Annotated in this window: 45 protein-coding genes (2 of these 45 only partly in view); 20 read left to right on the plus strand and 25 right to left on the minus strand. The window is 68.2% G+C overall.

What is annotated here, in order from left to right:
* The 3 genes from ICG51_RS01335 to ICG51_RS01345 form a co-directional block, all read right to left on the minus strand.
* Positions 1-271: the start of a cytochrome b/b6 domain-containing protein gene (locus ICG51_RS01335; RefSeq protein ID WP_190281197.1), read on the minus strand. 485 nt of this gene lie to the left of the window's left edge; 271 of the gene's 756 nt are visible here — the first part of the coding sequence; its start codon is at positions 269-271; its stop codon lies beyond the left edge, outside the window.
* A gap of 235 nt (positions 272-506) precedes the next feature.
* Positions 507-788, minus strand: a complete 282-nt coding sequence (locus tag ICG51_RS01340; protein WP_190281198.1) for a hypothetical protein — start codon at positions 786-788, stop codon at positions 507-509.
* Positions 789-962: 174 nt separating this feature from the next.
* Positions 963-2,006: an LD-carboxypeptidase gene (locus ICG51_RS01345; RefSeq protein ID WP_190281199.1), complete on the minus strand. Its 1,044-nt coding sequence runs from the start codon at positions 2,004-2,006 to the stop codon at positions 963-965.
* 187 nt (positions 2,007-2,193) lie between these two features.
* Here ICG51_RS01345 and ICG51_RS01350 point away from each other — a divergent pair, with 187 nt between their 5' ends.
* Complete coding sequence (locus ICG51_RS01350; protein ID WP_190281200.1) at positions 2,194-4,659, plus strand: cation-translocating P-type ATPase; 2,466 nt, start codon at positions 2,194-2,196, stop codon at positions 4,657-4,659.
* A 36-nt stretch (positions 4,660-4,695) separates the two neighbouring features.
* Here the strand turns inward: ICG51_RS01350 and ICG51_RS01355 are convergent, their stop codons facing one another.
* On the minus strand, positions 4,696-5,463 hold the full coding sequence (locus ICG51_RS01355) for a hypothetical protein (RefSeq protein ID WP_190281201.1): 768 nt from the start codon (positions 5,461-5,463) through the stop codon (positions 4,696-4,698).
* A 299-nt stretch (positions 5,464-5,762) separates the two neighbouring features.
* On the opposite strand from ICG51_RS01355, the gene ICG51_RS01360 reads away from it, so the two are divergent.
* Positions 5,763-5,990, plus strand: a complete 228-nt coding sequence (locus ICG51_RS01360; protein WP_190281202.1) for a hypothetical protein — start codon at positions 5,763-5,765, stop codon at positions 5,988-5,990.
* 266 nt (positions 5,991-6,256) lie between these two features.
* Here the strand turns inward: ICG51_RS01360 and ICG51_RS01365 are convergent, their stop codons facing one another.
* The 3 genes from ICG51_RS01365 to ICG51_RS01375 form a co-directional block, all read right to left on the minus strand.
* The gene (locus ICG51_RS01365; RefSeq protein WP_190281203.1) at positions 6,257-6,439 is read right to left on the minus strand and encodes a DUF2892 domain-containing protein; all 183 of its coding nucleotides are present in this window, start codon (positions 6,437-6,439) and stop codon (positions 6,257-6,259) included.
* Between the two features lie 63 nt (positions 6,440-6,502).
* The gene (locus ICG51_RS01370) at positions 6,503-6,649 is read right to left on the minus strand and encodes an amino acid permease C-terminal domain-containing protein (RefSeq protein WP_255428737.1); all 147 of its coding nucleotides are present in this window, start codon (positions 6,647-6,649) and stop codon (positions 6,503-6,505) included.
* Between the two features lie 51 nt (positions 6,650-6,700).
* Positions 6,701-8,353, minus strand: a complete 1,653-nt coding sequence (locus ICG51_RS01375) for a sensor domain-containing diguanylate cyclase (protein ID WP_190281205.1) — start codon at positions 8,351-8,353, stop codon at positions 6,701-6,703.
* 203 nt (positions 8,354-8,556) lie between these two features.
* Here ICG51_RS01375 and ICG51_RS01380 point away from each other — a divergent pair, with 203 nt between their 5' ends.
* The gene (locus tag ICG51_RS01380; protein ID WP_190281206.1) at positions 8,557-9,060 is read left to right on the plus strand and encodes a protein disulfide oxidoreductase; all 504 of its coding nucleotides are present in this window, start codon (positions 8,557-8,559) and stop codon (positions 9,058-9,060) included.
* A 168-nt stretch (positions 9,061-9,228) separates the two neighbouring features.
* On the opposite strand, the gene pyrC is transcribed toward ICG51_RS01380, so the two are convergent.
* Entirely contained in the window at positions 9,229-10,311 is a 1,083-nt protein-coding gene (gene pyrC / locus ICG51_RS01385) for a dihydroorotase (RefSeq protein ID WP_190281207.1), read from the minus strand.
* 128 nt (positions 10,312-10,439) lie between these two features.
* Between pyrC and ICG51_RS01390 the strand changes: the two genes are divergently transcribed.
* Positions 10,440-11,462, plus strand: a complete 1,023-nt coding sequence (locus ICG51_RS01390) for a sensor domain-containing diguanylate cyclase (RefSeq protein ID WP_190281208.1) — start codon at positions 10,440-10,442, stop codon at positions 11,460-11,462.
* 41 nt (positions 11,463-11,503) lie between these two features.
* On the opposite strand, the gene ICG51_RS01395 is transcribed toward ICG51_RS01390, so the two are convergent.
* From ICG51_RS01395 to ICG51_RS01410, 4 genes are all read right to left on the minus strand, one after another.
* On the minus strand, positions 11,504-14,431 hold the full coding sequence (locus ICG51_RS01395) for an EAL domain-containing protein (RefSeq protein WP_190281209.1): 2,928 nt from the start codon (positions 14,429-14,431) through the stop codon (positions 11,504-11,506).
* 260 nt (positions 14,432-14,691) lie between these two features.
* Positions 14,692-15,387: a L,D-transpeptidase gene (locus ICG51_RS01400; protein ID WP_190282303.1), complete on the minus strand. Its 696-nt coding sequence runs from the start codon at positions 15,385-15,387 to the stop codon at positions 14,692-14,694.
* Between the two features lie 153 nt (positions 15,388-15,540).
* Positions 15,541-15,810 (minus strand): hypothetical protein, encoded by a 270-nt coding sequence (locus ICG51_RS01405; protein ID WP_190281210.1) that lies wholly within the window; start codon positions 15,808-15,810, stop codon positions 15,541-15,543.
* Positions 15,811-15,930: 120 nt separating this feature from the next.
* Positions 15,931-17,127, minus strand: a complete 1,197-nt coding sequence (locus ICG51_RS01410) for an MFS transporter (RefSeq protein ID WP_190281211.1) — start codon at positions 17,125-17,127, stop codon at positions 15,931-15,933.
* A 184-nt stretch (positions 17,128-17,311) separates the two neighbouring features.
* On the opposite strand from ICG51_RS01410, the gene ICG51_RS01415 reads away from it, so the two are divergent.
* Positions 17,312-17,752, plus strand: coding sequence for an FKBP-type peptidyl-prolyl cis-trans isomerase (locus ICG51_RS01415; RefSeq protein ID WP_190281212.1), 441 nt, complete (start codon positions 17,312-17,314; stop codon positions 17,750-17,752).
* Between the two features lie 53 nt (positions 17,753-17,805).
* Here the strand turns inward: ICG51_RS01415 and ICG51_RS01420 are convergent, their stop codons facing one another.
* Together ICG51_RS01420 and ICG51_RS01425 are read right to left on the minus strand one after the other, a co-directional pair.
* On the minus strand, positions 17,806-18,315 hold the full coding sequence (locus ICG51_RS01420; RefSeq protein WP_190281213.1) for a hypothetical protein: 510 nt from the start codon (positions 18,313-18,315) through the stop codon (positions 17,806-17,808).
* A 204-nt stretch (positions 18,316-18,519) separates the two neighbouring features.
* Positions 18,520-19,674 carry a GGDEF domain-containing protein gene (locus ICG51_RS01425; protein ID WP_190281214.1) on the minus strand — a complete coding sequence of 385 codons (1,155 nt, stop codon included), beginning with the start codon at positions 19,672-19,674 and terminating at the stop codon, positions 18,520-18,522.
* A 135-nt stretch (positions 19,675-19,809) separates the two neighbouring features.
* On the opposite strand from ICG51_RS01425, the gene ICG51_RS01430 reads away from it, so the two are divergent.
* The gene (locus tag ICG51_RS01430; RefSeq protein ID WP_190281215.1) at positions 19,810-20,499 is read left to right on the plus strand and encodes a transposase; all 690 of its coding nucleotides are present in this window, start codon (positions 19,810-19,812) and stop codon (positions 20,497-20,499) included.
* Between the two features lie 198 nt (positions 20,500-20,697).
* Here ICG51_RS01430 and ICG51_RS01435 read toward each other — a convergent pair whose 3' ends face one another.
* The 3 genes from ICG51_RS01435 to ICG51_RS01445 all read right to left on the minus strand — a co-directional run bounded on the left by ICG51_RS01435 (position 20,698) and on the right by ICG51_RS01445 (position 27,040).
* Positions 20,698-21,345 (minus strand): DUF2290 domain-containing protein, encoded by a 648-nt coding sequence (locus tag ICG51_RS01435; protein ID WP_190281216.1) that lies wholly within the window; start codon positions 21,343-21,345, stop codon positions 20,698-20,700.
* Positions 21,346-21,347: 2 nt separating this feature from the next.
* Positions 21,348-23,420, minus strand: coding sequence for an ATP-binding domain-containing protein (locus ICG51_RS01440; protein WP_190281217.1), 2,073 nt, complete (start codon positions 23,418-23,420; stop codon positions 21,348-21,350).
* Between the two features lie 74 nt (positions 23,421-23,494).
* Positions 23,495-27,040 (minus strand): methylmalonyl-CoA mutase family protein, encoded by a 3,546-nt coding sequence (locus tag ICG51_RS01445; protein WP_190281218.1) that lies wholly within the window; start codon positions 27,038-27,040, stop codon positions 23,495-23,497.
* A gap of 81 nt (positions 27,041-27,121) precedes the next feature.
* On the opposite strand from ICG51_RS01445, the gene ICG51_RS01450 reads away from it, so the two are divergent.
* From ICG51_RS01450 to ICG51_RS01460, 3 genes are all read left to right on the plus strand, one after another.
* A complete protein-coding gene (locus ICG51_RS01450; protein ID WP_190281219.1) occupies positions 27,122-27,952 on the plus strand; it encodes a ChaN family lipoprotein in 831 nt (276 codons plus the stop codon).
* Positions 27,953-28,175: 223 nt separating this feature from the next.
* Entirely contained in the window at positions 28,176-29,276 is a 1,101-nt protein-coding gene (locus ICG51_RS01455; protein ID WP_190281220.1) for a Glu/Leu/Phe/Val dehydrogenase, read from the plus strand.
* Between the two features lie 215 nt (positions 29,277-29,491).
* Positions 29,492-30,649, plus strand: coding sequence for an isovaleryl-CoA dehydrogenase (locus tag ICG51_RS01460; RefSeq protein ID WP_190281221.1), 1,158 nt, complete (start codon positions 29,492-29,494; stop codon positions 30,647-30,649).
* A 45-nt stretch (positions 30,650-30,694) separates the two neighbouring features.
* Here the strand turns inward: ICG51_RS01460 and ICG51_RS01465 are convergent, their stop codons facing one another.
* The 5 genes from ICG51_RS01465 to ICG51_RS01485 form a co-directional block, all read right to left on the minus strand.
* Positions 30,695-32,152 carry a GGDEF domain-containing protein gene (locus ICG51_RS01465; protein WP_190281222.1) on the minus strand — a complete coding sequence of 486 codons (1,458 nt, stop codon included), beginning with the start codon at positions 32,150-32,152 and terminating at the stop codon, positions 30,695-30,697.
* Between the two features lie 298 nt (positions 32,153-32,450).
* Positions 32,451-33,905, minus strand: a complete 1,455-nt coding sequence (locus tag ICG51_RS01470) for a GGDEF domain-containing protein (RefSeq protein WP_190281223.1) — start codon at positions 33,903-33,905, stop codon at positions 32,451-32,453.
* Positions 33,902-35,380, minus strand: a complete 1,479-nt coding sequence (locus tag ICG51_RS01475) for an EAL domain-containing protein (protein ID WP_190281224.1) — start codon at positions 35,378-35,380, stop codon at positions 33,902-33,904. The genes ICG51_RS01470 and ICG51_RS01475 overlap by 4 nt, the downstream gene beginning before the upstream one ends.
* A 209-nt stretch (positions 35,381-35,589) precedes the next feature.
* Positions 35,590-36,222 carry a response regulator transcription factor gene (locus tag ICG51_RS01480; RefSeq protein WP_190281225.1) on the minus strand — a complete coding sequence of 211 codons (633 nt, stop codon included), beginning with the start codon at positions 36,220-36,222 and terminating at the stop codon, positions 35,590-35,592.
* The gene (locus tag ICG51_RS01485; protein ID WP_190281226.1) at positions 36,219-38,030 is read right to left on the minus strand and encodes a histidine kinase; all 1,812 of its coding nucleotides are present in this window, start codon (positions 38,028-38,030) and stop codon (positions 36,219-36,221) included. Before ICG51_RS01485 ends, ICG51_RS01480 begins: the two co-directional genes overlap by 4 nt.
* Before the next feature lie 35 nt (positions 38,031-38,065).
* Here ICG51_RS01485 and ICG51_RS14425 point away from each other — a divergent pair, with 35 nt between their 5' ends.
* The 5 genes from ICG51_RS14425 to ICG51_RS01510 all read left to right on the plus strand — a co-directional run bounded on the left by ICG51_RS14425 (position 38,066) and on the right by ICG51_RS01510 (position 46,604).
* Entirely contained in the window at positions 38,066-40,276 is a 2,211-nt protein-coding gene (locus tag ICG51_RS14425) for a methyl-accepting chemotaxis protein (RefSeq protein WP_190281227.1), read from the plus strand.
* Entirely contained in the window at positions 40,273-40,788 is a 516-nt protein-coding gene (locus ICG51_RS01495; protein WP_190281228.1) for a chemotaxis protein CheW, read from the plus strand. Before ICG51_RS14425 ends, ICG51_RS01495 begins: the two co-directional genes overlap by 4 nt.
* A gap of 96 nt (positions 40,789-40,884) precedes the next feature.
* The gene (locus ICG51_RS01500) at positions 40,885-43,095 is read left to right on the plus strand and encodes a methyl-accepting chemotaxis protein (RefSeq protein ID WP_190281229.1); all 2,211 of its coding nucleotides are present in this window, start codon (positions 40,885-40,887) and stop codon (positions 43,093-43,095) included.
* A 328-nt stretch (positions 43,096-43,423) separates the two neighbouring features.
* Entirely contained in the window at positions 43,424-44,515 is a 1,092-nt protein-coding gene (locus tag ICG51_RS01505; protein WP_190281230.1) for a porin, read from the plus strand.
* Between the two features lie 13 nt (positions 44,516-44,528).
* Entirely contained in the window at positions 44,529-46,604 is a 2,076-nt protein-coding gene (locus ICG51_RS01510) for a methyl-accepting chemotaxis protein (RefSeq protein ID WP_223809487.1), read from the plus strand.
* Between the two features lie 213 nt (positions 46,605-46,817).
* On the opposite strand, the gene ICG51_RS01515 is transcribed toward ICG51_RS01510, so the two are convergent.
* Entirely contained in the window at positions 46,818-47,132 is a 315-nt protein-coding gene (locus tag ICG51_RS01515) for a TonB family protein (protein WP_190281231.1), read from the minus strand.
* A 280-nt stretch (positions 47,133-47,412) separates the two neighbouring features.
* Between ICG51_RS01515 and ICG51_RS01520 the strand changes: the two genes are divergently transcribed.
* The 6 genes from ICG51_RS01520 (at position 47,413) to ICG51_RS01545 (ending at position 56,034) form a co-directional block, all read left to right on the plus strand.
* Entirely contained in the window at positions 47,413-50,082 is a 2,670-nt protein-coding gene (locus tag ICG51_RS01520) for a methyl-accepting chemotaxis protein (RefSeq protein ID WP_223809488.1), read from the plus strand.
* Between the two features lie 73 nt (positions 50,083-50,155).
* On the plus strand, positions 50,156-52,270 hold the full coding sequence (locus tag ICG51_RS01525) for a GGDEF domain-containing phosphodiesterase (protein WP_190281232.1): 2,115 nt from the start codon (positions 50,156-50,158) through the stop codon (positions 52,268-52,270).
* Positions 52,263-53,117 carry a CheR family methyltransferase gene (locus ICG51_RS01530; protein WP_190281233.1) on the plus strand — a complete coding sequence of 285 codons (855 nt, stop codon included), beginning with the start codon at positions 52,263-52,265 and terminating at the stop codon, positions 53,115-53,117. The genes ICG51_RS01525 and ICG51_RS01530 overlap by 8 nt, the downstream gene beginning before the upstream one ends.
* Positions 53,114-53,716, plus strand: coding sequence for a chemoreceptor glutamine deamidase CheD (cheD, locus tag ICG51_RS01535; RefSeq protein WP_190281234.1), 603 nt, complete (start codon positions 53,114-53,116; stop codon positions 53,714-53,716). The genes ICG51_RS01530 and cheD overlap by 4 nt, the downstream gene beginning before the upstream one ends.
* Entirely contained in the window at positions 53,716-54,786 is a 1,071-nt protein-coding gene (locus tag ICG51_RS01540) for a chemotaxis response regulator protein-glutamate methylesterase (protein ID WP_190281235.1), read from the plus strand. Before cheD ends, ICG51_RS01540 begins: the two co-directional genes overlap by 1 nt.
* Positions 54,787-54,861: 75 nt before the next feature.
* Positions 54,862-56,034, plus strand: coding sequence for a methyl-accepting chemotaxis protein (locus tag ICG51_RS01545; protein ID WP_190281236.1), 1,173 nt, complete (start codon positions 54,862-54,864; stop codon positions 56,032-56,034).
* 279 nt (positions 56,035-56,313) lie between these two features.
* On the opposite strand, the gene ICG51_RS01550 is transcribed toward ICG51_RS01545, so the two are convergent.
* Together ICG51_RS01550 and ICG51_RS01555 are read right to left on the minus strand one after the other, a co-directional pair.
* A complete protein-coding gene (locus tag ICG51_RS01550; RefSeq protein WP_190281237.1) occupies positions 56,314-56,769 on the minus strand; it encodes a hypothetical protein in 456 nt (151 codons plus the stop codon).
* 2 nt (positions 56,770-56,771) lie between these two features.
* Positions 56,772-57,671, minus strand: the 3' portion of a protein-coding gene (locus tag ICG51_RS01555) for a class III poly(R)-hydroxyalkanoic acid synthase subunit PhaC (RefSeq protein WP_190281238.1). The gene runs 171 nt beyond the window's last position; the window shows 900 of its 1,071 coding nt (coding positions 172-1,071); the start codon falls outside the window, past its right edge; the stop codon is at positions 56,772-56,774.

Consider the following 57,671-nt stretch of genomic DNA (forward strand, 5'->3'; position numbering starts at 1 on the left):
CGCCGCCAGCGACCACACCCTTCAGGTAGCCCGCCAGCTGGCGTGGGTCCAGGCGCAGGTCGGCCCAGCGCGCATGGCGCGTGCCGATCGCCCCCCACACCAGTCGCAGCAGCACCGCCAAGCCCAGCATCAGGCCGGCCAGCATGTGCCAGGCGAACCGGGCCGACTCGTCATCCACCAGATTGGCGATGGCATAAGCGGCCACGAACAGGCCGGCGAAACTCCAGTGGAACACCCGCGTAGGCAGGTCGTACACGCGGACCGCATTCATGGCACCGTCTCCGTCATCAGGGTGACGGCAGCCTGCGTTGCGGACGTTGCGGCCGCATCGGGCAAATGCCGCATGCCACGCCAACACGAGCCAGCAGGTCGCGCCTGGGGCATCCGCCCCCTGCCGTGCGGCTCGATGCGCCGGGCCCGGGCGGGCACCGCTCCAGCCAGATACGAAGGGTGCAGCGGCCGCGGCCGGATTCCTGCCGCGGCGACCGGAAGCACCCTGCCCGCGCTCAGCCGAGCTTTTCCAGCTCCCGCGAGGCCATCGCCACCGCACTCTGCAGCAAGCCCGCGTAGAGCTTGCGCGCGCCGGTATCGCGGGCGATGGTCTCCAGTCCATCGACATAAGCCGACAGCAGCTCGCGTGCATTGAACTGCTGGCCCAGGTCATCCAGCGTCCGCGTCACGGCATCACGGACGTGCCAGTCCACGTTGACGCCGGTCTCGGCCATCTTGGCCAGATCCAGGACGCGCAGGACATGCGGGGTGACAAGACCGACGACGGTGGCTTTCATGCGTTGGGCCCGGGGGAGCATGGGAGCGGGAAGATAACCCAAGGCGGCGTGAAAGGGACCGCAGGCGGGCCACCGCTCCGGTCAGCCGGCGACGCGGGACATCGCCGGTTCATCTGGCCTTCGCAGCCCGGGGAACAGCCGTGGGGGCAAGCGGCCATGCAGCCGCCAGCCCGCTCAGGCCTCCGCCAGCACCGGTGCCAGCAGGCGGAACGTGCCCGCGTCGGCATCCATCTCCACCTTGCCGCCCACCGGCACGATGAACTGCTCGCGGATGTGGCCGATCATCGCACCGCGGTAGGCCGGGATCTTCAGCGGCAGGATGTAGTCGTCGAAGATCTGGTCCAGTGTCAGCGACCCGTAGCCGTCACCCGGATTGCAGTCGCTGCAGTCGCCGAAGATGATCCCGGCGACCTTGTCCAGCGCGCCCATCAGCTTCAGGGTGCTGAACATCCGGTCGATGCGGTAAGGCGCTTCGCCCACGTCCTCCAGGAACAGGATCCTGCCGCTGAAATCCGGCAGATACGGCGTGCCCGCCAGCGCGGTGAGTACGGTCAGGTTGCCGCCCACCAGCTCACCCACGGCCCTGCCGCCGCGCAGGGTTTGGGTGCGGTTGCGGCGCGGGACCAGTTCATCGCCGGCGTCGCGGCTGTTCTGGTACTGCATCAGCTCGCGCTGGAAAAACAGCCGCTCGAACTGGTCGACGTTGAAGCGGTTCCAGCTGCCCGTGCCCACCGGGCCGTGAAAGGTCACCAGCCCGGTTTTTGCGTGGATCGCGCAGTGCAACGCGGTGATGTCCGAGTACCCCAGCAGCACCTTGGGATTGCGGCGGATCAGTGCATAGTCCAGCAGCGGCAGCAGCCGCGCCGCACCGGAGCCGCCGCGCACGCAGACGATGGCCCTCACCGCCTTGTCGCCGAACATCGCGTTGAGGTCGCCGGCACGCTCGGCATCGGTCCCCGCCAGATGGCCGTAGCGCCCGCCGTAATGGGCACCGGTCCGGACCCGGAAGCCCAGCGCCTCCATCGCCTCCTGCGCCAGCTGCAGCGCCAACCGCTCGTCCACCGCCGACGACGGACTCACCAGCCCAACCGTGTCGCCCTTGCGCAGCCCCGCCGCCAGCAACTGCCCGTGCGCGGCCGCCATCGCCCCGCGCATGCCCAGCACCGGCAACATCGCACCCGCAAGCGCCGCAGTGCCGAGGAATCGCCTTCTGTCCATGTTCGAATCCGTCGTGGAAGTCGAGCCAAGGGTAGCAACGGGCGATAGCTGGATGGTCCTCCTCGCAGGCGGGGCCGGACGATCCACTGCCACGGAATCAAACACGCGCAGTCATCCATCCCGCCTGCGAAATGTTCCCGGCACGCTTTTGTCCGCATACTCGGACCATCGAATGAAGGCGGCACCCATGTCCGGACTGACCTCTGCCGAAGCCGCGGCGCGGCTGGCGCGCAACGGCCCCAACGTGTTGCCCGAGCCGGGCCGGAAGGGCGGCCTGGCGCTTGCCGGGCAGGTGCTGCGCGAACCCATGCTGTTGCTGCTGCTGGCGGCGTCGCTGGTGTACATGCTGCTGGGCGATCCCGGGGAGGCCGCCCTGCTGGTGGCATCGGTGGGGCTGGTGATCGGCCTGACGCTGTACCAGGAATACAAGTCCGAGCGGGCGCTGCAGGCGCTGCGCGACCTCGGCAGCCCGCGGGCGCGGGTCCTGCGCGATGGCGCGGCCAAGGTGGTGGCTTCGCAGGAGCTGGTGGTGGGCGACGTGCTGCTGCTGGAGGAAGGCGACCGCGTGGCCGCCGACGCGCGCGTGCTGGAGGCCGCCGACCTGCACGTGGACGAATCCCTGCTCACCGGCGAATCGGTGGCTGTAGCCCGGCAGGCCGGAGGCGAAGGCGACGCCGGCATCGTCCACGCCAGCACCCTGGTGGTGCGCGGACGCGGCACGGCCGAGGTGGTCGCGGTGGGCGTGGAGACGGCGGTCGGGCGCATCGGTCGCTCGCTGCAGTCGATCGTCACCGAACGCTCCCCTCTGCAGCGCGAGATGCGCCGGATCGTGGCGATCTTCGCCGTCATCAGCGCGGTCACCTGCGGGCTGGTGGTGGTCCTGTACGGCCTGCTCCGGGGAAATTGGCTGGAAGGCGTGCTGGCCGGGATCACGCTGGCGATGGCCAACATCCCCGAGGAATTCCCGGTGGTGCTCAGCGTGTTCCTGGCGCTGGGCGGATGGCGGATGGCCCGGCACAACGCGCTGGTCCGGCGCGCGCCGGCGATCGAGGCGCTGGGCGCGATCGGTATCCTCTGCACCGACAAGACCGGCACGCTCACGGAAAACCGGATGGCGGTGGCCGAACTGGACGCGACGGATGCCACCCAAGCTCTGGAGACGGGACGCCTGGCCTGCCCGCCGCTGTCGCATGACCCGATGGACCGTGCGCTGGTGGACGCGGCGGCGCAGCAGCAGATGCCAGCGGAACCCTCGGGCTGGCAGCGCCTGCGCGACTATCCGCTGAGCAGCCAGCGCCCGGCCTTCATCCAGACCTGGCGCACGGACGCGGGGGAGCTCTTCATCGCCGGCAAGGGCGCGCCGGAAACCATCGCGGCGATGTGCGCGGGCTCGGCGCCGACGCAGGCGGAACTGGAACAGCGCCTGACCGCGATGACGCAGCGTGGCCTGCGCGTGCTCGCGGTCGCCGCGGGGCGCGTGCCCGATGCGGCCAGCACGCCGCTGCCGGAGGACCCGACCACGTTCGCGCTGGACTGGCTGGGCCTGGTCGGTTTCGCCGACCCGCTGCGCGCCGCCGTCCCCGACGCCGTGGCCGAGGCGCGCGCGGCCGGCGTGCGCGTGATCATGATGACCGGCGACCATGCCGGCACCGCCCGCGCGATCGCGCAGCAGGCGGGCATCGACACCGACGCGGGCGTGGTGCGCGGCGACGCGCTGGACGGCTGCGACGACGTCACCCTGGCCGACCGCCTCGCCTTCTCCAGCGTGTTCGCGCGGGTGCGGCCGGAACACAAGCTGCGGCTGGTGGAAGCGCTGAAGGCACGCGGCGGCGTGGTGGCGATGACCGGCGACGGCGTCAACGATGCGCCCGCGCTGATGGCGGCGCACGTCGGCATCGCGATGGGCGGCCGCGGCACCGACGTGGCCCGCGAAGCGGCGTCCATCGTGCTGCTGGACGACAACTTCGTCAGCGTGGTCCGCGCCATCCGGATGGGCCGCACCATCTACGAGAACATCGCCCGGGCCGCGCGCTACATCCTGGCGGTGCACGTGCCGATCACCGGCATGGCGCTGTTGCCGCTGCTCACCGGCTCCGCGCCGATGCTGATGCCCCTGCACGTGGTGATGCTGGAACTGATCATCGACCCGGCGTGCTCGGTCGTGCTGGAGCGCGAGCCGCCGCCCGACGACATCATGCAGCGTCCGCCGCGCCCCGCCGACCACCCGCTGCTGGACCGGGCCACCCTCTTCGCCTCGCTCGGGCAGGGGCTGGTGATGTTCCTGGCGGTCGCCCTGACCTACCTGTTGGGCGTCCGCGCGGGATTGGCGGATGCGCAGCTGGCGGCGCTGTCGTTCACTGCGATAGTGACCGGCAACCTGTTCCTGATCCTGCTGCACCGCTCGGGCGGCTCGATCTGGCGGGCACTGCGCACGCCCAACGCCGCGTTCTGGATCGTGGCGGTTGCCGCCAGCGGCGTGCTGGCGCTGGCGATCCTGCATCCGGCGGTGGCCGGCCTGTTCGACTTCGTGCGGCCACCGGCACCGCTGCTGGCGGTCGCGGTGGCGCTGCCGCTGCTCGCGATCATCGCGCTGGACCTGCTGCGCCGGCTACGGAGGACGGGAGGCCGACCGGAGCGCGCTGCCGGCGCCTGAGCCCGCTCACCGGGCGTGTGCCGCACGTCCGCGCCGCTATCGCGGATTGCCGCTGGCTGCCACCTTGACGGGCGTGGGCAACGCCGCGAAGTCCAGCATCCACGCGTCCGTCTCCGGCGCGGGCGGAAAGCGCGCCCAACGGGTTTCGCGTTTCGCGTACAGGGTTGGTCCCCGGCAGCCGTCGCCGCACCACAGCGGGATCTCGATGCGGTCGACCTCGATGTCGTTGCGCAATACCAACCCACCGCCGGAGTCGCGCGCCAATCGCAGCCTGGACGCGCGGCGCGGCCCTTCGGGTGGCCCCATGTCCACCAGCGTGCCGTAGTCCATCCAGCCATCCGTGCAGGTCGGCGTCACCGTGCCGATGCGTACTGGCGTGGGCCCGGGCAGATCCGACGCGGCGGTGCTTGCCCGCGGCTGCAGCGGGCGCGACAGCACTTCGCGCGCGGCCGTCCACCAGCGCGCATACGCATCGCGGTCGCTGCCGGCAAGGTCCCTCGCCGCCGACGCCACCGCGGCGGGTGGCCACCACGACGCGAACTGCAATGACGTCCCCGCGTGCACGACCTGGAGCGCATCGGCGCCCGGCTCGGCAAGCAGCGCCTGCGCAAGCGCCGGATCGCTGCCAGCATCCGCCACGCCGGAATACCTGCCGGCAAGCGCGGGACAGTCCGGCCGCCCCGCCATGCGCGCCGCATCCAGTCCGGGAAACCCGGCAGGCGGCGGGGTATCCGCCTCGCGCACGCAGCCGCCCAGCACGGGCACCAGCAGCAGGATGGGCAGGAGGCGGGCGAACTGCGGCATGACGGCCATCGGAAACGGGGCGGAACGCGAAGTGTAGGTGGCGAGCGGTGCAGGATTCACCCCCATCCCGGATGCGCCCCTGCCCGCCTCTCAGGACTGCGGCATACCGTGGGCAGGACGCAGCCATGCGTGCGGCATCGACGCCGGATCAAACGACAGGCCTGGGGTGCCGGCTCTCTCTTCCATAGGCGCGGCGACCAGCAAGTACAAGCCCGGCCGCGCACCAGGCGCATGTCCTGTTCCCCGGGCAGCCAGCGTTGCCAAAGATGCAGCCCATTTCGCTGCTCAAGGAGATTGCAATGGCCGTCAAGCGCGTCAAATCACGTCTGGAATTCATCCTGCAGATCACCGACTACTTCAAGGGGCACTGGGAAGACCCGGAGTGGGGCCGCCGCCCCTCGAACCAGGTGCTGATCGCACTGGCAGTAAGAGAGCTGGCGCAGGGGATTCAGGATTCCGCAGCGCAGAAGCAGATCACCGAAATCGCGGACAGGACCATCGCAAAGAATGCCGCGGCAGTGCGATAGAGCGCGTTTGTCCCTCTCCGGCGGACACCGCGACGCGATGGACCCCGTCATGGCCATCGCGTCGCCGCTGCCGTGCACCTCGCCCCGGGATCGATTTGCGCCCCCGACCTCGGACGCTCAGCCGGTCAGGCGCAATCGCGTCGCACCGCCGGGCACGGTGTACCGCCTTTCCAACGGGCATCGTGGACAAACGGCGCGAGCGGCATCCAGCACTGCCATACCGGCCGCCCGGCCGTCGCCCGACCGCCGTCGAAATCCTGAAGAACTCAGCGCTTGCAGGTGTTGAAGCCGAGCAAGGCGTACAGCGGGCAGAAGTTAAACAGGCCGGTTGCCAGTGGCACCACGCCGATCCACGCCCATACCGGGCCTCCCGTGGCCGCCCATACGATCAGCAACAACCCCACTGCGATGCGCAGCCACTTGTCGACACCACCGACGTTGGTCTTCATGGCAACCCCTCCCTTTGGACAGGCGCAGCATGGCACCTTCAGGCGCGGCCTGCTGGATCAGCATCAATCAGCGGGAAATCGGCTTTTCCAGCCGCTTGTGCTGCGCATGGCCACCCGCGCATGCCGGCGCCCATAGGCGAAGTACACAATCACGCCCAGCATCAGCCAGACCGCAAACCGCACCCATGTCAGGGTGGCCAGGTTGAGCATCACGGTCCGCCGGATCGGCCTGCCCCCGCACATCCGGCCGGCGGGGCTGCTTCAGCCCGGCGGCGTCTCCGCGCTTCCGTCCGCCGGAAAAACGCACACGCCCGATGACCGGCTCTTGGCCGCATACATGGCGGCGTCCGCGGCGCGCAGGTAGTCGTCGACGGTGGCGAGGCCGGGCACGCTTGTCACCAGCCCGATGCTTGCGCCGCTGGTCACGGTGTGTCCGCCGATTTCGTAGGGCACACCAAGCGCGGCTGCAATCTCGCGGGCGCGCTCAAGCGCTTCGGCAGGCTCGATGGCTTCCAGCAGCACATTGAACTCATCGCCCCCCATGCGTGCGACCAGATCGCCGGTGCGCACGCAGGACTCTAGCCGGCGCGCCACCTGCTGCAACAGCTGGTCGCCGCCATGATGCCCAAGGCTGTCATTGACGGCCTTGAACCGGTTGAGGTCCAGCAGCAGCACGGCGAAACTCATGGCGCCAGCCTGTGCAGGCGCCTTTTCGCCTTTTGCCGCCATGCTGCGGTACACCGCGATCGCATGCGCCAGGCGTTCGCGGAAGAGGGGCCGGCCCGGCAGATTGGTCAGCGCATCGTAGGAACTGCCGCGCTCGGCCAGGTCGCTCAACGAGCCGGCCATGCGCACGGCAACGCCATCCTCGAACTGCGCGACGCCGCGCCAGTTGACCCACACCAGCCGGCCCGAGCCGTGGAAGGCGCGGAAATCCACCGAAAAGTTGGGGCTCTCCCCCGCCAGGTGCCGGCAATAGGCCGACTGCACGCGCCCGCGGTCATCGGGATCGATGCGCTGCTGCAGGAAGCGCCAGCCACCGTCATGCACAGGCGGCGTGTCCTCCAGCCCGAGGATTTCGTGGAAGCGCTCGGACACGTGCAGCACATCCGTGCGCAGGTCCCAGTCCCAGATCCCGTCGTTGGAACCGCGGGTAGCCAGCGCATAGCGGTCGTCGGAGCGCAGCAGCTCCAGTTCCGTCTGCTTCTGCCGGGTCACGTCGATCATCAGGCCGATCATGCGGTTCGGTCGCCCGGGTTCGACCACGGCGCGGCACAGATCGCGCACCCACACCACCTTGCCGGACTTGGCGATCAGCCGGTAACTCATTTCATAGGCATAGCTGTGGGTGGCGTTGTAGGCGGCATCGTCGATCGCCAGCGCCTCCGGCAGATCGTCGGGATGCACATGCGCCCGCCAGAACCCCGGATCGGCGCGCCACTCCTCCACGCTGTAGCCGAACAGCCGCTCCACCTGCGGGCTGAGGAAGGTATTGCCGATGCCATGCTCGGCCTCCCAGACCACCCCGTCGATGGTTTCCAGCAGGCGCAGGAAACGCTGGCGCACTTCCACCAGGATCTGCTCGGTGACCTCGGTGACCTCGATCAGCACGCCCTGGCGGCTGATCACCCTGCCCGCCGCATCCGTTTCCGGATGCAGCTGCAGGCGCACCCAGCGATAGTCCGCATCGGCGAAACGCAGGCGGAACACCGGCATGCCCGCGCGCAAGGTGCCGACGTCGTCGGCATGCACGAAGTCCAGCAGGGACTGGCCAAGCGCCGCCGCCACCGCATGCCCGGTCAGCCTCGCCCAGGCCGGATTCAGATAGGTGATCTCCCAAAGCGCGTCGGTCTGCACCACCGCCTCGGGCAGCAGCTGCAGCAGGTGGCCGGGCGGCGTGGCGTGGGCGGGCATGTACGGTCATGGTCACCGAAACCCGAATGCCCAGTCCAGCGCAAAAAGGGGATTCCCGTCGGTTTTCGATGCCAGCGCGCGCCCCGCCACGCCAAACCGGCCACGGGCGTCCTGCGTGAACCTGTTGAGCACCCGGCATCGGGCACCTGGATAGCGCCGGTGCGATCGCCGCTGTACCCCAGCGTTCGCCGATACTGCGCCGCATGAACACCCCACCCGAACGCCGCTGGCCCGCGCGCTTGCGCAGCCTGGCCATCAACCTGCTGTTGCTGCTGGCGCTGATTGCCGCGCTGGACTGGTATCGCGCACCGGATGCGCGCGCGGTGGCAGCGACCCGCCTCGCCACCACCCAGGACGCGCCGGTGGACTTCCAGGCGCAGCGCCAACCGACCGTGCTCTACGTGTGGGCGGAATGGTGCGGCTACTGCCGGCACACCTCGCCGGCCATCGAACGCCTGCACCGCAGCGGCCACCGCGTGGTGTCGGTGGCCATGCAGTCCGGCAACGATGCGCAGGTGCACGCCACCCTGCGCCGGCACGGGCTCACCTTCCCGGTGGTCAACGATCCCGATGGCGCGATCAGCCAGGCACTGGGCGTGGGCGTCACCCCGACCATCGCGATCGTCTCCGACGGCCGCATGCGCCTGGCCACCAGCGGCTGGACCAGCGAGTACGGGCTGCGCCTGCGGCTGTGGCTGGCGCGGTAACCGAACGACCGCGGAGCCCACCCGCCCGCGACAGGCAGCCGGGAATTCCTGCCAGCCCACTCGGCACCCCGCCGCGATGTTCGCGGCCAGCCGATGCCGTCGCGCCGTCCGCCGGGCCACCTGCATGCGCGCATGCCGGCCCGCGCGGCAGCGGCGGCGGCAAGCGCCTTATCCGACCAGGCGCCAGCCCAGCGTTTCGCCCTGCGCCAGCGGCACCAGGGTGCGCTCGCCGTAGGGCAGTTCGGCCGGGATGACCCATTCCTGCTTGCGCAGCGTCACCGTGCCTTGGTTGCGCGGCAGCCGGTAGAAGTCGGCGCCGAAGTGGCTGGCGAAGCCCTCCAGCCGGTCCAGCCGGCCCGCGGCCTCGAACGCGGTGGCGTACAGCTCCAGCGCGTGCAGGCCGGTGTAGCAGCCGGCGCAGCCGCAGTCGGCTTCCTTGTCGCCGCGCGCGTGCGGCGCCGAGTCCGTGCCCAGGAAGAAGCGCGGGTTGCCGCCGGTGGCGGCCTCCAGCAGCGCCCGGCGGTGGACCTCGCGCTTCAGCACCGGCAGGCAGTAGTAGTGCGGGCGCAGGCCGCCGGCGAAGATCGCGTTGCGGTTGTACAGCAGGTGGTGCGCGGTGATGGTCGCGGCGATCTCGCCCCCGGCGTCCCGCACGTAGTCCGCCGCGTCCCGGGTGGTGATGTGCTCCAGCACCACGCGCAGGCCCGGGAAGTCGCGGCGCAGGGGGATGAGGATGTCTTCGATGAACACCTTCTCGCGGTCGAACACGTCGACGTCGCGGTCGGTCACCTCGCCGTGGATGGCCAGCACCATGCCCGTTTCCTGCATGGCCTCCAGCGCCGCATGGGCGTGCCTGAGGTCGGTGACGCCGGAATCGGAATTGGTGGTCGCCCCCGCCGGGTACAGCTTCACCGCGTGCACGAAGCCGCTGGCCCTGGCCGCGCGGATCTCCCCGGCCGGCGTGTTGTCGGTGAGGTACAGCGACATCAGCGGCTCGAAGTCCGAGCCAGCCGGCCGCGCCGCCAGGATCCGCTCCCGGTATGCCGCCGCCAGCGCGGTGGTGGTCACCGGCGGCCGCAGGTTGGGCATCACGATGGCGCGCCGGAACTGCGCCGCCGTGTGCGGCAGCACCGCCTCCAGCAGCACGCCGTCGCGCAGGTGCAGGTGCCAGTCGTCGGGCCGGGCAAGCGTCAGCGTGGTGCCGTCCGGCACCTGCGCGGGCGCGGACACGTGGTGGGCAAGCGGGGACATCGTGGCTCCAAAGTCGAACGTCGACCGGCACGATTTTGCCAGAGGCATCCGCGCCGGGTCGGGAGCGGCGGCAGCGCGTGTCCGGGCACCGGGTGGCGCCGCGGCGCATTTTGTAGAAGGATTGGCGCATGGATCGCATCCCGACGCTGTCGTCAGGCACCCTCATCGGAACGCTTGCGGAGTCGCTGGAGAACGCCAGGTCGCTGGAGGAGCTGGTCAGGCCGCTGCTGGAACTGCTGGAAGCGACCACCGGCCTGGAATCGACCTACATGACCACCATCGACGAACAGGCCGGCGTCCAGCACATCCTGTTCGCCCGCAATTCGGACCGCCTGCAGATTCCGGAAGGGCTGTCGGTGCCCTGGAACGACACCCTGTGCAAGCGCGCGCTCGAGGAGGGCCGCAACTACACGGACGACGTGGAAGGTTGCTGGGGCGATTCCGATGCCGCGCGCACGCTGGGCATCGCCACCTACGCCAGCGTGCCCATCCATGGCGCCGAAGGCGCCCTCTACGGCACCCTGTGCGCTGCCAGCGGGCAGCGCCAGCCGCTCCAGGACGGCGCCGAACGGGTCATGCGCCTGTTCGCCCACCTGATCAGCCAGCAGGTCGAGCGCGAGGCCCTGCTCAACCGCCTCAAGGCCACCAACGCGCAGCTGCATCTGAATGCGATGACGGACGTGGTGACCGGCCTCGCCAACCGCCGCGCGCTGATGGAGGAGTTGCAGCGGCGCCTGCAGCTGCGCAAGCGCACCGGCACCGAGGTGCTGATCGCCTTCATCGATCTCGACGGCTTCAAGCGGATCAACGACGTGCACGGCCACGACGCCGGCGACCGTTTCCTCGCGGCCATCGGCCGCGCCCTGGCCAGCTGCATGCGCGCCGACGATTTCTGCGGGCGCCTGGCGGGCGATGAATTCGTGGTGATCGGCACGGTCTGCTCGGCCTCGGACACCTGCCAGCAGGCCCTGGAAGTGCGGCTGCGCGCGGCCTGCAGCGGGCAGTTCGAGCTGGGCAGCGCCAGCATCGCCTACAGCGGCCCCAGCATCGGCGTGATCCGCGCTGGCGAAGGCGATGCGGAAACGGAGCTGGCCCGCGCGGACCAGGCGATGTACCAGGACAAGCGCAAACGGCGCGGCGCTGCTTCTTAGTCGCCGGCTGCGGTCACAGGCGCGCGGCCCCGCCCCTTGCGTCACCGGTCCGCCGGTCCCGCCCCCAACGGCGCCGGCCGCGCAAACAGATAGCCCTGCCCCAGCTCGCAGCCCAACGCCAGCAGCGCCTGGCGCTGGGCCTCCGTCTCGATGCCCTCGGCCACCACTTCCATGCGCTGCGCCCGCGACAGCGCCAGGATCGCCCGCACCACCGCGGTGCTGCCGCTTTCGTCGTCGGGCGACAGGTCGCAGATGAACGAACGGTCGATCTTGAGGGTGTGCATCCGGAAACGGTGCAGGTAGCTCAGCGAGGAATAGCCGGTGCCGAAATCGTCCAGCGCCACCATCACCCCGCAGTCGGCGAGCTGGCGGAACACCTCGCCGATCTTTTCCGCGTTCTCCAGCAGCGCGCCTTCGGTCACCTCGATGCGGACCTGCGAAGGCGCGATGCGGTGCGCCCGCAGCAGGGCCATCAGCCGCGCCACCAGGCCCGGCGCGCCGAAATGCCGCGGCGAGAAGTTGACGTTCACGTACTGCTCCGGCCGCAGCAGCGAAGGCAGCAGCTCCAGCGTGCGCGTGAACACCGCCCAGTCCAGCGCCTCCAGGCTGCCGTTGCCCTCGGCCACCGGCAGGAACGCCGCGGGCGCGAGCACCCCGCGCTGCGGGTGGTGCCAGCGCGCCAGCGCCTCGTAACCCACCACCCCGCCGTCGGACAGCCGCACGATGGGCTGGAACCACGGCACCAGTTCGCAGCGCTCCATCGCCCGCCGCAGGTCGCTTTCCACCTCCAGCAGCTGCAGCGCGCGCGCATGCAGCGCCTCGTCGAAGACTTCGATGCGGTCGCGCCCGCCGGCCTTGGCGCGGTACATCGCGATATCGGCATCGCGCAGCAGCTCTTCCGGCTGGGTGTAGTGCGGCGCGCTCAGGGCGATGCCGACGCTCACGCTGCTGTACAGCTCCTTGCCCTGCACCCGCACCGGCGCCTCCATCGCCTTCACGATGCGTTGGCCCATGCGCAGCGCCGCGTCGGGCCCGTTCACCTCCATCAGGATCGCGAACTCGTCGCCGCCCAACCGCGCCACCATGTCGCGGCCGCTGCGCACGCAGCGCGAAAAGCGCGCCGCCACTTCCTGCAGCAGCGCGTCGCCGACCAGGTGCCCCACCGAATCGTTGATGACCTTGAACCGGTCCAGGTCCATGAACAGGACCGCGAAGCCGTAGCCCTGCTCGCGCTGCCCGTGCGCCAGCGCGCGCTGGAGCTGGTCGCGCAGGTAGGCGCGGTTGGGCAGGCCGGTGAGCGAATCGTGCAGCACCTGGTACTTGAGCTGGCGCTCCACGTCCTCGCGCACGCGGATCTGCTCCGACAGCTCGGCGGTGCGCGCCTCCACCCGCTGCTCCAGTTCGGCGTTGGCATCCTTCAGCTCCGCGGCGGCGCGCTGGCGTTCCAGGCCGCTGGCGATCTGGTAGCTGATGAAGGTGAGCAGATCGCGTTCGCTGGCGCTGTAGCAGTGGCCGCTGGTGTAGTTCTGCACCGCCAGCAGGCCCAGCACGCGTTCGCCCGCCACCAGCGGCACGCCCAGCCACGCCATCGACTGCTGCCCGATCACGTCCAGTTCGCCGGACGCCTGCAGCGCCTCGAACTGCGCCCGGATCGCCGGGTCCGCCATGTCCACCAACAGCGGCTTGCCCTGGCGGATCACGTACTCGCTGATGCCGCGGCCCACCCGCCGGCTTTCCGCGGTGCCGCCGGTTTCGTCCACGTAGTACGGGAAGTGCAGCCACTCGCCGTCGGCCGAGAGCAGCGCGATGTAGAAATTGCGCGCGTCCAGGAACTGCCCGACGATCCCGTGCACCGCGTGATAGAACCCGTCGGGGTCGGTGGCGGTATGCGACAGCTCGGCGATCCGGTACAGCGCCTCCTGGATGCGCTCCGAACGCTGCCGCTCCTGTACCTCCAGGGTGAGCGCCTGGGTACGCTCGGCCACCCGCCGCTCCAACTCCTCCTGCTGCAGCTTGCGGTCCACGGCATTGAGGATGTGGCTGCCAACGTAGGACAGCAGCGCCTGGTCGGAGGTGGTGTAACGGGGCCGCTCGATGTAGCTCTGCACCACCAGCACGCCGCGCACCGCCTCGCCCACCAGGATCGGCACGCCCAGCCAGTCGAAGCATTCCTCGCCGATGTCGCGCATCGGCCCGGACACCTGCGCGCGCAATTGGTCCAGCGCGCCCATCAGCGGGCGCCGGTCGCGGATGCAGTACCAGGTCAGGCCGCGCTCCATCACCGACATCGAGATGAATTCGTTGGCGTTGCGGATGACCGGATCGACGGTATCGACCAGGTAGATGAAGCGCAGCGCGTCGCTGCTCTCTTCGTACAGGGCGATGTAGAAGTTCTCGGCATACATGAACCTCCCGACGATGGCATGCAGTTCTCGCAGCATCGCGTTCAGGTCCATGCCGGAGCTGGCCATGTCGGCAATCTGGAACAGCGCCGCCTGCAGCTGCTCGGATCGCGCCAGCGCCTGCAGCGAGCCGGTGAGGTGGCGGCGCTCCAGCACCGCATCCGCCACCGGCGCCAGCAGCGCGCAGGCGCGGTCCAGCAACGCCGCGTCCGCATGGGCGGGCAGCAGGAGCGCGATGCCGCCGGTGGCATCGCGCGCCAGCAACCGCACGCCCCGACCGCCATCGGCGCCGGCGGCAACCGGGTCGCCACCGGCCTGCAGGATCGCCAGCAGCGCTGCATCCGCGGCCGGCGCCAGCCCGGCCGGCACGGTGCCGCTGGTGCCATCCGCCATCCACCACGCCACCGTCGCCGGCGCCGCGCCGGCCTCGGCCAGCGCGTGGGCAATCCCTTCCGCCAGCGCAGGCAGCGAAGGAGATTGCAGCAGTGCTTCCAGCATCGCCCCTAGCGCCAGCGGGTCGCCGAACGGAACGGTCAGCGGCGCTGGGCGGGATGCGTGTGTCGTCATAGGCGAATGGCCCGCATGGGAAGCAACCCGGTCCCCCACGGTAACGGCCGCCAGCCCGGCGGATGAAGGCCGCGGCGCCCCGAATGCCGAATGCGTGCGCCCGATCACGCCGGGTCAGGAAGGTGAAGCCGCGCGTTGGCGAAAGCGGCCGACCAGTCGATCACGGCGGGCAACCGATTGTTGCCCCGCTCCACCACCGGGTGCTGGCGGATGCCGGCCACATCGCGGCGCGGCAGCCACAACCTCCCGCCATCGGGACATCAGTCGATCAGCGCCTTGCGCAAACGCGCGTGGGAAATTGTCCCTGACACCTTTTTGTTGGTTTTTGCTTGCGCGAATGCCGGGAAGGTCTCCGCGATCGATGCCTTGTCCGGCAGGATGTAGAACACGCCTCCTCGCTCGAAGGCCGGACGGATGACCTGCTCGTAGAATTCCGGCGAGACGTTGATGCAGCCGTGGGTGACGCGATTGTCGTCCGGCGACGGCGATGCCAGGCGTTCGGCGCGCCGCTCGGCCGGAACGCCGGTCGCGGTGGGGTGCATGGAGACAGCGGAATCGTAGTCCACCCACAGCACGCGCCCCGCGTCGATGGACGGACCAAAGCCGCCAATGAAGCGACCGGCAGGCGTGGTGCGGTCGCGGCCCGGGATCTCGCGCAGCGCAAGACCGGCAACGCCGGGGGCCGAATGGTCGCCGACCGCCGATCCGAACAAGCCAGGCGCCGCGCCACGCGCGCGGCCGTCGCCAGCAAAGACCAGCACCTGCGCCGCGGCCTTGTCGATGATCGCGAATGGATAGCCATGACTGTCCTTGGACGCGACCACCCAGCCCGCAAGCTCGATCACCGTGTCGGAGACCTTCTGGTCCGGCGGAAGCAGGTCCACGGTGGCAACCGGCGACGCAGCGGTACGCTCGGCGGCGTGGGCCACGCCGGCAGTCGTGACGGCGAAGGCCAATGCGAATGCAGCGGGCAACACCCGGATCGCGGAATGTGTGCGAGTACGAATGGGACTTTACCTCGATAGACCGGATGGCAACCGAAGCCCGGTGGTCGTCAATGACCACCGGGTTCCGGTTCGCACCGTGCGGCGCGAATCCTGCAAGCGCGATCAACCGCGCGGCGTGCGGCGCGGCGCCGTTTCAAGCTGCTGGACGCGGCCCTCCAGCGAATCAAGGCGCCGGTTGGCCTGCTGCGCGCCCTGGTTGGCCGATTCGGCGCTCTGGGCCGCGCTCTGCACCTGCGTGTCCAGCTGGTCCAAACGCGAGTTGACCCGCGCGAAGTCGTCATCGTACGTGGCACAGGCGGAAAGGCCCACGGCAGCGGCGAGAGCCACGCCAAGCAGACGCGCATTCGCCAGGTGTCGTTTGGTCAGAGACATCTCCAATCTCCTTTGGTTGGTGGTGGAACAACGACAGCGCGGCGCTCCTGCCGGCTTCCTGCCCCGCGTGAAGCTGACACCGGACAACGTTGGCACATGGTGAAGACGGCGGAATTGGCGTCAGGGACGATTCAGGCGTTTGGCAGTTCCCACCAACCCGGCCAGTGCAAGCAGCGCAAAGGCAGCGCCTGCATGGAAGGTGTAGGACGCACCGAGGCGATCCCACAGCAACCCGGCCACCACGCTGGCCACCAGCATCGCCACGCCGCTGACCAGATTGAAGAAGCCGAATGCGGTCCCGCGAAGCTCCGGCTGCGCCGTGTCGGCGACCATCGTGGCAAGCAGTCCCTGCGTCATCCCCATGTGCACGCCCCACAGCGCCACCCCGGCCAGCACCGTCGACCAATGGTTCCCCAATGCAAGTACCAGATCCGCAGCGATCAGCACCACCAGGCCCCACGCCAGCAGGCGCTTGTGGCTTACCCGATCCGAGAGCTGCCCGAACGGATAAGCCGAACCCGCGTAGACCAGGTTCATGACCACCATCACCAGCGGCACCAGCGCCACCGGGATCCCACCCTGCTGGGCGCGCAGCACCAGAAAGGCCTCACTGAAGCGGGCGAGCGTGAACACCGCGCCAACCGCGACCACCCACCAGTACGCCGTGCCGAGCCGTTTCAGGTTGGCTTTCTGGATCGGATTGACCCGCTTCCGACTCTCGTGATGCGGCGGCTCACGCACTCCAAACACCAGCAACGCCACCGCCAGCAACCCTGGAATCATCGCGACCCAGAACACCCGCCGGAAGTCATTGGCCCACAGCAGCATCAATCCGACCGCAAGAAGAGGCCCGACAAAGGCACCCACGGTATCCAGCGACTGCCGCAGCCCGAACGCCGCCCCGCGCACTTCCGGCGGGGCGATGTCCGCCACCAGCGCATCGCGCGGCGCGCCGCGCACGCCCTTGCCGATGCGATCGATGAAGCGCGCGCACAACACCGTGGAGATATTCGGCGCGATCGCGAACAACGGCTTGCTCACCGCGCCCAGGGCATAGCCGGCGATGGCGAGCCCTTTGCGCTTGCCCAGATAGTCGCTGAGCGCGCCGGAGAAGACCTTCACGATCAACGCGGTGGATTCGGCGATGCCCTCGATGATCCCGACCGCCAGCGCGCTGGCCCCGAGCACGCCGACCATGAAAAGCGGCAGCAGGCTGTGGATCATCTCCGAGGAGACATCCATGAGCAGACTGACGAAGCCAAGCGCCCACACGCCGGCCGGAATCCGTTTCGCGCTTCCCTTCAGCTGCGTGGTCACCGGCGCTTGGGCCTGGATGGGGAGATGGGGTTGGCCGCACTCTAGCAGCCGCGGCTACGCGCACGCGCGACGACTGGCGCGGCCCGGCGATAGCCCCACAAACCGCCAGCCGATGTTCGACTTCCCGATCGCGCTTGTTGTGCTGCAACGTATGCTGTCTCCCCCGTCCACCGCACCATCGACCATGGCCTCTCGCGCACTTCGCCTGACCGCAACGCTGTCCGTCCTGCTGCTGACCGCCTGCAGCCAGCCGCCGCCATACACCGGTGGCGATGTCGCCGAACTGCAGCGCATCGACGTGGCGACGGGACAGGGCGCTGTCGCCATGGCCGGCGACGAAGTCAGCGTGCACTACACGGGTTGGCTCTACGACCAGAACGCGGCCGACAAGCGTGGCCAGAAATTCGACAGCTCCCGCGACCGCGGCCAGCCGTTCGTGTTCATGCTGGGCGCGGGCCGGGTCATCCGCGGCTGGGACGAAGGCGTTGCCGGCATGCGGGTGGGCGGCAAGCGCGAGCTCCACATCCCCGCCGCGCTCGGCTATGGCCGCGACGGTGCGGGCGACGTCATCCCGCCGGGCGCTTCACTGGTGTTCGAGGTGGAATTGCTGGACGTGCGTAAATGACGTCTCGCGTCTAGAAAGGGCGTCAAAAAAGGGGACGGGGGAATCAAGGTTGTTCAATTCCCACCGTCCTCCTTCGTCTGCACGGTGGCGAAGTTGTACAGCAGCCGGACCTGGCCGTTGCCGGCCCAGGCCATTGCCAGGGTCGCGCTGCGGTCGCCCTTGCGGTAGTACATGCTCGCGCCGCCGCGCGTGTCGACCGGCGAATAGTGGTTCTCGGTCCAAGCTGCGGCCAGCATCGCGGCCTGTGCCTGCCCCGCAAGGCTCAACACCTCGCCGCGGACCCGCAGTTCGACCGCGTGCGCGCCATCCTCTTCGTTGACCTCGACAACCGTATGGTCCGCGGGCAGGTAGACGTCCTTTGGGAACCATTCGGGAAGGGCGACGGGGACGGCCGCGGGCTCCGCGACCACATCCGCGGCGCCGACCGGAGCCGCGGTATCCGTGCCCGCGACAGCGGCATCAGGGGTCGCGCCGGCGACATTGGCGGCCTCCTTGCGATCGCCGCCACAGGCGCTCAAGGCGGTCGCCACCGCCAACGCCAGCGCGAGGGAATATCGATGCATGGTCAAACGGCCCGCGAAAAGAATCCGGAAATACTACACGCGGGAGAAAACCCGGACTGGGAGAATCATGCGATCCCCAACCGCCGAACCGGGGTCTCACCGATATCGGGCACCCGCTCGGCGACAAAGGCTGCAAGCAACACGTTCAAGCCTGCACGCTGCCACATCAAGCCAGGATCGAAGTTCCCGGCATTCCCATCCATGTCACCCAGCGCTGGGGGAACCGATGTGAAGCCGTGAACCTTCGCGCGCACGTGCAGCCAAGGACTGCAGCTGATCATCCTCGCGCCCATCACTTGCGCAAACGCGGTTGCCGCCCAGTTCCTTGGCGTGGTACAGCGCCTGATCGACACGCTGCAGCGCGGAGTCAAGCGTGTCGGCGGGGTGCAACACGGCCGTGCCCAGTGAGGCCGTCACCTGCGCGACCGGCGCCACCGGCACGGCCGTGATCGCCACGCGCAGGCGATCGGCGATGCCGTGCAGAGCCGCCGCATTGACGTCCGGCAGGATCACCAGGAACTCCTCGCCGCCCCAGCGCGCGATGCACTCGCTCGGCCTCAGCAGGCGCTCGCAGCTCGCGGCCACGGCGCGCAGCACGTCGTCGCCGGCCGGATGGCCGTAGGTGTCGTTGATGGCCTTGAAGCGATCGAGGTCGAGCATGACCAGCCCGGCCGCGCCACCGCGCGCCAACACGTCGCGGAGCACCCGCTCGCCGAACAGGCGGCTGTGCACCCCGGTGAGCGGGTCGCGATGCAACTGCACCTCGATGCCGTCGCGCTCGGAGGCCAGCCGCCGGATCTTCCCCGTGAGTCCGCGCTGCACGGGCAGCAGCACCACCAGGATGAGGCTGGCGGGGCCGAACGCCATGACCAGGTCCACACCGCGCGGCGTCCCCAGTTCCCCGGGGTGGGTCAGCAGGTAGACCAGCACCGGCGACGCCACCAGCAGCCAGCCGACCGCGGCGGCGACGTACGCGCGCCGCCCCGGCACGAAGATCATGAGCATCGCCATGAAGACGGCGAACAGCGACGATATCGGCGGCAGCATGTCGATCAGCCGCAGCTCCGGCGACAGGCTTGCCTGCACCGTGTAAAGCCACGCGGGCGCGATCAGCGCGAGGGCCGCCAGGCACAGGGCGATGCGCGTGATGATGCCCACCCAGGCGGGCCGCAGCCACAGCGCGCAGAGGAGACCGGCAAACAACGCGCTGGCCACGGGCGGAAGCACCCGATCCATCGGGCGATGGACCGGGCCCAGCCAGTGGATCGCCGTCGCACAAACGCCCGCCAGCAGGGCCAGCGAGAGCATGACCATCATGGCGACGCGGAGGTACTGATCGTCTGGATCCTGCACGGGCATTCGGGGCTATCTGGGAGTGGGCAGTATAGGGAACGGGGTCAGGTTCACTTCCCACACGACTGCGGCATACCCACCGACCCATCACGCCTGCGTTGACCGATGGGCCACCGGCGCCGCCCGGGTGAGGCTGCCGCCATGGCCCGACACCCCCGCATCGACCTCCCCGGCATCCCGCAGCACGTCGTGCAGCGCGGCAACAACCGCCTGCCCTGCTTCCTGGACGACGAGGACCGCGCCCGCTACCGCCAACTGTTGCGCGAAGCCCTGTTGGCCAGCGACTGCCGGCTGCACGCCTACGTGCTGATGGACAACCACGTGCACCTGCTGGTCACGCCGCACCGGGCCGGCGCCATCGGCCAGCTGATGCAGCACCTGGGCCGCCAGTACGTGGGCCAGTTCAACGCCCGCCACGGCCGCACCGGCACGTTGTGGGAAGGCCGCTACAAGGCTTGCCTGGTCGATACCACCGACTACCTGCTGCGCTGCGCCCGCTATATCGACCTCAACCCGGTCCGCGCCCGCATGACCGACTCCCCCACCGCGTTCGCCTGGTCCAGCTGCGCCGGCCTGTGCGGCCTGCGCGATGACCCGCTGCTGGCGCCGCATCCCGTGCAACGCACCTTGGGCGCAGACGGCTATCGGGCGCTGCTGGCCGAAGCCCTGAGCGAAGAAGACCTCGCCGCCCTCCGCCTCTACCTGCAACAGCAACGCGCCTATGGCCGCGACGACTTCCGCGCGATGGTCGAAGCCAAAACCCAACGGTTCGCCGGCGTTTGCCCGCGCATCGACCGGCCAAGGCCAAATCAATCATTGAAACGGGAATAAGTGAACCTGACCCCGTTTTCCTGGTCGAAAGCCAAGACCCAGCGGTTAGCCGGCGTGAGGCCGGCGCATCGGCCGGCGAAATCATCGGTTATGGAATAAATGAACCTGACCCCGTTTTTCGACCCCGTTTTTCGTCCACTCCGCCCCCTTTTTGCACCCTTTTTGGCAGAGAAAGTCGACTCTGACCCCTGTTTTCTGCTATGTCAGGTGCAGCTCGATGCGATCCACCGCACCGAAGTATCTCTCTTCCAAGCGTGTGGACGGCTCACGAATTGAGTTGACAAAGCGATTCAGACCCTTGCGAGTCAAGAGCTGCTCCCAGCTCTTCGGATACATCTGTCGCATGACAAAAAGGACAAATGATGCTGCGCTCATTTTGTTGCTGCAGAGCCGCACTTCGTTGCCTAGGCCAATGTGAATGTGCGCCACGGGATGGACGCCTTCCTGGTAGCCTCTCGGATCGTAGTCGTAACGTATCGGCGTGACATGGCGTCTTTCCGCTGCCGTATCTATGACGTTTTGATAACTGCCTGCCATCTCGCGCCGGATGCGAGGGTTGTTCTCCTCGCCGCGTTCGGCCAGATAGTCAGGAAACGTCATAATTTCCAAAGGACAATGAATAAACGAGTACGAAGGCGACAGTCCTTCAGAAAAAAGAAACAAGGAGTGGTCTTGCATTCGCAAGTGGTACCACCGGTTAGCTAGCGCAGACCGCCACTGATCCACGTACTGCAATGTACGCAGTTCGCCCACAACTTCATGCGAAACCACAAAGTGGGCGTCCCCATATTCGTCAACGGGAAATCCCGCCTCCCGCGCTATCGCTTGAAGACGTTGCCTGTACATCGCTATTTGAACCGCTTCTTGGAGCGTTTCTGCGCTTGCACCTCGCGAAGCTTCTTCCGCAGGATTCGCTCAAAGTCCTCGGGATCCAACGACTGCCCCAAGTGAGAGATCTCTTCATCCACCTCCGACGGCTCCGCTTGGACCAGATCCCGTTTCATGAACACCAAATCCTGCTCACTAGGCTGAGTGAATCGCAGTGCAGGAAACTGCGCCTTTGCACGCGCGAGCTCAGCAGCGAAAGCTTGGGCGGCGCTACCAACGCCGGTTACGCAAAGCCACCCTTTGGCTCTTGTCATCGCGGTGAAGGCGCAATTTCGAGATCGAGGACTAGGCCGCCAGAACAGCGCATCAATGCCCACCAAGTAAACGCAGTAGGCTTCGTTACCTTTCGCTTTATAGACCGTGGAAAGAGTTACCGCTCCCTCCTGCTGGAAGTCCGGCACGCCGTAGGACTGCGCATGGATGTTGTTGACCACGATACCAACGGCTCGGAGTGCGGAGCTGACTGCATTCAAGTACATCCCGGTATTCCGGTCATCTGCGCAAATGACCAAAATATCTTCCGGAGGAACTCCATGCTGCTGGATGTCGGACTGGATACGCTCAACGACGTAGCTGACCTCTTCATTTGCCCGACCGAAGACCTGACATGAAATTATTTCGTCCGCTGAGCACGAGTCACTGATAGACGAAGGTGAGTTCTCACGTGGACGCACGATGACTGCAGGCTTCAAAGGCGCGAGCTCACCCTCAACTTCATAACCAAAGTCTTCCCAGTGGTCCTTAGACTCAAGCATTTGCACTACCTTGTCGCCGTAAATGCCGAAGCCGATTGCATGAGCGCAAACCAGAATTTCCCGGGGATTTCGGTAGCACTTGTGCAACACGATCTCCTCCTCAAAATTGACGTGCGGGACTTCCTCACCGTCGGTTCCAAACAGGATCGCTGCGGTTGGCGTCTCGACGTCGAAGATTGTTTGAAATACGTCGTACGCGATAACTAACTTTTCGTCGACGGCTAACCGAAGTGCCAACCTCATGAACTCCGGCGGAAAGTCTTGAGCCTCATCAACGAACACATAATCAAATGAGTTGATTACGTTGGGGTCGGCCAGCAGAGGGCGGCACACGGCCGCGAAAGGCTGCCGCGCCGAGATTCGTTGAGCTTCGGCGAAGTTAAGCGGAGTATGGCCGAAGCGTCGAGCGGTCTGATGATAGAGCCCATCGACTGTCGCCCCTCCCCATGCATGCAATATCTGGATCTTCTTCCAGTCCGGATCTCGATCCTCATGCATCCTGTAGAATCGAGTTATTAGTTGCTTGATGTGCTGGTAGAGGCTCTTTGTGTAAAACGTGACCGCTATCCGAGCGTCTGGTTCGCGCACCGCGGTTAGCGCGGCCTTAAGCGCAAGAACGACAGTTTTCCCCGATCCCGCCAGACCCTGGATTCGCTGCGGCCCCGTGGTCTCGGTCATGTAGGCAACACGCTGATCGCGATCGAATCTACGTATTTCGTCTTCAAGCCGAGCGATTATTCCTACTTTTGCTTCGGGTGCGAAATTTTCGACAGGGCGCTCCTTCGCCTTGATGAGAGCTTTCGACCCGTCTAACGTCGAAACGAGTTCCGCAAAAACCCCTTCGTCGATTTGTGCACCAAGCTTCATGGACGCGAGCGCGGAGTCGAGGCCGGCCAGCCCAACTTGGATATTCTCGCCCGCGCCGCCTTCTGGGATCCAAATACATGCATCCAAGTTGAATCTTAGATTGGCGCGACCCGCACGCAGACGTGGATATCTCACCAAACGGGAAAACACCTGATTGAAAGCGCCATCCAGTTGCTCTTTAGCTCGATCAACATCCGCGCCCGGAGTGCTGATCAAAAGCACTCCATGCATCGGCGAAATTAAAACTAGATCAGCGACAAGTAGCTTCTCGTCTTCCCTAAAAAGCGGAAAGTTAAAAAAGATGATTGCATCTTCTAGAGATAACGGTGCCTCGTTTTTCTTGAGGTGGTCAATCAGAATCCGAGCACTCGGATCTGCTCGAATAACCGACTCCTTCGGATAAATTTGCACCTTACTACCCCCATATCCGTTCTGAACTAAACGCTGAGAAAAAAGCCCGCATCAGTGCGGGCTTTTTCGTTGCGCTACATATTCCGCCTGTACTCCCCGCCCACCTCATACAACGCATGGCTGATCTGCCCCAGCGAATGCGTCTTCACCGCTTCCATCAGCGATTCAAACACATTCCGCCTCTCCCGCGCAGTCGCCTGCAGCCCCTTCAGCCCTTCTGAAGCAAACCCGTTGCGGTTGCCCTGATACCCCGCCACGTTCGCGATCTGCTGCCCCTTCTCCTCTTCCGTGGAGCGGATCAGCTCGATCTCGGTGACGATGTCGCCGCCGTGTTCCTTGGGCAGGAAGGTGTTGACGCCGACCAGCGGCAGGCTGCCGTCGTGCTTCTTGTGCTCGTAGTACAGGCTTTCTTCCTGGATCTTGCCGCGCTGGTACATGGTGTCCATGGCGCCCAGCACGCCGCCGCGCTCGCTGATGGCCTCGAACTCCTTGTACACGGCCTCTTCCACGAGGTCGGTGAGCTTGTCCACGATGAAGCTGCCCTGCCACGGGTTCTCGCAGAAGTTCAGCCCCAGCTCCTTGTTGATGATCATCTGGATGGCCACGGCGCGGCGCACGGACTCTTCCGTGGGCGTGGTGATAGCTTCGTCGTAGGCGTTGGTGTGCAGGCTGTTGCAGTTGTCGAACAGCGCGTACAGGGCCTGCAGCGTGGTGCGGATGTCGTTGAACTGGATTTCCTGCGCGTGCAATGAGCGCCCGCTGGTCTGGATGTGGTACTTCATCATCTGGCTGCGCGGGCTGGCGCCGTAGCGCTCGCGCATGGCGCGGGCCCAGATGCGGCGGGCCACGCGGCCGATGACGGTGTACTCCGGGTCCATGCCGTTGCTGAAGAAGAAGCTCAGGTTGGGCGCGAAGTCGTCGATCTTCATCCCGCGCGCCAGGTAGTACTCCACGATGGTGAAGCCGTTGGACAGGGTGAAGGCCAGCTGGCTGATCGGGTTCGCGCCGGCTTCGGCGATGTGGTAGCCGGAGATGGACACCGAATAGAAGTTGCGGACGCCGTTGTCGACGAAGTACTGCTGGATGTCGCCCATCATGCGCAGGGCGAATTCCGTGCTGAAGATGCAGGTGTTTTGCGCCTGGTCTTCCTTCAGGATGTCCGCCTGCACGGTGCCGCGCACGGTCTTCAGCGTCTGCGCCTTGATGCGGGCGTAGGTCTCGGCGTCCACCAGCTGGTCGCCGGACACGCCCAGCAGGCCCAAGCCCAGGCCGTTGTTGCCCTGCGGCAGCTCGCCTGCGTAGCGCGGGCGTGGCTTGCCCTCGAACAGCGCGTCGATCTTCTGTTGCGCCTCGGCCCAGCGCGCCGGGTCGGCCTTCAGGTATTGCTCCACCTGCTGGTCGATGGCGGTGTTCATGAACATCGCCAGGATCATCGGTGCGGGGCCGTTGATGGTCATCGACACGCTGGTGGTGGGCGCGCACAGGTCGAAGCCGGAGTACAGCTTCTTCATGTCGTCCAGCGTGGGCACGTTGACGCCGGAATTGCCGATCTTGCCGTAGATGTCCGGGCGCGGCGCCGGGTCTTCGCCGTACAGGGTCACGCTGTCGAAGGCGGTGGACAGGCGCGCGGCCGGCTGGCCCAGGCTGAGGTAGTGGAAGCGGCGGTTGGTGCGCTCCGGGGTACCCTCGCCCGCGAACATGCGGATGGGGTCTTCGCCGGTGCGGCGGTACGGGTATACGCCGCCGGTGTAGGGGTAGTAACCGGGCAGGTTTTCCTTCTGCAGGAACACCAGCAGCTCGCCCCAGGCCTTGTAGGTGGGCGCGGCGATCTTGGGGATCTGCTGGTGGCTGAGCGACTCGCGGTAGTTCTCGACGCGGATGGTCTTGTCGCGCACCTGGTATTCGTTCACCGGCTCGGTGATGGATTTCAGGCGGGCCGGCCAGTCGCGCAGCAGCTTCAGCGCCTCGGAATCCAGCGACTGGATGGCGTCGTTGTAGCGCTGGCGCAGGGTCTTGAGGCTGCGGTCGTCGCCTTCGGTGAGGGCTTCGGCCGGGTACAGGTCCAGCGCCCTGGGCAACGCGGCGTCGTCCAGTTCCTTCAATGCGTCCCACAGCGACTGCGCGCGGTCGGCGATCTCCGCCTGCGATTCGATGCGGGCGTTGATGTTGCGGCCCTGCTCGGCGATCTCCGCCAGGTAGCGCACGCGGTTGCCGGGGATGAGGACGGTGGCGCGGGGTTCCTTGAGGGTGGTGTCGATGTTGGGGACAAGGAGGGAAAGGGGGAAAAGGGGGTCAGAGTCACTTTTCGACTCACCCTCACCGCCACCAGCACTGCCTGCATCCGAAAAGTGACTCTGACCCCCTTTTCCTTTCCCGCCTCCCAGCTTCTCGCGCAGCAGGCGGCACAGGTTGGCGAACATCCAGTTCAGGCCGGGGTCGTTGAACTGGCTGGCGATGGTGGGATAGACCGGGACGTCTTCGTCCTTGGTCTGGAACGCCACGCGGTTGCGCTTCCACTGCTTGCGCACGTCGCGCAGGGCGTCTTCGGCGCCGCGCTTGTCGAACTTGTTGAGGACGACGAGTTCCGCGTAGTCCAGCATGTCGATCTTCTCGAGCTGGCTGGGCGCGCCGAAGTCGCTGGTCATCACGTACATGGGGAAATCGACCAGGTCGACGATCTCCGAATCGCTCTGGCCGATGCCGGCGGTTTCCACGATCACCAGGTCATAGCCCAGCGACTTCAGGAAGGCGATGCAGTCCTTCAAGACCACATTCGTGGCCATGTGCTGGCGGCGGGTGGCCATGGAGCGCATGAACACGCGCGGGCTGCGCAGCGAGTTCATGCGGATGCGGTCGCCCAGCAGCGCGCCGCCGGTGCGGCGGCGGGTGGGGTCCACGCTGATCACGGCCACGTGCATGTCCGGGAAGTTGGCCAGGAAGCGGTTGAGCAGTTCGTCCGTGACCGACGACTTGCCGGCGCCGCCAGTGCCGGTGATGCCCACCACGGGGGTCTTGCCGCCGGCCAGCTGCCATTCCTTGCGCAGGTGGGCCAGCGTGCTTTCGTCCAGCGCCTGCTCCTCGATGGCGCTGAGCATGCGGCCGATTTCGATCTCGTTGTCGAAGCCCACCTTGTGCGGGGTTTCCACCGGCAGGCGTGCGGCCTCGGCGCGCTTGACCACGTCCTCGATCATCGCCACCAGCCCCATGTGCATGCCGTCGTTGGGGTGGTAGATGCGCTCGACGCCGTAGGCCTCCAGCTCGCGGATTTCCTCCGGGGTGATGGTGCCGCCGCCGCCGGCGAACACGCGGATGTGCGCGGCGTCGCGCTGCTTCAGCATGTCCACCATGTACTTCAGGTATTCCACGTGGCCGCCCTGGTAGGACGACAGCGCGATGGCGTCGGCGTCTTCCTGCAGCGCCGCGCGCACCACGTCTTCCACGCTGCGGTTGTGGCCCAGGTGGATGACTTCCGCGCCCTGCGCCTGGATCAGCCGGCGCATGATGTTGATGGCGGCGTCGTGGCCGTCGAACAGGCTGGCGGCGGTGACGAAGCGCAACGGCGTGCGGTTTTCGTCAAGCGCAGGGGGCTGCTGCGGGAGGGTTTCGGCCGTGGTGCTCATGACTGCATCCGCATGGAAATTGGGCAATCCGCGATTGTAACGCGCAGGGTAGGATGGCCCGAACGCCACCGTGTCCTTGCCATGCGCCCACGCCTGCTGCCCTGTTCCGCCGCCCTCCTCTCCCTTGCCCTGGCTGCCTGCCAGCACGCGCCGCCGACAACCGAGGCCACGCCGGCCAAGCCGCGGATGCTGCTGCTGGGGGAGGTGCACGACAACGCCGACGGCCACGCCGCCCGCGCCGCGCTGCTGCGCAGGGAACTGGAAGCGGGCTGGCGGCCGGCTGTCGCGATGGAACAGTTCGACACCAGCCAGCAGCCGGCGCTGGACGCGGCCATGGCCGAATGCGGCGATGCCGCCTGCGTGGTGGCGCGGGTGGCCCCGCCGAAGGCCAGCTGGACGTGGGCGTACTACCAGCCGGTGATCGCTTTGGCGCTGGAGTACAAACTGCCGCTACTGGCCGCCAACCTGTCGCGCGCCGATGCATCCAAGGTGGTGAAGGAAGGCTTCGCCGCGGCGCTGCCGGCCGAACTCATCGCCCGCTACAGGCTGGACGCGCTGCCTGCGGAAGTGCAGGCAGCGCAGGAAACCGAAGTGCGCGACAGCCACTGCGGCGCGCTGCCGGAATCGCTGGTGGCGCCGATGGCGAAAGCGCAGATCGCCCGCGACGTGGTGATGACCGAGACCATGCGCATGCACGCGGCCAGCGGCGTGGTGCTGATTGCCGGCAACGGCCATGTGCGTGGCGATATCGCGGTGCCGTTCTGGCTGCGCGGCGACGGCATGGCACCGCGCGCGGTGGGCTTCCTGGAGCCCATGTCCAGCCCGACCGCGTTCGACGAGGTTCACCGCATCCCCGCGGCCCGGCGCCCGGATCCCTGCGCCGGCTTCAAGGCCCCGAAAGCCGCTGGCTGAGTGCGGCGCGCGGCGGCGGCGGCGCATCGCCACTCGCACTGCGCAGCGCGCCTTGATGGCCCCGCCGGGGGCCGTACCCATCCGTATGCCGACCCCGCTCCGGAGAATGGCCTAAAATGCCCGGCTGTGACGGGGGGTTCACCCGGCCACAGCCACCATATCCGCTTCCATCCCATAGCCACCGGTTCCGTAGTTCGCGACGGACCCGGCCGGAGTTATTGCAATGATCTTCGAAACGCTCGACATCTACGGCCACGAGCAGGTCGTGTTCTGCCACAACAAGGACGCTGGCCTGAAGGCGATCATCGCCATCCACAACACCGTGCTGGGCCCCGCGCTGGGCGGCACCCGCATGTGGCCGTACAAGAGCGAGGCGGAAGCGCTGAACGACGTGCTGCGCCTGTCGCGCGGCATGACCTACAAGAACGCCGTGGCCGGCCTGAACATCGGCGGCGGCAAGGCGGTGATCATCGGCAACCCGGCCACCGACAAGTCCGAGGCGCTGTTCCGCGCGTTCGGCCAGTTCGTGGAGTCGCTGGGCGGCCGCTACATCACCGCCGAGGACGTCGGCATCGACGTCAACGACATGGAATACGTGTACCGCGAGACCGAGTACGTGACCGGCGTGCACCAGGTCCACGGCGGTTCGGGCGATCCCTCGCCGTTCACCGCCTACGGTTCGCTGCAGGGCCTGATGGCCACGCTGAACCGCAAGTTCGGTGACGAGGACGTGGGCAAGTATTCCTACGCCGTGCAGGGCCTGGGCCACGTGGGCATGGAATACGTGAAGCTGCTGAAGGAACGCGGCGCCAAGATTTTCGTCACCGACATCAACCAGGCGCTGGTGGACAAGGCCGTGACCGAGTACGGCGCCGAGGCCGTGGGCCTGGACGAGATCTACGACGTGCCGGCCGATGTGTATTCGCCGTGCGCGCTGGGCGGCACCGTCAACGAGCAGACCCTGCCGCGCTTCAAGTTTAAGGTGATCTGCGGTTCGGCCAACAACCAGCTGGCCAACAACGAGATCGGCGACGAGGTGGTCAAGCGCGGCATCCTGTACGCGCCCGACTACGCGGTGAACGCGGGCGGCGTGATGAACGTGGCGCTGGAGCTCGACGGCTACAACCGCGAGCGCGCCATGCGCATGATGCGCACGATCTATCACAACCTCTCGCGCATCTACGAAATCTCCGACCGCGACGGCATCCCGACCTACCGCGCCGCCGACCGCCTGGCCGAAGAGCGCATCGAGAAGATCGGCAAGCTGAAGCTGCCGCTGGGCCGCGGCCGCACCCGCTTCCAGGGCCGCATCCGCGGGAATTGATCGGGCGTTGCCCGATCAATTCTTGATGGGCTTCCACAACCCCGCCGCTGTCGTGGCGCCCCCTTGACTCAAGGGGGCTTGGCAAGTGGAGCTGCCTCGCTGAAACGCCCGGCTTGCCGGGCGTTTTTGTACGGCGAGGGCCCTGTTGCCGGTCAATTACAATTGACCTATCCGGCCCGCAGCCAGCGGGCCTTCCGACACCTTCGAGGAATCCCATGCGTCCCTTCCCCCTTGGCGAAGACATCGATGCCCTGCGTGAGGCGGTCCGCCGTTTTGCCGAAACCGAGATCGCGCCGCGCGCGGCCAAGGCGGACGAGGACAACTGGTTCCCGCAGGAGCTGTGGCCGATGCTGGGCGAGATGGGCCTGCTGGGCATGACCATCCCGGGCGAATACGGCGGCAGCGGCCTGGGCTACCTGGCCCACCTGGTGGCGATGGAAGAGATCAGCCGCGCCTCGGGCGCGATCGGCCTGTCCTACGGCGCGCATTCCAACCTCTGCGTCAACAACCTGTACGCGAACGGCAACGAAGCGCAGCGGGCGAAGTATTTGCCCAAGCTGTGCAGCGGCGAGTTCAAGGGCGCGCTGGCAATGAGCGAGCCCGGCGCCGGCTCCGACGTGGTGGGCTCGATGAGCTGCCGCGCAGAGCTCAAGGGCGATGTATGGATCGCCAACGGCAACAAGATGTGGATCACCAACGGCCCCGAGGCCGACGTGCTGATCGTCTACATGCGCACCGCCAGCCGCGAGCTGGGCAGCAAATGCATGACCGCCTTCATCGTCGAGAAGGGCATGAAGGGTTTCTCCACCGCGCAGAAGCTGGACAAGCTGGGCATGCGCGGCAGCAACACCTGCGAGCTGGTGTTCGAGAACTGCGAGATCCCGCAGGAAAACGTGCTGGGCGAGGTCAACAACGGCGTCAAGGTGCTGATGAGCGGCCTGAACACCGAGCGCCTCGTCCTGTCCGGCGGCCCCATCGGATTGATGCAGGCGGCGCTGGACATCGCCCTGCCCTACGTGCGCGAACGCCGCCAGTTCGGCCAGGCCATCGGCACCTTCGAGCTGATGCAGGCCAAGATCGCCGACATGTACACCGCGCTGCAGTCCAGCCGCGCCTTCGCCTACCAGGTGGCGCGCGACTACGACGCCGGCCACAAGAGCCGCATCGACGCCGCGTCCTGCCTGCTGCACTCCAGCGAGGCGGCGGTGCAGGTGGCGCTGGAAGCCATCCAGTCGCTGGGCGGCAACGGCTACATCAACGAATTTGCGACCGGCCGCATCCTGCGCGATGCCAAGCTGTACGCGATCGGCGCCGGCACCAACGAGATCCGCCGCATGCTGATCGGCCGCGAGCTGTTCGCCGGCAACCACTGAGTCACGCCCGCCACAGCCGACGCCGGCAACCGGCGTCGGCGCAGGTCAAGCCTGGCCGGCCGCGCGACATCCGGGCGGCGGCTGGTCCCAACTGCGCGCCCGCATCGCGCCTGGCCCGCTGCCGCCGGCCAGGCACTCCGCGCAACCGGTCATCTCGAAACGGTCGCGTCCGAGGTCCTTGGCCCGATACAGCGCGGCGTCGGCACGCTGCAGCAGCGATGCGGCCGCCACATCGGCATCGCAGGCCTCGGCGCCGCCGGCGCTGCTGGTCAGCGGCCGCAGCGGCCACGCGTTGGCGCGGATGGCATGCAGCACGCGTTCGGCGATCGCCGGCAGCTGGTGCAGGTGGGCGCCGTGGATCACCAGCACGAACTCCTCGCCGCCATAGCGGAAGGCCGCGTCCTCCGGACGTAGCGTGGCGCGCAGTAGCCGGCCGATCTCGCGCAGGGCGTCGTCGCCGGCCTGGTGACCGAAGTCGTCGTTGTAGGCCTTGAAGTGGTCCAGGTCCAGCATCAGCAGCGAGAACGGCAGCCGCTGGCGGCGGTCCTGATGCAGCAGCCCCTGCAGCACTTCATCCAGCTTGCGCCGGTTGCCCAGCCCCGTCAGCGCATCGGTGTCGGCGGCATCGCGAAGTCGCAGCGAGGCTTCGCGCAGGCGTTCGCTGCGGTCCAGCAACGCCGCCACCAGCCAGATCATCCACGCCAGTGATCCGCCGGTGAACACCGCGCCGAGGGTGGAAGCAACCACCTGCGACACGCCGAAACGGGTCTCCAGCAGCTTGAACGCGAAGGTGTAGGCCAACGGCAGCAGCAGCGCCGGCAGCAACAGACTGCGCGCCAAAACGCCACCCAGCGTCGCGGCGGTACTGACCCGGGTCAGGCCGGTGGTCGGCACCGACGACATCCACCCCAGCGTACCGAACAGCAGCAACGCGCCGGTGAGGATGGGCAGGCGCTCCAGCAGGCTTTCGCCGTGCTCGGCGAGCACGAACGCGAACGAGGCCAGGCTGGCCATCGCGATGGCCAGCACGCCGAGCCCGAGCATCTCGCGCAGCACCAGCGCGCGGGCATTGAGGACCAGCAGCCCCTGCCCGCCGAGCAGCAGGAAGCCGCAGGCCGCCAGCTCCGCCATCCGCACCGGCGGCCGCTGGCCGGCGCCAGAAGCGGCATCCAGCCACGCGGCGATGCCGCGATAGCCGGCGTGCGTGTATTCCAGCAGCGAATCCGCCGCCAGCACCACGACTATCGTGCACAGCAGGCTGGCCAGACGCCGGACCCAGCGGCGGCCGGTACCGACCATGGCCAGCGCCAGCCCCGACAGCAGGACGCACAGCGCGGCGGTCAGGCGCATGTCGCGGCCGCCCAGGTCCGGCAAGAGATCGACCTGCGTCGCCCATTCCAGGCTGCTGCCAAGGCCGACCCCGATCATGAGCAGGCTGGCCAGGCGCGAGTACAGCCGGTAGCCGCGCATCGCCCAGCGGCTGTGGACGAATTCGGTGTTCATCCCTGGCTCCCCCGGCGGCGGCCACGGCGTCGCGGCCACGGCCGGACCCGCGCCGGATCGCGCGTGCGAGTGGTCGTGAACGCCGGACTGTTGCCCAAGTGCCTGCCCCCCGTGGCCTCCGCACGCGCATGCAACACGGCGGATAACGCAGCGTAGGCACGGACCGGCCCCGGCCTTGTTGACTGGAGTCAATATATTCCCGGGCTGCGCGGCCGCAGCCCCAACCAGTCAGCTGCCATACGGCCCGGGCCGCAGCAGCCCGGTCCGACGCCGGCACCAACCGGCAGCAGCGACGGCATCATGCCGCTACGCCACCGCGGCATCCCGGCGGCGGCTGGTCCCATTCCCGCGCGCGCAGCGCGGGCGGCGCACTGCGGCTGGCGAAGCACTCGGCGCAGCCCATCGCCTCGAAACGATCGCGGCCATTGCGCTTGGCCCGGTACAGCGACGCATCGGCACGCTGCAGTAGGGTCGCCGCGGAGTCGGCATCGCAGACCTCGGCCCCACCGATGCTGGCGGTCAAGGGCAGCAGCGGCCAGTCGTTGGCGCGGATGGTGTGCAGGATCCGCGCCGCGATCACCGGCAGTTGCGGCATGCGCACGCCGTGGACGAGCAGGACGAATTCCTCGCCGCCGTACCGCACGGCAACATCGCGCGGGCGCAGCACGGTGCGCAGGAGCCGGCCGATCTCGCGCAGGGCCTCGTCGCCGGCCTGGTGCCCGTAACCGTCGTTGTAGGCCTTGAAGTGGTCGACATCCAGCACCAGCAGCGAGAACGGCGTGCGCTGCTGCCGGTATTCGCGCAACAGCGCATCGATCTCGGCGTCGAACTTGCGGCGGTTGCCCAGACCGGTGAGAGAATCCGTATCGGCCACGTCGCGCAGCTGCAGCGAGGCTTCGCGCAGGCGCTCGCTGCGATCCAGCAGCGCGGCGACCAGCCAGATCATCCACGCCACCGAACCGCCCGTGAACACCGCACCCAAGGTGGAAGCGATGATCTGCGGCACGCCGAAGCGCGTCTCCAGCAGCTTGAACGCGAAGGTGTAGGCCAGCGGCAGCAGCAGCGCCGGCAGCAGCAGGCTGCGGGCGAACACCCCGCCCAGGGTGGCGGCAGTGCTAATCCGGGTCAGCCCGGTGGTGGGTGTCGAAGACATCCATCCCAGCGTGCCGAACAGCAGCGAGATGCCGGTCAGCGGCGGCAGGTGGTCGAGCAGGCTTTCACCGCGCTGCGCCAGCAGGAATGCCAGCGAGGCCACGCTGGCCATGGCGATGGCCAGGACGCCGAGGCCGAACGCCTCGCGCAGCACCACCGCGCGCGAATTCAGGACCAGGATGCCCTGCCCGCCCAGCAGCACGAAGGCACAGGCCGCCAGCTCCGCCATCAGCACCGGCGGTCGCACCCCTGCACCGGACACGGCATCCAACCAGCCGGCCACGCCGCGATACCCCGCGACACCGTGTTCAAGCAGCGCATCGGCGCCAAGGCCGATTATCGCCGCGCACAGCAGGCTGGCGGCCAGCCGAAGGGCTTTGCCGCCAAGGCCGACCGCCGCCAGCGCCAGCCCGGACAGCAGGATGCACAGGGCTGCGGTCAGGCGCATGTCACGCCCGCCCAGGTCCGGCACCAGGTTGAGGTCAAGCCACCATTCCAGGCTGCTGCACAGGCCCACCAGCACCATCAGTGCACTGGCCAGCAGCGAGTACAACCGGTATCCGCGGACCGCCCAACCACTGTGACGGAATTCCGCCGTCATCCGGTCTGGTATCCGCAGGCGCCGCCCGCCGGCCGGAAGGAGGCCATCGCCACGCTTCCCAGCAGCGGCAGCGCGCAGCAGTCACTGGACTTGCCGCAGGCCAGCAGCTCCCCGCGGCAGCCGGCCAGTCCCCATGCGGTGCCCGGCCGGTAGTCCGACAGGAACTCGCAGAGGTCGGCGACGGACAAAGCCTTGCTGGCCAGCCAGCCCTGGAATCCGTCGCAGCCGTAGCCACACAGCAGCGAGAGTTGCCGCGCCGTTTCCACGCCCTCGGCGATCACTGCAAGATCCAGGCTGTGGGCCAGCCGCACCAGCCCCTGGACCAGCTTGCGCGCCTTTTCCGACACCTCCAGCTGGCGCACGAACGACCGGTCGACCTTGATGGCGCTTACCGGCAGACCGCAGAGATAGGACAGCGACGAGAACCCGGTGCCGAAGTCGTCGATGGTGGTGCGGACACCGAAATCCGCGAGCTCGCGCATCACCGCCGCCGCCAGCTCCGGACTCTCGACCACCGCGCTCTCGGTCAATTCGATCTCGATGGACTCCGGCGGCAGCGCGTACTTGCTCAACTCGATGCGCACCCGCTCCACCAGCTCGGTGCTGCACAACTGCAGCGCGGACAGGTTGATCGCGACACGCAGCGGCCAGCCGGCGTCATGCAGCATGCCGGCGCAGCGGCAGGCTTCGGACAACACCCAATCGCCGAGTTCGCCGATCAGGCCGCCGGCTTCGGCGGCGGGAACGAAGCGGGATGGCGGGATGTCCCCATGCTGCGGATGGGTCCAGCGCAGCAGCGCCTCCACCCCCTGCAGATGGCCACCGGGCAGGTGGAACTGCGGCTGAAAATGCAGGGTCAGCTGGTCGCCGGCGCGCAGCGCCTCGCGCAGCAGCGACTGCATCTCGAGATGGTCCTCAGCCCGCTGCGCCAGTTCCGGCCGGAACCTGCAGACACCGCCACGGCGCTGGGCTTTGGCGCGATACAGCGCCATGTCGGCGCGGCAGACAAGGCTGGCGGCGGTATTGGCATCCGCGGGATATGCGGCAAACCCGATGCTGCAGCTGCTGTAGCGCAGGCCCGGGCCGACCCGGAATGGCTCCATGAACGCTTCGCGAAGCTGCAGTGCGCGCATGCGCGCGCCTTTGGCATCGACGCCGGGCAGCAGCACGCAGAATTCATCGCCGCCCATCCGCGCCAGCACCGCTTCTTCCGGCAGGCCGGCCCGCAGCCGCTCGACGACCCGCAGCAGCAGGCAGTCGCCCTGCTCGTAGCCATCGCAATCATTGATCGCGCGGAAATTGTCGAGATCCAGCAACAGTGCGGCGACCGGGAAGGCCGGCGCTGACCGCAGCCTGCGGTCCAGCCAGTCCTGCAGCCAGACCCGTCCAGGCAATCCGGTCAGCGGATCGAAGCCCACCCGGCTGGCACCGTCGTCGCCCGGCCGGCCGGTGCCCAACCACTGGCGCAGCTTCACCCACAAGCGCCGGTGACCCGCGCTTGCGTCTACCGCCACGTGCTGTCGTTCCGACACATGCGTCACGTCACCCCCTGGTACCAGCCACCCGGCATCGTTGCAGCAGCCGTGAAGTGGTGGCCATCAGCACAGGATTACTTGCGCTGTAGGCGCAGGATTCATTTTCCGCGACCGCATTCGAAGCGGATTTCCACGCGCTACCCTCGCGCTCACTTCACCAGCCGGTGCCGCAGTGCATAGCGAATCAACTCGCCATCCGACGCCACGCCGAGCTTCTGCATCAACCGGAACTTATGGGTGCTGACGGTCTTGGGGGAAATCCCCAGTGCAGCCGCGATCGCCGGAATGGTGTCGCCTCCGGCGAAGCGGCGGAACACGTCGAATTCCCGGTCGGACAACTGGTGGTGCGGCACGGCTCCTTCCTCGGCACTGCCCTGGAACAGTACCCGCGAGGCCACCGCCTGCTCCACGTAGGGCCGGCCGCGCGACACCGTGCGAACCGCGTCGAACAGCGCTTCCGGTTCGCCATCCTTGGTGAGGTAGCCGGCCGCGCCGGCCGCGATCGCGCGCCGCGCGATTTCCGCCTCGTCGTGGACGGTCAGCACCAGAACAGGCAGCTTCGGCAACTCGTTGCGAACCCGCTTGATCAGCTCGATACCGTTCGGACCGGGCATGTTCAGGTCGAGCAACAGCACGTCGTGTCCACCCCGTGGCGCCTGCGACAGCACTTCCCGGCCGCTGCGTGCCTCGCCGGACACTTCCATGTCGCCGGCGAACGCGAGGACCCGGCGCAGCCCCTCGCGGAAGATCGCATGGTCGTCGGCGATGAATACCCTGATCATGTCGCTGCTCCCCTTTGCATCTGTTCGGGTGTCGCGACAGTGCGACACCGCGCAGGTCCGGCGTCGACGCCGCGGTCCCTGCAAATTCCGGCGCCAGCCGCGATGCGGCCGGGAGACCCCGGCGCCAGCGCAGCGGCATCCGCAGCCTCCCTGTCGCCAGCGTGCTCCGCACCGGCGTCAAGCACGGCCATCAGCGTGGTGCCGCCGCCGGCGGTCTCCCTGAAATCGATCCAGCCGCCAAAAGCGCGCGCGCGCTCGCGCATGCCGGCGACGCCGAACGAACGGGCGCGCGAAAGGATCTCCGGATCGACGCCGACGCCGTCGTCGACGACCTGCAGCTGCAGGCGACCAGCGTCATCAAGCGTGATGACCACCCGCACGGAGCGCGCATGCGCGTGACGCACGACATTGGTCAGTGCTTCCTGCAGGATCCGGAACGCCGCGGTCCGCACCGCCTGGCCCATCGGCACGTCCGCAGCGGCGGCCAGACTGCAGGCAAGCCCGGCCCGCTCCGGGAGCGTCGCCAACAGCCATTCGGCAGCCGGAACCAGGCCTTCGTCCAGGGGGCCGGGACGCAACGTGGACACCATGCTGCGCATCGACCGCAGCATGGCATCGAGGATGGCCTTGCTGCGCGTCACCTGCGGCGCCAGCGCAGGATCAAGACCGCCGAACCGCATCCGCATCAATCCCAGTTCCATCCGCAGCGCGGTGATCGACTGGCCGAACTCGTCGTGCAGTTCCCGCGCCAGCGTCAGCCGTTCGTGTTCCTGCAGGGATTCGGCATGCGTCACCCACTGGCGCAGCTGGGCCCGGCTTTCCCGCAGCGCCCGCTCGGTGGCCTGACGGCGCGCGCGATCCAGGCGCAGGGACTCGGCCATCTGCCGCAGCGCGGCGGCGAGCTGCCCGACCTCGTCACGGCCGCGCGCCGCGGGCTCGGCATCGAGATTGCCCTGCGCCACCACGCGTGCCCAGACCGCTGCATCCTCCAGCGGCACCGTGATGCTGCGCAGCACCGCGATGCCGACCAACCAGGCCAGCAGCAGCACCATGGCGGAGACGCCCATCAGCAGATACAGCGTGCGCTCGTATTCGACGCGCGTGCGTGCAGCGGCGGCGCCGGCATGTGCGTTTTCCAGATCGACCAGCTGGCCGAGCAGGCGGACGTAGTCCTGCTGCATGCCGAGCACGTCCGCGAGGTAGTAGGCCCTGGCCGCCTGCGGGTCCTGCTGGACGAGGGCGAACAGCCGATCCTGTCCCGCCCAGTAGCGCAGGCGCTGGGTGGCGATGCCGCCCAGCAGCTTCCGCACCTCCTCGCGGGCGGCACGGGCCTCGAACCAACGCACATCCGCCGCCACTTGCTGGCGGATGGCCCGGATCCGGCCGATGCGCTCACGCACCCGCCCGGAGTCATCCACCAGCTGCATCTCGCCCATCAGGCGCGCGGTCTGGTTGGCCCGGTCGATCAGCGCATTCGCGTACATCAACCGCGGCAGGTGCTCGAGCCCGATCTGTTCGGCGCGCTGGTGGATGCGCGCGACCTCCGACAGCATCGCCGCCGACGCCGCGCACCAGAGCAACAGCAGCACGGCCAGCGCCCCGGTCAGGCGCCCTCGGATCGTCGTGTCCTTGAACAGCCGGCTACAGCCCAAATGCGTGCCTCGCGAACGTCGCGCACGAGGGCGCTGCCTGATGGATCGGGCCGCAGGGTAATCCATTCCGGGCCCGCGGATTCTGATCGGAATCAAATCACGCGGCCGCGCGCGATCGCTGGATGGCCGCCGGCATCCGCGGCGCACCCGCACCATTTCATCCGCAAACACATGTTCCGGGGGGGAACACCATGATCCGTTGGCTCCAGAATTTCCGCATCGGTACCCGCCTGGCCTGGGGCTTCGGCTGGATGTTGTTGCTGCTCGCCCTGCTGGCCGCGATTACCCTGTCGGGTCTGCGCACCATCCAGTCGCAGCTGGACACGATCGTCCTGCAGAACGTGGCGAAGACCAAGCACCTCAACGCGATGGTTGACGAAAGCAACCGCATCGTCATCGCCGTACGCGACATCTCCTTCGAAACCGAGGCAGCGCGCATGCAGGAGCATCGCGGGGCCATCGCCAAGGCACGCGAAGGCTACGTCAGGGCCACCGAGGCGCTGGCGCGGCTGCCCGCCAGCCCGGAGGAAACGGCCGTGCTGGCCGAGATCGCGCGCAATCGCGCGGCCACCCTGCCACTGAACAACAAGGTGATGGAACTGGCCGCCGCCAACCGGATGCCCGAAGCGATGGCATTCCTGCACGACCAGGCGGCGCCCTCGCTGCAGCGTTGGCAGGGCGGGTTGGCAGAGGCCATCACCCGCCAGGAGAAGAGCAACGACGCGGCCTACGCCACAGCCCTGACTGCCTACAGGCAGGCAAGAATGAAGCTGATGCTGCTGGCCTGCGGCGCGCTGGTCGTCGCGACGCTGCTGGCATGGCTGACCACCCGCAGCCTGCTGCAGCCGGTGCGGGAGATGATCCGGGTGGCCAGCGACATCGCACACGGCAGGCTGGACACCAGCATCCGGCGCAACGGCAAGGACGAAATGGCGGAAATGCTGGGCTCCATGCAGGACATGCAATCCGTCCTGCGCCGCTATGCCGCCGCCCAGCAGCGCATGTTCGAGCAGCACGAGCTTGGCGAGATCGACCACCGCATCCCCACCAGTGAATTCGAGGGCGACTACGCGCGGATGGCGACGCAGACCAACGAGCTGGTGGCCTCGCACATCACCGCCATCCTGCACATCCTCGACGTGGTCGGGGACTACGGGCGCGGCGATCTGTCCCGCGACGTCGACCGCATGCCCGGCAAGAAGGCCGACGCGATTGCCGCGGTGGACGCGGTCAAGGCCGGCCTCCTGGCCGTCAATGGCGAAATCAAGGGACTGGTGGATGCCGCCATCGCCGGCGACTTCGCCCGCCGCGCGGACGCGCAGCGCTTCACCCACTTCTACCGCGAACTGATCGAGTCGCTGAACAGGCTGATGGGCACCGCGGATGCCGGCCTTGCCGAGATCGGGCAGCTGCTTTCCGCGGTGGCCGACGGCGACCTGGCAAAGCGTGCCGATGCCGGATTGCCGGGCCAGTTCGGCCAGCTGGCGGCGGACGCCAACCGCACCGTCATGCAGCTGTCCGGGGTGGTCACCGGCATCCGCGAGGCGACCGACGCCATCAACAGTGCCTCCGGCGAGATCGCCGCCGGCAACGGCAATCTCTCGGCGCGCACCGAGCAGCAGGCCGCCGCACTCGAGGAAACCGCCTCCTCGATGGAAGAGCTGACGTCCGCGGTCCGCCTGAACGCCGATAACGCCCGCCAGGCCAGCCAGCTGGCCCGCGACACCACCGATATCGCCGTGCGCGGCGGCGAGGTGGTCGGCGAGGTGGTCGAAACCATGGGCGGCATCGCCGCGTCCTCGCGGCGGATCGCCGACATCATCGGGGTGATCGACAGCATCGCCTTCCAGACCAACATCCTGGCCCTGAACGCGGCGGTGGAGGCCGCGCGCGCCGGCGAGCAGGGCCGCGGCTTCGCGGTGGTGGCCGCCGAGGTGCGCGCACTGGCCCAGAACAGCGCCGGCGCCGCACGCGAAATCAAGCAGCTGATCACCGATTCGGTGTCCCAGGTCGAGCACGGCAGCAGCCTGGTCGACCGCGCCGGCCACACCATGGGCGAGATCGTCGACAGCGTGAAGCGCGTCACCGACATCATGGCCGAGATCTCCGCCGCCTCGCAGGAACAGAGCGCCGGCATCGAGCAGGTCAACCAGGCCATCACCCAGATGGACGAAGGCACCCAGCAGAACGCCGCGCTGGTCGAGGAAGCCGCCGCCGCGGCCGAGAACCTGCGCCACCAGTCCACCGCCCTGGTGGCCTCCGTCGCGGTCTTCCGTACCGGCGCGCCGCGGCCCGGCAACGCCGTGGGCACGGATTCCCGGGCGCTGCAGGCCCGGCCTCAAGAATCCGCGCTGCCGGCCGATGACATGACTGCCCAAACCCTGAACCCGGATATTCCATGAATAGCCCCGCAGCGCCGCATTCCGCCACCAGCGCCTCCGCCAAGGCCGCTACCGCCGGCGAATTCCTCACCTTCACCCTCGGGCAGGAGGAATACGGGGTCGACATCCTGAAGGTGCAGGAGATCCGCGGCTATGACGCGGTGACCCGGTTGCCGGACGCGCCGGAATACATCAAGGGGGTCATCAACCTGCGCGGCACCATCGTGCCGGTGATCGACATGCGGGTGAAGTTCCGCCTGGAGGCCAAGGTCGACGCGCTGACCGTGATGATCGTCCTCAACGTCGCCAACCGCGTGGTGGGCATGGTGGTGGACAGCGTCTCCGACGTGGTGCAGCTGACCGCCGAGCAGATCCGCGCGATGCCCGAGGTGGGTACCGGCATCGACCGCCGCTTCCTGACCGGGATCGGCGCGCTGGACGAGCGGATGCTGATCCTGCTCGACATCGAAGGCCTGATGACCAGCACCGAGATGGGGCTGGTGGTCGACAACGCCGCCGCGCAGGCGGCCTGACGCCGACCGGAGCACGCCCGCCGCACCGTCCCCAGCCGGGGCGGTGCGCGCACCCTGCCCCGATCCCGCGCCCCCTACCCCGGTATCCGAGATCGCATGAGCATCCTCACGTCGCTGTCGAAAAAGCTCGCCAACCTGTCGGTCCAGCGCAAACTCATCCTGCTGACGCTGATCGCCGCAGTGGGGATCATCGCCGTATCCGTCATCGCGGCGCGCTTCCAGTACCTGGACGTCTACAAGACCCGCAAGGTGGCGCTGGATATCCGCGTGCAGCTGGCCAACAGCGTGATCGACCACTACCACGCGCTGGAACAGAGTGGCCAGCTGCCCCGCGCCGACGCCCAGCGCCAGGCCCTGGCCGCGCTGAGCACCATGCACACGGACGACAACGACAACTATTTCTACGTCCTGGATACCGGCAACCGGATGCTGATGCACCCGCTGCGCAAGGATCTGGTCGGGCAGGACCTGAAGGACTATCGCACCGAGCACGGTGACCGCCTGTTCCACGACCAGCTGGAATCGGTGCGCAGCGGCGACGGCTATACCGCCTACCACTGGGCCAAGCCCGGTCACGGCGACAAGCCCGTGCCGAAGATGGCGTATGCGCGGCTCTACAAGCCCTGGAGCTGGGTTGTCGCCACCGGCGTCTACATGGACGACGTGCAGGCACAGGCATGGCGCTTCACGGGGATCATGACGTTGGCCGGCGGCATCCTGGTGCTGCTCTTGCTCGGCCTGGGCTGGCTGATCGGAAACCGCATCGTCGAACCGCTGCGCAAGGCCACGGCAGTGGCGGATGCGATCGCCCACGGCCGTCTGGACAACGTCATCGTGCAGACCACCGCCGACGAATGTGGCCAGCTCCTGGGCAGCATGCGCGGCATGCAGGACCGGATCCAGGCGGTGCTGGCCGCGCAGCGCGAGATGGAGCGCCAGCACGAAGCCGGCGCGATCAGCTACCGGATGGACGAAAGCGCGTTCCCGGGCGAATACGGCGCCATGGTGGCGGGCACCAACCAGCTGGTCGCCACCCACATCGGCGTGAAAATGCAGGTCATCGCCCTGGCCCAGCGCTATGCCGTCGGCGACTTCAGCCAGGACATGCCGGCGCTGCCCGGCGAGAAGGCCGAGATCACCGAGACGATGGCGACCATCAAACGCAACCTCGGCGCGATCAGCCAGAGCATCCGGCAGCTGGGCGATGCGGCCGCACAGGGCGACTTCAGCCTGCGCGGCGACGCTGCCGCCTACCAGTACGAGTTCCGCGAAATCCTGCTCAGCCTCAACCGGCTGATGCAGACCACCGACGACAACCTCGGCCAGATCTCCGGCCTGCTCCAGGCCATCGCCCGCGGCGACCTCACCGCACGCATGGATGGCGACTTCCGCGGCGTATTCGCACGCATGCGCGACGACGCCAACGCCACCGTCGCCCAGCTCACCGGGATCGTCTCCGGCATCCAGCAGGCCGCCGGCAACATCAATGCCGCCGCCAGCGAGATCGCCGCCGGCAACGACAACCTCTCGCGCCGCACCGAACAGCAGGCAGCCTCGCTGGAGGAAACCGCGGCTTCGATGGAGGAGCTGACCTCCACGGTGAAGCAGAACGCCGACAACGCCCGCCAGGCCAACCAGCTGGCGCAGGGCGCGGCCGGGGTGGCGGCGCAGGGCGGACACGTGGTCGAGCAGGTGGTGACCACCATGGGCGCGATCGAAGCGTCATCGAAGAAGATCGCCGACATCATCAGCGTGATCGACGGCATCGCCTTCCAGACCAACATCCTGGCGTTGAACGCGGCGGTGGAAGCCGCCCGCGCCGGCGAACAGGGCCGCGGCTTCGCGGTGGTGGCCGGCGAAGTGCGGGCGCTGGCGCAGCGCAGCGCCGGCGCGGCCAAGGAGATCAAGCAGCTGATCGAGGAGTCGGTGGACAAGGTGACCGACGGCTCGGCGCTGGTGCGCGAGGCCGGCAGCACCATGCGCGAGATCGTGACCTCGGTGCAGCGCGTCACCGACATCATGGCCGAGATTTCCGCGGCCTCGCAGGAGCAGAGCTCGGGCATCGAGCAGGTCAACCGCACGGTGACCCAGATGGACGAGACCACCCAGCAGAACGCGGCGCTGGTGGAGGAAGCGACCGCGGCCGCCCGCTCGATGGAGGACGAAGCGCGCCAGCTGAGCGCCGCAGTGGCGGTGTTCCGGCTGGACGGCAGCACCGCACGCACGCACGCCAGCCCGCGCACGGACGGCCCGGCGGGCAGCGATGCCGCCCTCGCCTCCTCGGAAGCGCTGGCCGACTACGCCTGAAGCCCGGGGCGGTTGACGCCATCGGCCTGGCGCCCGCGGGCGCCGGGCCGATACGGTTCCGCGTGACGCCTGCTGGCAGGGCTGCGCTTCCGCCGGCTGTCGCTGGCCGCCGAACCGGCAAGGCGGAATGCGCAAACCGCCAGCATGCCCCGCCCCCGCGACCTGCACCACGACGACGCACCCGGTGGCGGCAGGACCGCCACCAACGCGCCCCGGCGGCACTCAAGAATCACCCGCGCCCGCCGTAGCCAATGGAGAACCCGCAGTCCGACCCGCGCGCGCGGCTCGGGCCGCCCGCTGTCCCCGCAACATCGCCCCGGAAATCCACATGCGCCATCCGCCGTCGCTCCGCCTCGCCCTCCCCCTGCTCGCTACCTGCATCGCCCCGGCGGCCGCATCCGACCTGCCGTTCGACATCGCACCCATCGCCAACGTGCAATACGAGTGGGCGCGGGTGGATTCCGACCTCGGCCCGCTGCAGACCGAGGACGGCTTCCGGCGCGCGCGGCTGGGCTTCCGACTGAAGGGCGACAACAAGCGCTGGCAGGTGGTGGTGGACCACGATCTCGCCGACAGGACGCCGCCGGATGCCTACCTCGAGCTGACCCCGGGTGAAGGCCACTCCTTCCGGCTCGGCCAGTTCAAGCAGCCGTTCGCGCTGGAAGACGCGATTGCCGACAAGCAGACCGCCTTCCTCGAGGCGTCCCCGGTGGGCGCCTTCGCGATCAGCCGCCGGATCGGCGCGGAATACGCCCGCTGGGGCAAGCGCGGCACGTTCAACGCTGCCCTGTTCGGCCATCGCCTGGACGGCACCAGCGATTCGCCGGGTGCCACCATGCGCGGCACCTGGCTGCTGCGCTCGGGCAAGGAGGAAAGCGCCCACGTCGGCCTGAGCCTGGCCAGCGAACGGCCGCGCAGCCACAGCGCCAGCTACAGCCTCAACGCCGGAAGCGTGCTCAGCGACCTGCGGGTGGCGTCCACCGGCGCCATCACCGGCGTGGACCGGATCGACCGCGCCGCGGTGGAGGGCCTATGGGTGCGGGGCACCTGGTCGCTGCAGGCGGAATCCGCGAAAGTGTTCCTGCGCCGCGATACCGGCGACGTCAGCGGCGATGCCGCCAGCGTGCAGCTGACCTGGTCGCCCACCGGCGATGGCCGCAGCTACAAGCGCGGCGTGGCCACCGCACCCTCGCCCAAGGGGCACGTCGGCTGGGAACTGGCGCTGCGCTACAGCGTGATGGACCTCAACGACGGCCCGGCCATGCGCGGCGGCCGCGCCGACAGCTGGGGCCTGGCCGCCACCTGTTACCCGCATCCGAACATGCGGGTGATCGCCAACCTCCTGCAATACGACAGCAGCCGCCGAGGCATCGCCAACGATCCGCTGACCGTCGGCCTGCGCGTGCAGTTCACCTACTGACCGGGAATCCGCCATGCTCCAGAACCTCACCATCGGCAAGCGCCTGGCGATCGGCTTTTCCGCACTCGCGGTCCTGATCCTCGTCACCGGCGCGTTCTCCGCCCTGCGCATGGGCAATACCCAGCGCATGGTCCAGAAGGTCACCGACGAGTCGGTGCCGGCGATCCGCGACCTCGGCCGGCTGGCGACCATGCTGGCCGAATACCGGGTCAGCGAACGCGGCCTGGTGGCCAGCGCCGACGACGCGGCCAAGCGCGAGGAATACGCCGGCGAACTGGCGGAAGGCAGCAAGGCCTTCTTCGCCCTCGCGAAGACGTACGAATCCAAGATCAGCGATGCCCGCGACCGCGCGCTGTACAAGGAAACCATGGCGCGCGCCGACCGCTACTTCGACAACAGCCGCAAGCTGGTCGAGGCCTTGAAGGTCGGCGACATGGGTCCGGCCAAGGGCGCCGCCGACCTGCGCCAGGCCACCGCCGACCAGCTGGGCAGCCTGCTGGACTACAACATGCAGCGGCTGGACCAGGCGGTGGAGGCGCAGCAGCGCAGCTACCGGCTCAGCCTGCTGGCCATCGCGGTGCTGCTGGTAGTGGCGCTGGTGCTGGCCTCGATCGGCGCCATCGGCATCAGCCGCTCCATCGTGCGTCCGCTGCGCGAAGTGGTCGGGGTGGCCAACGCGGTGTCGCAGGGCGACCTGGACGGCCGCCTCGCCTGCAACGACGGCAGCGAGATCGGCGACCTGGCCCGCGCCATGCGCGGGATGACGGCGACGCTGGGCGAATTCGCCGCGGCGCAGGCGCACCTGGAGCGCGAGCACGACGCCGGCAACATCGATTTCCGCATGGATCCCTCGCGGTTCCGCGGCGCCTACGGACGGATGGCGGAAGGCATCAACTCGGTGGTGGCCGCGCACGTCCAGGTCAAGATGAACGCAATCAGGATCGTGGCGCAGTACGCCCGCGGCGACCTGGCCGAGGACATCGAACGCTATCCCGGCCAGAAGGCGCGGGTGACCGAGGCGGTGGACGCGGTGAAGGCCGGCATGCTGGCGATCAATGCCGAGATCAAGGCATTGGTGGACGCCGCGGTGGCAGGGGATTTCGGCAAGCGCGGCAACGCCCGCCGCTTCGAATTCGTCTACGCCGAACTGGTGGAAAGCCTGAACACCCTGATGGCGACCGCCGACCATGGCCTGTCCGAAGTGGGCGAAGTGCTGTCCGCCGTGGCCGATGGCGACCTGACCCGGCGCATCGACACCCGCCTGCCGGGCCGCTTCGGTGAACTGGCCAGCGACACCAACCGGACCGTCGAGCATCTCACCGGCATCGTCGGCCAGATCCGCACCGGCAGCGAATCGATCAATGCCTCGGCGTCCGAAATCGCCCGCGGCAACGAAGACCTGTCGCGCCGGACCGAACAGCAGGCGGCGGCGCTGGAGGAAACCGCCTCGTCGATGGAGGAACTCACCTCCACCGTCCGGCAGAACGCCGACAACGCCCGCCAGGCCAGCCAGCTCGCCCACGGCGCCGCCGGGGTCGCCGTGCGCGGCGGCGAGGTGGTGGGCCAAGTGGTGGAAACCATGAGCGGCATCACCGCGTCCTCGCACCGGATCGCCGACATCATCGGGGTGATCGACGGCATCGCCTTCCAGACCAACATCCTGGCGCTGAACGCCGCGGTGGAGGCCGCCCGCGCCGGCGAACAGGGCCGCGGTTTCGCGGTGGTGGCTGCCGAGGTGCGCACCCTGGCGCAGCGCAGCGCCGGTGCCGCCAAGGAAATCAAGCAGCTGATCACCGACTCGGTGGTGCAGGTGGAGGAAGGCAGCGCGCTGGTCGACCAGGCCGGCCGCACCATGAGCGAGATCGTCGACAGCGTGAAACGCGTCACCGACATCATGGCCGACATCTCCGCCGCCTCCCAGGAACAGAGCGCCGGCATCGAGCAGGTCAACCAGGCCATCACCCAGATGGACGAGGGCACCCAGCAGAACGCCGCACTGGTCGAGGAAGCGTTCGCCGCCGCGCAGAGCATGGAGCATCAGGCCAACGAACTGGTGGGCCTGGTGGCCGCCTTCAACACCCGGCGCTGAGTGCGCGCCGGCCGCTGCCGATGCAGCGGCCATCGACGGACGCAGCTGCGCCAACGCGCAGGCGGCGGCTTACCCAGCAGTCACGACGGGGCGTCGCCGGCATCCGGGCAGCATGCAGCAGCCGCTGCCGTTCGGGCACGAAAAAGAGCGCGCCGGCAGCCGGCGCGCCCCATTGCTGGACATGGCCGCCGGCGCAACCGCCGGCGGGATCGATCAGAGCTTGAACTCGAGCTTGACCTTGCCGCGGCTCTCGCCCGGGGCGAACTCCCACTGCTTGACCGCCTTCACCGCGGCGGCGACGAACACGCGGCCGGGCTTGGCATCGACCACCGACACGTCGGAAACCTTGCCATCCGGACCGATGCTGTACTCCAGTTCCACATAGCCGGTGGTGCCCGAACGGGCCGCATCGGCGGGGTACACGGGGTCGACCCGCTTGATCGGGCTCCCCGCCAGCACCGGCAGGGACAGGGCCATCGCGCCGGCGAACATCGCCGCATTCAGAATCCGATGGAAGGGTCGGGACATGGCAGGAACTCCGTGATGATGTGCAGGCGCGCATGCGCTCGTCACCTGCATCGGCAGCGTGCGGCCGGACTTGAGCGCACGGGCGGGCCGGTCGCCCAGAGTGCGATCCGCGTCACGATTGCGCACCGCTGCGCCCGTCGCCGTTCGGTTCCCATTAAAGATTCGGGCCGCCGGGCCGATGCCGCCACTGACCCAACCTTCGATTGCGCCGCACAGGGGCCCCACAATGCCGCAAAGCCTTTCTCTCGCCGATCGCCTGCTCGCGCCCGCCACGAACCTGATGGGGCGATTGCGCTTCAGCCAGAAGGCGATCCTGATCGGTGCGGCGTTCACGCTGACCTGCGGCGTGCTGGCAGGACTGGTGGTCACCCGCTCACTGGGCGAAATCTCGGATGCGCGTACCGCTCGCTCCGCCACCGTTGGCTTGGACATCCTCCACGACGCCCAGCTGGCCATGCAGGACCACCGCCAACTGCGAGCGCGCAAGCTGGCCAACGACACTACCGTCACCGACCAGGGCATCACCGATGCCGCAGCAAGGGCGGACAAGGCGCTGGCGGCATTCGACAGCTGGCGCAGCCAGGCAGGCTTCGACGACCGCGCCCTGGTCGAGTCGATGAAAGCCACCAGTGCAGCCTGGAAAAAAGCGGTTGCCACCGAGGGCGAAGCTGGCCCGGAAGCGGACTCCGTCGCGCTGGAAGCATTGCGTAAGGAAATCGGCAACATCGCGTTCACTGCGATATCCGCCACTGCCTCCGATACCGCGATGCTGCGAGGTGGCGAGATCGGCGGCAACCTGCTGCCGGAGCTGGCGTCGGCCAGCGCCAAGCAGGCCATCGTCGGTATCCGCGTGCTGGGCGAAGGCGCGATCTGGGTGAGCGACCGCACCGAGCTGGCGGTACGAAAGAACATGCAGGGCTATCTGACTGGCTATATTGCTGACGGCGGCAAGTACATCGAGAAGGAACTGCCAGAGGGCGCCGTGCTGTTCGGCAAGCCGATGGCCGCAGCACTGCAAGCGATGGAAAGGCAGAACAAGATGATCCAGGAACAGATCCTGGACGCGGAGACGCCGGAATCCCCGGTGGCTGTCCTGGCCAAACAGGATCAAGCCACCCGCACCGCCATGAACAAGGCGATGAAGGCGACCAGCGCCGCCATCAATGCTGCCGGCGACCGTGCCATCGCCAATCTACAGATGAAGGCCTTCGCCACGCTCGGCTTCGTGGCACTGTCGCTGCTGGCCGCGGCCTACCTCTTCATGGGCTTCACCCGCGGCACCCGCAAGGCGCTGCAGAGCATCGGCGCCGGCGCACGCGCACTGGCCGCCGGCCAGTTCTCCGATCGCATCCACGTGGACACCCGCGACGAACTGAACGACATCGGCCGCGGGATGGAGGACGCCGCCGCCGCGCTGCGCAAGTTCGCCCAGGCCCAGCAGACCCTGTTCGAACAGCAGCAGGCCGGCGACCTGGACAGCCGGATCGACGCGGAGAACTTCCCCGGCGCCTTCGGGGTGATGGCCGAGCAGGTCAACACCCTGGTGGCTTCCTTCATTGACGAAACCCTGCACATCATCGAAGTGATCGGTGATTACGGCCGCGGCGACCTGTCCCGCGACGTCAACCGCATGCCCGGCAAGAAGGCCGAAGCGATCAAGTCGGTGGACGCGGTCAAGGCCAGCCTGCTGGCGGTCAACGGCGAGATCCAGACGCTGGTGGACGCGGCGGTGGCCGGCGATTTCAGCAAGCGCGGCGACGCCAGCCGCTTCGAATTCGTCTACCGCGAGCTGGTGGAACGCCTTGACCAGCTGATGGCCACTTCGCAGAACGGCCTGAACGAAGTCGGCACGTTGCTGTCCGCAGTGGCCGACGGCGACCTCAGCCGCCGCATCGACGCCAAGCTGCCCGGCCAGTTCGGCCAGCTGGCCACCGACGCCAACCGCACCGTCGAGGGCCTGGCGCAGATCGTCGGCAACATCCGCCAGACCTCCGACGGCATCAACGCCGCCGCGGGCGAGATCGCCGCGGGCAACAGCGACCTGTCGATGCGCACCGAGCAGCAGGCGGCGTCGCTGGAGGAAACCGCCTCGTCGATGGAGGAGCTGACCTCCACCGTCAAGCAGAACGCCGACAACGCCCGCCAGGCCAACCAGCTGGCGCAGGGCGCGGCCGGCGTGGCGGCGCAGGGCGGCGAGGTGGTGCAGCAGGTGGTCGCCACGATGAGCGCCATCGAGGCTTCGTCGAAGAAGATCGCCGACATCATCAGCGTGATCGACGGCATCGCCTTCCAGACCAACATCCTGGCGCTGAACGCGGCGGTGGAAGCGGCGCGCGCCGGCGAACAGGGCCGCGGTTTCGCGGTGGTGGCGGGCGAAGTGCGCGCGCTGGCGCAGCGCAGCGCCGGCGCCGCCAAGGAGATCAAGCAGCTGATCGAGGAATCGGTGGGCAAGGTGACCGACGGTTCGGCGCTGGTGCGCCAGGCCGGCAACACCATGGGCGAGATCGTGTCGTCGGTGCAGCGCGTGACCGACATCATCGCCGACATCTCCGCCGCCTCGCAGGAGCAGAGCAGCGGCATCGAGCAGGTCAACCAGGCCATCACCCAGATGGACGAGGGCACCCAGCAGAACGCCGCGCTGGTCGAGCAGGCCTCCGCCTCCGCGGAAAGCATGCGTCAGCAGGCCGCCCAGCTGGTCGAAGCAGTGTCCGCGTTCAGGACCGCGGCCGCTGCCGTGGCCGCGGCCGCACCGCCCGCACGCGCCGCCGCACCCCGTGCGGCAACGCCGACCGCAGCACCGGCACCGGCGAGCGCGCGCCGCCAGTCCACGCCCCTGCGGAAGACCCGGGGTGATGACGCCCCCGTCGCAGCGCCCCCCGCCCCCACGCCGCTGCGGTCCCGCACGCCGGCAACGGTCAGCGGTGGCGACCAGCACTGGCAGGAGTTCTGATGCGCGCCGCGGGCGGGGCCCTGCCCCGCCCGGTTCTTGCTGTCCCTTCCCCCTTCGGTCCCGCCTCGCGCAGATGACATTCGAGCTTCCGCCCGCCCGCGATCTGCACGATGCCGCCTCCACTTCGCCGGCCTTTCCGGCTTGCGAGGCGTCGGCGCGTCTGGCCGATCTGGCCACGCTGGCCGCGGCGATACTGCAGGCGCCGATGGGCGTCGTCGCCGCCTGCGACGACGAACGAGTGTTGATGCTCGCCGGCCACGGCGTCGAAGGCGGTCCGCGCCAGCTCTCGCGCGACCACCTGATCGTGCGCACCTGGGAGCAGCACACCCCGCTGCTGGTGCTGCCCGACATGCCGGCGGACCCGCGTTGCGGCGCCCGCTTCTACGCGGGTGTCGCCCTGCGCGGCCGCGCCGGTCAGCGTCTTGGCACCTTGGCGGTATTTGCCCACGAGCGCCGCGAAGCACCGGGCCAAGACCAGCTGGATGCCCTGGTGCGGCTGGCACGCATCGCCGCCACGCTGCTGGAGCAGCGGCACCTGGAGCGCCGCGCGCTGATCGTCTCGCAGGCCGGTGAACAGGCACGCGAAGCCGTTCTGGTCGGCGATCGGCACGGACGGGTGCGCTGGCAGAACCGTGCCGCCGAACAACTGTTCGGCAGCCAGCTTGCCGGCCAGCCGCTGTTCTCGCTGTTCCCGCTGCGCCTGCAATCCGACCAGGACATTGCCCAGGCGTGGCTGTCCGGGCGCATCGAAGGCAGCCAGCACCTGCGCATCGTGGCCCCCGATGGCAGCCTGCGCCTGCTCGATGCCACTCGCTCCACCTGGCGCTACGGCCCGGACCGGGGCGTCACCCTGGTCTTGCATGACATCACCGAGGCGGCCCACCAGCGCGCCCAGCTCGACCGGCTGGCGCACTACGACTCGCTGACCGGATTGCCCAACCGCAACGCCCTGCTCGACGCGCTGGAGCGGCACCCCGACTGGGGCGTGGCGCTGTTCGCCATCGACCGCTTCAAATGGATCAATGACGGGCTTGGCCATGTGGTTGGCGACCGCGTGCTGCAGGCGGTCGCCGATCGCCTGCAGGCCAATGCCGATGCCGACGCCTGCCTTGCCCGCGTGGGCGGCGACGTATTCGCGGTGGCCTGCAGCGACGCCCGCCTGGCGGCCTGCGAACACCATGCCACCAGCGATGCCGCGATGGTCCCGGCGCTGGTCCGAAATCTGGAACAGACCCTGCGCGTGCGCGGGCACGAGATCAACATCGACGTCAGCGTCGGTATCGCCCTGCGCGCGGATGTCCGCGGCCAGGGCGACCTGCTGGCCAGCGCCGACCTTGCGCTGAACCGCGCCAAGTCGGCAGGCGGACGCCAGGTCTGCCGTTACCAGGCGGCAATGCGCACTGACGCGCTGACGCGTCGCGACCTCGACCGCGACCTGCGCCGCGCCTATGCGCAGGGCGAGTTCGAGCTCCACTACCAGCCGCAGGTCGAACTGGGCACCGGGCGGATCTGCGGCGCCGAGGCGCTGCTGCGCTGGCGACATCCGCAGCGCGGCATGGTTCCGGCGGGCGATTTCATCGACCTGCTGGCGCGCAGCCCGCTGGGTGCGGAAGTCGGCGCGTGGGTATTGAAGCGCGCCTGCCAGGACGCCGCGAAGTGGCCGGACCCGGATACGTCGGTGAGCATCAATCTGTTCCCCGCCCAGCTCGCCGAGTCGCTGGTGGCGGAGGTCCAGATGGCCCTGGCGGCAGCGGGGCTGCCGGCGGAGCGGCTGGAGCTGGAGATCACCGAAACCATCGCCCTGACCCAGGACAGCGCGGGTGCCGAGGCGCTGGCGGCGCTGCGCTCGCGCGGGGTGAACCTGGCCTTCGACGACTTCGGCACCGGTTACGCGTCGCTGTCGATGCTCCGTCGGTTCCGCATCGACCGGGTCAAGATCGACCGCAGTTTCGTCAGCGGGATGCTGGACAACGGCGAGGATGCCGCGATCGTCCGCTGGATCCTGATGCTGGCGCGCGCCCTGGGCCTGCGGGTGGTAGCGGAAGGCGTGGAGGACATGCCGCAGGCGGCCTGGCTGCACGACCACGGCTGCGAGGAGGCACAGGGCTACCTCTATGCCCCGGCACTGGACGCGGCCGCCCTGCAGACGCGACTGCTGGCGCAGCAGGCGGAGATGGCCCATGGCTGAGGGCGCCAGCGACCGCGACGGTACCGGCACGGGCTTCGAGTTCAACGACCGCGATTTCCGTCGCGCCTGCCGGATGATCTACACCCGCGCCGGCATCCACCTTGCCGAGCACAAGCGCGACATGGTCTACAGCCGGCTGTCGCGGCGCATCCGTGCACGCGGCCTGTCCAGCTGCGCCGACTACCTCGACCTGGTCGAAGCCGACCCGGACAGCGAGGAACAGGCGTTCATCAACGCACTGACCACCAACCTGACCTCGTTCTTCCGCGAGGCCCACCACTTCGATGCCCTGCGCGACCAGTTGCGCGCGGTACCGCGCGGAGAACCGGTGGACATCTGGTGCTGCGCAGCCTCCACCGGCGAAGAGCCCTGGTCGCTGGCGATCACCGCCTGCGAGGCCTTCGGTTCGGACACCCCGCCGGTACGCATCCTGGCCACCGACATCGACACCAACGCGCTGGCCACCGCCGCCGCCGGCAGCTACGGCGCCGACCGCATCGCCGACCTGTCGCCCGAGCGCAAGCGCCGCTTCTTCCTGCGCGGTACCGGGCCCAACGAGGGCATGGTCCGGGTCAAGCCGCACCTGCGCCAGTTGGTGGACTTCCGCCAGCTCAACCTGCTGGCACCGGACTACGGGATGCGCCAGCGCTTCCTGGCGGTGTTCTGCCGCAACGTGATGATCTACTTCGACAAGCCCACCCAGTACGAGGTGCTGCGCAAGATCGCACCGCTGCTGGCGCCGGGCGGCCGCTTCTATGCGGGGCATTCGGAAAGCTTCGCCCACGCGCTGGACGTGGTGCAGCCCTGCGGCAGGACCATCTACCGCGCAGCCCAGGACGGTCGATGAGCGTCCTGCCGGCCAGCGTCGCCACGGCCCGGACACCGCCGCCGGGCACCTACTACGACCCGGCGCTCGACGCGGACGTGATCAAGCTGCTGCCGGCGGAGTGGCGGGTCTCGTCCGACCCCATCGCGCTGGCCACCGTGCTGGGTTCCTGCGTCGCCGCATGCCTCTATGACCCCAGCGCCTGCGTCGGCGGAATGAACCATTTCATGCTGCCGGACGCCGCACCCGGCGACGGCAGCGCGCGTTACGGCGCCCATGCGATGGAACTGCTCATCAACGGGCTGCTCAAGCATGGCGCCATGCGTTCGCGCCTGCAGGCCAAGGTGTTCGGCGGCGGCAATGTGCTGCCGGGCATGACCCTGGACCCGATCGGCACGCGCAACGGCAATTTCGTGCTCAACTACCTCACCGCGGAACGCATCCCGATCGTGGCCCAGGACCTGTTCGGGGTGCAGCCGCGCAAGGTCTGTTTCTTCGTGCGCACCGGCCGTACCCTGGTCAAGCGCCTGCCGGCGGCGGGCGAGATCGCGCGGGTCGAGCGCGCCTATCGCAGCCAGCTGGCGCAGAAGCCGGTGGCAGGTTCGGTGGAGCTGTTCTGATGGCCATGCAGACCCCCCAGCGCCCGGGCAAGGTGCGCGTACTGGTCGTCGACGACTCGGCGCTGGTGCGCCAGGTGCTGAGCGAAATCCTCTCCCAGGACCCCGGCATCGAGGTCGTCGGCACCGCGTCCGATCCGCTGATCGCCAGGGAGAAGATCAAGCAGCTCGAACCCGACGTGCTCACCCTCGACGTCGAAATGCCGCGCATGGACGGGCTGACCTTCCTGCAGAACCTGATGCGGCTGCGGCCGATGCCGGTGGTGATGGTGTCCTCGCTCACCGAGGCGGGCGCGCAGGTCACCCTGGACGCGCTGGCGCTGGGCGCCGTGGACTTCGTCACCAAGCCCAAGCTCGACGTGGAGCGCGGCCTGAACAACTACGCCAGCGAGCTCTGCGAGCGCGTGCGCCACGCGGCCCGCGCCCGGGTCGCCCGCCTGCAACCCGGCGCATCCGCGGCCAGCACGCAGCCCACGGCGATCAAGTACCGCACCACCGATCGTCTGATCGCCATCGGCGCGTCCACCGGCGGCACCGAAGCGATCCGCGTGATCCTCGAACAGATGCCGGCCGACGCGCCGGCCACGGTCATCACCCAGCACATCCCGGCGGCCTTCAGCAAGCCGTTCGCCGAGCGTCTGGACCGGCACAGCAAGATGACCGTGGTGCAGGCCGAGGACGACATGCAGCTGCTGGCCGGCCATGCCTACGTCGCGCCGGGCGGGCTGCACCTGCGCGTGCAGCGCAGCGGCGCGCGCTGGCGCTGCCGGCTGGGCGAGGACGATCCGATCCGCCGCCACCGTCCCAGCGTCGATGCGCTGTTCGAATCGGTGGCGCAGGCCGCCGGCGCCAATGCCAGTGCCGTCCTGCTCACCGGGATGGGCGACGACGGCGCGCGCGGCCTGCTGGCGCTGCGCAAGGCCGGCGCCGCCACCATGGTCCAGGACGAGGCCAGCAGCGTGGTCTGGGGCATGCCAGGGGCCGCCTACACCCTTGGCGCCGCCCAGCAGGTGCTGCCGCTGTCCGAGATCGCCGGCGCCCTGCTGGCCAGCACCAACGCCGGCGGCACCTGACCGCCGCCACCGGCGCTGCTAAAGCTGACGGCCCCCTCGGCCGTTATCTCCATCGAGTCCCCGACGAGATCGACGATGGAACCCCGCGCCCTGCTCCGCATCGCCGCACCGATGGTGCTGATGCTGCTGTTGTTCATTGCCGAGGCCCTGAACTGGCCGATGGCCGTCCGCATGGCCCTGGTGGTCACCGCTGCCGCCGCCTGGTGCGCGGTGGTCTGGCGTTCGCTGCCGAACAAGGCCGAAGCCCAGGTGCTGCGCGACCACGCCAAGCTGCTGGGCGAGCTTCGCGGCTTCGTCGGCAACGAGATCAGCGGTTCGCACGCGGAGATCGAGCGCACCCGCACCCTGATCCGGGAATCGGTGTCCAAGCTCGGCAGCAGCTTCGACGCGGTCAACCGCAAGTCCCGCGAGCAGAGCACGGTGGTGGCACGGCTGGTCGAGCGCACCGGTGACGACAGCGGCTCCATCGACATCTCGCGCTTCGCGCAGCAGGCCACCCAGCAGATGGAGCAGCTGGTCGAGGCGCTGGAAGCGGCCAGCGGCCAGAGCGGCGTCACCGTCAGCCACATCGACGCGATGGCCGGCCACCTGGATGGCATCTTCGCCCTGCTGGAGGACGTCAAGTCGATCGCCGACCAGACCAACCTGCTGGCGCTCAACGCCGCCATCGAGGCGGCCCGCGCCGGCGAGGCCGGCCGCGGCTTCGCAGTGGTGGCCGACGAGGTCCGCAATCTCTCCGAACGCAGCACCGCGTTCAACGAACAAATCCGCAAGCTCGCCCACAACGCCAAGGAATCCATTGCCAAGGTGCGCGATACCGTCTCGCAGACCGCCTCGCGCGATCTCGACCGGGTCCGCGTCGCACGCAGCGAGTCGGCCTCGATGATGGACCGCGTCGAGGGCATCCACCGCAGCCTGGGCAACGGCATGCGTGACATCGCGGACTGCGGCCGGGCGATCGACGCCTCGGTGGCGGAAGCGGTCCGCTCGTTGCAGTTCGAGGACATCGCGACCCAGGCGCTGGGCGCCGCCGGCGTGCACCTGCAGCGACTGGAGCAGATCAACAACGAAGCCACCACCCTGCACGACCTGCTGCGCGGCAGCCACGGCTTCCAGGACCCGGAAATGCGAAAGGCGCTGGCCAACATCGGCAACCGCATCGCGCAGATGCGCGGTGAATGGGAACGCCCGCCGCACAAGCCGGTCCTGCAGCAGACGATGGACGCCGGCAGCGTCGAACTGTTCTGATCCACGCCCAAGCAGGCACCCCTAGAGTCCCGGCCAATGGCCGGGATTTTTTTGCGGTCATGCCTTGCCGGCGGTACGCGGCAGGCCGCACGCCGCGCATGAAAAACCCGGTCTCGCGGGCATTGCGCCTGGAGGGGACCGGGTCGGGGCCGGAGCGATTCTCCTTGACGCCTTGCGCGCCTTGGAGTTTTTCTCCGGTACGGCGAGGTTACCGCCGGTCAGGTTAGGAAAAGGCTAAGCAGCGTCCATTCAGGCGAACCGCCCGTCGGCCAGCCGCATTCAGTCGCGCAGCCAGGGCCACCAACCGCGGCCGGTACGCGCGTAGCGGTCCGCCGCCCGCTCGAACGGGTTGCGCGCGGCCACTCCACCCTGCAGCACGTACAGGGGCAGGAACAGCACCCCCAGCACCATGTACTGCAGGACGTGCGCGCGCTCGTGGTCGCACAGCCGGATGCGCGGCTCGTGGCCGTGGCCGGCGTCGTGCGCATAGGTATTGCAGGAACGACCTAGGTCATCGCCAGTGTCGAGGATCACGTTGCCCAGCGTCAGCGCGCCGCCCGGCCCCCACGGCACGCGGTGGAAGGTGCAGGCCAGGTCGCGCCGGCTCAGCTGCATGCGCGCCCCACCCGCCAGCGCGGCGAGGCCTGCCACCAGCCCAATCGCGCTGACCGGCGACGCCCACAGGATGCCCAGGCACTGCACCGCGTGCAGCAGCCAGCGCGGCGGCGCGCGCATCTTCAGCGCGACCGCTTCGCCAGCCAGTCGTGGATGGTCTGCGGCACTTCCTTCTGCGCCCGGCCGGACACGTAGATGCCGATGTGGCCGCCCTTGAACGACAGCTCGGTGTAGTCCTCGCTGCCGCACAGCCCGCGCAGCGCGCGCGAGGCATCCGGCGGCACCAGGTGGTCCTGCTCGGCGTAGATGTTGAGAATCGGCATTTCCAGCAGCCCGAGGTGCACCTCGCGCCCGCCCACCTTCGCGCCGCCGGTGACGAAGCGGTTCTCCTGGAAGAACTGCTTGCTGAACTCGCGGAACGCCTCGCCGGCCTGGTCGGGTGAATCGAAGATCCACTTTTCCATGCGCAGGAAGTCTTCCATCGCCTGCCTGTCGTCGAGGATGTCGACCATGCCCACGTATTTCTGCGCGAACAGCCGCCAGGGCTTCAGCATCAGGTAGGTGAAGTTCATCATGTCGGCCGGCACGTTGCCGAGCGTGTCGACCAGCAGGTCCACGTCGATCTCGCGGTTCCAGTTCGACAGCATGTTGTCGCTGGTGTGGAAGTCCACCGGCGTCACCATGGTGATCAGGTTCTTGACTTTCTCCGGATGCAGCGAGGCGTAGCACAGCGAGAACGCACCGCCTTGGCAGATGCCCAGCAGGTTGATCGACGGCAGGCCATGGGCGTCGCGCAGGTAGTCCACGGCGCCGCCGATGAAACGCTCGATGTAATCCTCCAGGGTGAGGAAGCGGTCGGAGCGGTCCGGGTAGCCCCAGTCGAGGATGTAGACGTCCTCGCCACGCGCCAGCAGGCCCTTGACCAGCGAGCGGTCGGCCTGCAGGTCGACCATGTACGGACGATTGACCAGCGCATAGGCGATCAGGATCGGCACCCGCGCGGTGGGCGCATGCTCGCCCTT

The sequence above is a fragment of the Thermomonas sp. XSG genome (assembly GCF_014678725.1).
In the GTDB taxonomy this organism is placed as follows: domain Bacteria; phylum Pseudomonadota; class Gammaproteobacteria; order Xanthomonadales; family Xanthomonadaceae; genus Thermomonas.

What these genes read in the sequence shown, in the direction of transcription:
- ICG51_RS01340 (WP_190281198.1), bottom strand. Translation starts at nt 788, where the DNA reads ATGAAAGCCACCGTCGTCGGTCTTGTCACCCCGCATGTCCTGCGCGTC.
- ICG51_RS01345 (WP_190281199.1), bottom strand. Translation starts at nt 2,006, where the DNA reads ATGGACAGAAGGCGATTCCTCGGCACTGCGGCGCTTGCGGGTGCGATG.
- ICG51_RS01350 (WP_190281200.1), top strand. Translation starts at nt 2,194, where the DNA reads ATGTCCGGACTGACCTCTGCCGAAGCCGCGGCGCGGCTGGCGCGCAAC.
- ICG51_RS01355 (WP_190281201.1), bottom strand. Translation starts at nt 5,463, where the DNA reads ATGCCGCAGTTCGCCCGCCTCCTGCCCATCCTGCTGCTGGTGCCCGTG.
- ICG51_RS01360 (WP_190281202.1), top strand. Translation starts at nt 5,763, where the DNA reads ATGGCCGTCAAGCGCGTCAAATCACGTCTGGAATTCATCCTGCAGATC.
- ICG51_RS01365 (WP_190281203.1), bottom strand. Translation starts at nt 6,439, where the DNA reads ATGAAGACCAACGTCGGTGGTGTCGACAAGTGGCTGCGCATCGCAGTG.
- ICG51_RS01370 (WP_255428737.1), bottom strand. Translation starts at nt 6,649, where the DNA reads ATGCTCAACCTGGCCACCCTGACATGGGTGCGGTTTGCGGTCTGGCTG.
- ICG51_RS01375 (WP_190281205.1), bottom strand. Translation starts at nt 8,353, where the DNA reads ATGCCCGCCCACGCCACGCCGCCCGGCCACCTGCTGCAGCTGCTGCCC.
- ICG51_RS01380 (WP_190281206.1), top strand. Translation starts at nt 8,557, where the DNA reads ATGAACACCCCACCCGAACGCCGCTGGCCCGCGCGCTTGCGCAGCCTG.
- pyrC (WP_190281207.1), bottom strand. Translation starts at nt 10,311, where the DNA reads ATGTCCCCGCTTGCCCACCACGTGTCCGCGCCCGCGCAGGTGCCGGAC.
- ICG51_RS01390 (WP_190281208.1), top strand. Translation starts at nt 10,440, where the DNA reads ATGGATCGCATCCCGACGCTGTCGTCAGGCACCCTCATCGGAACGCTT.
- ICG51_RS01395 (WP_190281209.1), bottom strand. Translation starts at nt 14,431, where the DNA reads ATGACGACACACGCATCCCGCCCAGCGCCGCTGACCGTTCCGTTCGGC.
- ICG51_RS01405 (WP_190281210.1), bottom strand. Translation starts at nt 15,810, where the DNA reads ATGTCTCTGACCAAACGACACCTGGCGAATGCGCGTCTGCTTGGCGTG.
- ICG51_RS01415 (WP_190281212.1), top strand. Translation starts at nt 17,312, where the DNA reads ATGGCCTCTCGCGCACTTCGCCTGACCGCAACGCTGTCCGTCCTGCTG.
- ICG51_RS01420 (WP_190281213.1), bottom strand. Translation starts at nt 18,315, where the DNA reads ATGCATCGATATTCCCTCGCGCTGGCGTTGGCGGTGGCGACCGCCTTG.
- ICG51_RS01425 (WP_190281214.1), bottom strand. Translation starts at nt 19,674, where the DNA reads ATGCCCGTGCAGGATCCAGACGATCAGTACCTCCGCGTCGCCATGATG.
- ICG51_RS01430 (WP_190281215.1), top strand. Translation starts at nt 19,810, where the DNA reads ATGGCCCGACACCCCCGCATCGACCTCCCCGGCATCCCGCAGCACGTC.
- ICG51_RS01435 (WP_190281216.1), bottom strand. Translation starts at nt 21,345, where the DNA reads ATGTACAGGCAACGTCTTCAAGCGATAGCGCGGGAGGCGGGATTTCCC.
- ICG51_RS01445 (WP_190281218.1), bottom strand. Translation starts at nt 27,040, where the DNA reads ATGAGCACCACGGCCGAAACCCTCCCGCAGCAGCCCCCTGCGCTTGAC.
- ICG51_RS01450 (WP_190281219.1), top strand. Translation starts at nt 27,122, where the DNA reads ATGCGCCCACGCCTGCTGCCCTGTTCCGCCGCCCTCCTCTCCCTTGCC.
- ICG51_RS01455 (WP_190281220.1), top strand. Translation starts at nt 28,176, where the DNA reads ATGATCTTCGAAACGCTCGACATCTACGGCCACGAGCAGGTCGTGTTC.
- ICG51_RS01460 (WP_190281221.1), top strand. Translation starts at nt 29,492, where the DNA reads ATGCGTCCCTTCCCCCTTGGCGAAGACATCGATGCCCTGCGTGAGGCG.
- ICG51_RS01465 (WP_190281222.1), bottom strand. Translation starts at nt 32,152, where the DNA reads ATGAACACCGAATTCGTCCACAGCCGCTGGGCGATGCGCGGCTACCGG.
- ICG51_RS01470 (WP_190281223.1), bottom strand. Translation starts at nt 33,905, where the DNA reads ATGACGGCGGAATTCCGTCACAGTGGTTGGGCGGTCCGCGGATACCGG.
- ICG51_RS01480 (WP_190281225.1), bottom strand. Translation starts at nt 36,222, where the DNA reads ATGATCAGGGTATTCATCGCCGACGACCATGCGATCTTCCGCGAGGGG.
- ICG51_RS01485 (WP_190281226.1), bottom strand. Translation starts at nt 38,030, where the DNA reads ATGGTGCGGGTGCGCCGCGGATGCCGGCGGCCATCCAGCGATCGCGCG.
- ICG51_RS14425 (WP_190281227.1), top strand. Translation starts at nt 38,066, where the DNA reads ATGATCCGTTGGCTCCAGAATTTCCGCATCGGTACCCGCCTGGCCTGG.
- ICG51_RS01495 (WP_190281228.1), top strand. Translation starts at nt 40,273, where the DNA reads ATGAATAGCCCCGCAGCGCCGCATTCCGCCACCAGCGCCTCCGCCAAG.
- ICG51_RS01500 (WP_190281229.1), top strand. Translation starts at nt 40,885, where the DNA reads ATGAGCATCCTCACGTCGCTGTCGAAAAAGCTCGCCAACCTGTCGGTC.
- ICG51_RS01505 (WP_190281230.1), top strand. Translation starts at nt 43,424, where the DNA reads ATGCGCCATCCGCCGTCGCTCCGCCTCGCCCTCCCCCTGCTCGCTACC.
- ICG51_RS01510 (WP_223809487.1), top strand. Translation starts at nt 44,529, where the DNA reads ATGCTCCAGAACCTCACCATCGGCAAGCGCCTGGCGATCGGCTTTTCC.
- ICG51_RS01515 (WP_190281231.1), bottom strand. Translation starts at nt 47,132, where the DNA reads ATGTCCCGACCCTTCCATCGGATTCTGAATGCGGCGATGTTCGCCGGC.
- ICG51_RS01520 (WP_223809488.1), top strand. Translation starts at nt 47,413, where the DNA reads ATGGGGCGATTGCGCTTCAGCCAGAAGGCGATCCTGATCGGTGCGGCG.
- ICG51_RS01525 (WP_190281232.1), top strand. Translation starts at nt 50,156, where the DNA reads ATGACATTCGAGCTTCCGCCCGCCCGCGATCTGCACGATGCCGCCTCC.
- ICG51_RS01530 (WP_190281233.1), top strand. Translation starts at nt 52,263, where the DNA reads ATGGCTGAGGGCGCCAGCGACCGCGACGGTACCGGCACGGGCTTCGAG.
- cheD (WP_190281234.1), top strand. Translation starts at nt 53,114, where the DNA reads ATGAGCGTCCTGCCGGCCAGCGTCGCCACGGCCCGGACACCGCCGCCG.
- ICG51_RS01540 (WP_190281235.1), top strand. Translation starts at nt 53,716, where the DNA reads ATGGCCATGCAGACCCCCCAGCGCCCGGGCAAGGTGCGCGTACTGGTC.
- ICG51_RS01545 (WP_190281236.1), top strand. Translation starts at nt 54,862, where the DNA reads ATGGAACCCCGCGCCCTGCTCCGCATCGCCGCACCGATGGTGCTGATG.
- ICG51_RS01550 (WP_190281237.1), bottom strand. Translation starts at nt 56,769, where the DNA reads ATGCGCGCGCCGCCGCGCTGGCTGCTGCACGCGGTGCAGTGCCTGGGC.